The sequence below is a fragment of the Algoriphagus locisalis genome (genome assembly GCF_900116615.1).
GTDB classification, from domain to species: Bacteria; Bacteroidota; Bacteroidia; order Cytophagales; family Cyclobacteriaceae; genus Algoriphagus; species Algoriphagus locisalis.
The window spans coordinates 346,028-403,698 of sequence record NZ_FPBF01000004.1; the positions used below are offsets into that span (position 1 = coordinate 346,028).

56 protein-coding genes and 1 tRNA gene (2 of these 57 running past the window's edge) are annotated in these 57,671 nt (G+C 41.6%); 36 read left to right on the top strand and 21 right to left on the bottom strand.

The window, feature by feature from the left end; all coding sequences use genetic code 11:
• Positions 1-783 carry the 5' portion of a PhoH family protein gene (locus BM386_RS13720; protein WP_091695286.1) on the bottom strand. The gene continues 207 nt to the left of window position 1, outside the view, so only the first 783 of its 990 coding nucleotides appear in the window; the start codon lies at positions 781-783; its stop codon lies off the left edge, out of view.
• Positions 784-890: 107 nt separating this feature from the next.
• On the opposite strand from BM386_RS13720, the gene BM386_RS13725 reads away from it, so the two are divergent.
• The 3 genes from BM386_RS13725 (at position 891) to BM386_RS13735 (ending at position 2,131) form a co-directional block, all read left to right on the top strand.
• Positions 891-1,661 carry an SAM hydrolase/SAM-dependent halogenase family protein gene (locus tag BM386_RS13725; RefSeq protein ID WP_091695288.1) on the top strand — a complete coding sequence of 257 codons (771 nt, stop codon included), beginning with the start codon at positions 891-893 and terminating at the stop codon, positions 1,659-1,661.
• Positions 1,661-1,960 carry a putative quinol monooxygenase gene (locus BM386_RS13730; protein ID WP_091695291.1) on the top strand — a complete coding sequence of 100 codons (300 nt, stop codon included), beginning with the start codon at positions 1,661-1,663 and terminating at the stop codon, positions 1,958-1,960. Before BM386_RS13725 ends, BM386_RS13730 begins: the two co-directional genes overlap by 1 nt.
• A gap of 89 nt (positions 1,961-2,049) precedes the next feature.
• Positions 2,050-2,131, top strand: a tRNA-Leu gene (locus BM386_RS13735).
• 111 nt (positions 2,132-2,242) lie between these two features.
• Here the strand turns inward: BM386_RS13735 and BM386_RS13740 are convergent.
• Positions 2,243-3,529, bottom strand: a complete 1,287-nt coding sequence (locus tag BM386_RS13740; RefSeq protein WP_091695294.1) for a hypothetical protein — start codon at positions 3,527-3,529, stop codon at positions 2,243-2,245.
• A 275-nt stretch (positions 3,530-3,804) separates the two neighbouring features.
• On the opposite strand from BM386_RS13740, the gene BM386_RS13745 reads away from it, so the two are divergent.
• Positions 3,805-4,995, top strand: coding sequence for an ATP-binding protein (locus BM386_RS13745; protein WP_091695296.1), 1,191 nt, complete (start codon positions 3,805-3,807; stop codon positions 4,993-4,995).
• 87 nt (positions 4,996-5,082) lie between these two features.
• On the opposite strand, the gene BM386_RS13750 is transcribed toward BM386_RS13745, so the two are convergent.
• A complete protein-coding gene (locus BM386_RS13750; protein WP_091695299.1) occupies positions 5,083-5,541 on the bottom strand; it encodes a hypothetical protein in 459 nt (152 codons plus the stop codon).
• A gap of 186 nt (positions 5,542-5,727) precedes the next feature.
• On the opposite strand from BM386_RS13750, the gene BM386_RS13755 reads away from it, so the two are divergent.
• The 5 genes from BM386_RS13755 to BM386_RS13775 all read left to right on the top strand — a co-directional run bounded on the left by BM386_RS13755 (position 5,728) and on the right by BM386_RS13775 (position 10,533).
• Positions 5,728-6,174, top strand: a complete 447-nt coding sequence (locus tag BM386_RS13755) for an ABC transporter permease (RefSeq protein ID WP_139235915.1) — start codon at positions 5,728-5,730, stop codon at positions 6,172-6,174.
• A gap of 26 nt (positions 6,175-6,200) precedes the next feature.
• Positions 6,201-6,494: an IS66 family insertion sequence element accessory protein TnpA gene (tnpA, locus tag BM386_RS13760; protein WP_091695304.1), complete on the top strand. Its 294-nt coding sequence runs from the start codon at positions 6,201-6,203 to the stop codon at positions 6,492-6,494.
• A gap of 32 nt (positions 6,495-6,526) precedes the next feature.
• On the top strand, positions 6,527-6,841 hold the full coding sequence (tnpB, locus tag BM386_RS13765; RefSeq protein ID WP_170857099.1) for an IS66 family insertion sequence element accessory protein TnpB: 315 nt from the start codon (positions 6,527-6,529) through the stop codon (positions 6,839-6,841).
• Between the two features lie 75 nt (positions 6,842-6,916).
• The gene (tnpC, locus tag BM386_RS13770; protein ID WP_091695309.1) at positions 6,917-8,440 is read left to right on the top strand and encodes an IS66 family transposase; all 1,524 of its coding nucleotides are present in this window, start codon (positions 6,917-6,919) and stop codon (positions 8,438-8,440) included.
• A complete protein-coding gene (locus BM386_RS13775) occupies positions 8,437-10,533 on the top strand; it encodes an ABC transporter permease (protein WP_139235916.1) in 2,097 nt (698 codons plus the stop codon). Before tnpC ends, BM386_RS13775 begins: the two co-directional genes overlap by 4 nt.
• Before the next feature lie 608 nt (positions 10,534-11,141).
• Here BM386_RS13775 and BM386_RS13785 read toward each other — a convergent pair.
• Positions 11,142-13,664 carry an ABC transporter permease gene (locus BM386_RS13785; protein ID WP_091695317.1) on the bottom strand — a complete coding sequence of 841 codons (2,523 nt, stop codon included), beginning with the start codon at positions 13,662-13,664 and terminating at the stop codon, positions 11,142-11,144.
• On the bottom strand, positions 13,657-14,334 hold the full coding sequence (locus BM386_RS13790) for an ABC transporter ATP-binding protein (protein ID WP_091695320.1): 678 nt from the start codon (positions 14,332-14,334) through the stop codon (positions 13,657-13,659). The genes BM386_RS13785 and BM386_RS13790 overlap by 8 nt, the downstream gene beginning before the upstream one ends.
• A 206-nt stretch (positions 14,335-14,540) precedes the next feature.
• On the opposite strand from BM386_RS13790, the gene BM386_RS13795 reads away from it, so the two are divergent.
• The 8 genes from BM386_RS13795 to BM386_RS13830 all read left to right on the top strand — a co-directional run bounded on the left by BM386_RS13795 (position 14,541) and on the right by BM386_RS13830 (position 23,480).
• The gene (locus tag BM386_RS13795; RefSeq protein WP_091695495.1) at positions 14,541-15,233 is read left to right on the top strand and encodes an arylesterase; all 693 of its coding nucleotides are present in this window, start codon (positions 14,541-14,543) and stop codon (positions 15,231-15,233) included.
• Between the two features lie 159 nt (positions 15,234-15,392).
• Entirely contained in the window at positions 15,393-16,583 is a 1,191-nt protein-coding gene (locus BM386_RS13800; RefSeq protein ID WP_091695323.1) for a hypothetical protein, read from the top strand.
• Complete coding sequence (locus BM386_RS13805; protein WP_091695326.1) at positions 16,580-17,719, top strand: hypothetical protein; 1,140 nt, start codon at positions 16,580-16,582, stop codon at positions 17,717-17,719. Before BM386_RS13800 ends, BM386_RS13805 begins: the two co-directional genes overlap by 4 nt.
• Positions 17,716-18,855 (top strand): hypothetical protein, encoded by a 1,140-nt coding sequence (locus BM386_RS13810; RefSeq protein WP_091695329.1) that lies wholly within the window; start codon positions 17,716-17,718, stop codon positions 18,853-18,855. The genes BM386_RS13805 and BM386_RS13810 overlap by 4 nt, the downstream gene beginning before the upstream one ends.
• Positions 18,852-19,988: a hypothetical protein gene (locus tag BM386_RS13815; RefSeq protein WP_091695332.1), complete on the top strand. Its 1,137-nt coding sequence runs from the start codon at positions 18,852-18,854 to the stop codon at positions 19,986-19,988. The genes BM386_RS13810 and BM386_RS13815 overlap by 4 nt, the downstream gene beginning before the upstream one ends.
• Positions 19,985-21,124 carry a hypothetical protein gene (locus BM386_RS13820; protein WP_091695334.1) on the top strand — a complete coding sequence of 380 codons (1,140 nt, stop codon included), beginning with the start codon at positions 19,985-19,987 and terminating at the stop codon, positions 21,122-21,124. The genes BM386_RS13815 and BM386_RS13820 overlap by 4 nt, the downstream gene beginning before the upstream one ends.
• A complete protein-coding gene (locus tag BM386_RS13825; RefSeq protein WP_091695336.1) occupies positions 21,121-22,299 on the top strand; it encodes a hypothetical protein in 1,179 nt (392 codons plus the stop codon). Before BM386_RS13820 ends, BM386_RS13825 begins: the two co-directional genes overlap by 4 nt.
• On the top strand, positions 22,296-23,480 hold the full coding sequence (locus BM386_RS13830; protein WP_091695339.1) for a hypothetical protein: 1,185 nt from the start codon (positions 22,296-22,298) through the stop codon (positions 23,478-23,480). Before BM386_RS13825 ends, BM386_RS13830 begins: the two co-directional genes overlap by 4 nt.
• A gap of 210 nt (positions 23,481-23,690) precedes the next feature.
• Here BM386_RS13830 and BM386_RS13835 read toward each other — a convergent pair whose 3' ends face one another.
• From BM386_RS13835 to BM386_RS13880, 10 genes are all read right to left on the bottom strand, one after another.
• Positions 23,691-24,278, bottom strand: coding sequence for a porin family protein (locus BM386_RS13835; RefSeq protein WP_091695341.1), 588 nt, complete (start codon positions 24,276-24,278; stop codon positions 23,691-23,693).
• Between the two features lie 311 nt (positions 24,279-24,589).
• On the bottom strand, positions 24,590-25,975 hold the full coding sequence (locus tag BM386_RS13840; RefSeq protein ID WP_091695344.1) for a sodium-dependent transporter: 1,386 nt from the start codon (positions 25,973-25,975) through the stop codon (positions 24,590-24,592).
• Between the two features lie 40 nt (positions 25,976-26,015).
• Positions 26,016-26,933, bottom strand: coding sequence for an SDR family oxidoreductase (locus tag BM386_RS13845; RefSeq protein WP_091695347.1), 918 nt, complete (start codon positions 26,931-26,933; stop codon positions 26,016-26,018).
• Positions 26,923-27,768 carry a peptidylprolyl isomerase gene (locus BM386_RS13850; protein WP_091695350.1) on the bottom strand — a complete coding sequence of 282 codons (846 nt, stop codon included), beginning with the start codon at positions 27,766-27,768 and terminating at the stop codon, positions 26,923-26,925. Before BM386_RS13850 ends, BM386_RS13845 begins: the two co-directional genes overlap by 11 nt.
• Positions 27,765-28,694 (bottom strand): hydroxymethylbilane synthase, encoded by a 930-nt coding sequence (gene hemC, locus BM386_RS13855; protein WP_091695352.1) that lies wholly within the window; start codon positions 28,692-28,694, stop codon positions 27,765-27,767. Before hemC ends, BM386_RS13850 begins: the two co-directional genes overlap by 4 nt.
• Positions 28,691-29,596: a 30S ribosomal protein S6--L-glutamate ligase gene (gene rimK, locus BM386_RS13860; protein WP_091695355.1), complete on the bottom strand. Its 906-nt coding sequence runs from the start codon at positions 29,594-29,596 to the stop codon at positions 28,691-28,693. The genes hemC and rimK overlap by 4 nt, the downstream gene beginning before the upstream one ends.
• Positions 29,597-29,657: 61 nt before the next feature.
• Positions 29,658-30,095, bottom strand: a complete 438-nt coding sequence (locus BM386_RS13865) for an ATP-dependent zinc protease family protein (protein ID WP_091695358.1) — start codon at positions 30,093-30,095, stop codon at positions 29,658-29,660.
• A gap of 1 nt (position 30,096) precedes the next feature.
• A complete protein-coding gene (locus BM386_RS13870) occupies positions 30,097-31,233 on the bottom strand; it encodes a DNA polymerase III subunit (protein WP_091695361.1) in 1,137 nt (378 codons plus the stop codon).
• Between the two features lie 11 nt (positions 31,234-31,244).
• On the bottom strand, positions 31,245-32,441 hold the full coding sequence (locus BM386_RS13875; protein ID WP_091695365.1) for a GlmU family protein: 1,197 nt from the start codon (positions 32,439-32,441) through the stop codon (positions 31,245-31,247).
• Positions 32,442-32,509: 68 nt separating this feature from the next.
• Entirely contained in the window at positions 32,510-32,755 is a 246-nt protein-coding gene (locus tag BM386_RS13880; RefSeq protein WP_091695367.1) for a type B 50S ribosomal protein L31, read from the bottom strand.
• Between the two features lie 285 nt (positions 32,756-33,040).
• Between BM386_RS13880 and BM386_RS13885 the strand changes: the two genes are divergently transcribed.
• The 8 genes from BM386_RS13885 to BM386_RS13920 all read left to right on the top strand — a co-directional run bounded on the left by BM386_RS13885 (position 33,041) and on the right by BM386_RS13920 (position 42,841).
• Positions 33,041-34,741, top strand: a complete 1,701-nt coding sequence (locus BM386_RS13885) for a hypothetical protein (protein WP_244545530.1) — start codon at positions 33,041-33,043, stop codon at positions 34,739-34,741.
• Positions 34,742-34,801: 60 nt separating this feature from the next.
• Entirely contained in the window at positions 34,802-36,634 is a 1,833-nt protein-coding gene (locus BM386_RS13890) for an ABC transporter ATP-binding protein (protein WP_091695370.1), read from the top strand.
• A 29-nt stretch (positions 36,635-36,663) separates the two neighbouring features.
• Positions 36,664-37,029, top strand: coding sequence for a hypothetical protein (locus BM386_RS13895; protein WP_091695373.1), 366 nt, complete (start codon positions 36,664-36,666; stop codon positions 37,027-37,029).
• A gap of 181 nt (positions 37,030-37,210) precedes the next feature.
• On the top strand, positions 37,211-38,911 hold the full coding sequence (locus BM386_RS13900; protein ID WP_091695376.1) for an arylsulfatase: 1,701 nt from the start codon (positions 37,211-37,213) through the stop codon (positions 38,909-38,911).
• A 115-nt stretch (positions 38,912-39,026) separates the two neighbouring features.
• Entirely contained in the window at positions 39,027-40,565 is a 1,539-nt protein-coding gene (locus tag BM386_RS13905) for a YifB family Mg chelatase-like AAA ATPase (protein WP_091695378.1), read from the top strand.
• 289 nt (positions 40,566-40,854) lie between these two features.
• The gene (gene tnpA / locus BM386_RS13910; protein WP_091695381.1) at positions 40,855-41,316 is read left to right on the top strand and encodes an IS200/IS605 family transposase; all 462 of its coding nucleotides are present in this window, start codon (positions 40,855-40,857) and stop codon (positions 41,314-41,316) included.
• 273 nt (positions 41,317-41,589) lie between these two features.
• Entirely contained in the window at positions 41,590-42,036 is a 447-nt protein-coding gene (locus tag BM386_RS13915) for a DUF2214 family protein (protein WP_091695383.1), read from the top strand.
• Positions 42,037-42,106: 70 nt separating this feature from the next.
• Positions 42,107-42,841, top strand: a complete 735-nt coding sequence (locus tag BM386_RS13920) for an MBL fold metallo-hydrolase (protein WP_091695386.1) — start codon at positions 42,107-42,109, stop codon at positions 42,839-42,841.
• Between the two features lie 44 nt (positions 42,842-42,885).
• Here the strand turns inward: BM386_RS13920 and BM386_RS13925 are convergent, their stop codons facing one another.
• Positions 42,886-43,986 carry a trans-sulfuration enzyme family protein gene (locus tag BM386_RS13925; RefSeq protein WP_091695389.1) on the bottom strand — a complete coding sequence of 367 codons (1,101 nt, stop codon included), beginning with the start codon at positions 43,984-43,986 and terminating at the stop codon, positions 42,886-42,888.
• A 253-nt stretch (positions 43,987-44,239) separates the two neighbouring features.
• Between BM386_RS13925 and BM386_RS13930 the strand changes: the two genes are divergently transcribed.
• The 3 genes from BM386_RS13930 (at position 44,240) to BM386_RS13940 (ending at position 46,333) form a co-directional block, all read left to right on the top strand.
• The gene (locus tag BM386_RS13930) at positions 44,240-44,770 is read left to right on the top strand and encodes an RNA polymerase sigma factor (protein ID WP_091695392.1); all 531 of its coding nucleotides are present in this window, start codon (positions 44,240-44,242) and stop codon (positions 44,768-44,770) included.
• A gap of 88 nt (positions 44,771-44,858) precedes the next feature.
• Complete coding sequence (locus BM386_RS13935; RefSeq protein ID WP_091695394.1) at positions 44,859-45,545, top strand: hypothetical protein; 687 nt, start codon at positions 44,859-44,861, stop codon at positions 45,543-45,545.
• A gap of 29 nt (positions 45,546-45,574) precedes the next feature.
• Complete coding sequence (locus BM386_RS13940; protein ID WP_091695397.1) at positions 45,575-46,333, top strand: hypothetical protein; 759 nt, start codon at positions 45,575-45,577, stop codon at positions 46,331-46,333.
• A gap of 195 nt (positions 46,334-46,528) precedes the next feature.
• On the opposite strand, the gene BM386_RS13945 is transcribed toward BM386_RS13940, so the two are convergent.
• Positions 46,529-47,005 carry a DUF4293 domain-containing protein gene (locus BM386_RS13945; protein ID WP_139235917.1) on the bottom strand — a complete coding sequence of 159 codons (477 nt, stop codon included), beginning with the start codon at positions 47,003-47,005 and terminating at the stop codon, positions 46,529-46,531.
• Positions 47,006-47,107: 102 nt separating this feature from the next.
• Between BM386_RS13945 and truA the strand changes: the two genes are divergently transcribed.
• From truA to hemE, 6 genes are all read left to right on the top strand, one after another.
• Complete coding sequence (gene truA / locus BM386_RS13950; RefSeq protein WP_091695402.1) at positions 47,108-47,866, top strand: tRNA pseudouridine(38-40) synthase TruA; 759 nt, start codon at positions 47,108-47,110, stop codon at positions 47,864-47,866.
• A gap of 6 nt (positions 47,867-47,872) precedes the next feature.
• Entirely contained in the window at positions 47,873-49,645 is a 1,773-nt protein-coding gene (locus tag BM386_RS13955) for an ABC transporter ATP-binding protein (protein WP_091695405.1), read from the top strand.
• Positions 49,646-49,685: 40 nt separating this feature from the next.
• Complete coding sequence (locus BM386_RS13960; RefSeq protein ID WP_091695407.1) at positions 49,686-50,267, top strand: hypothetical protein; 582 nt, start codon at positions 49,686-49,688, stop codon at positions 50,265-50,267.
• 2 nt (positions 50,268-50,269) lie between these two features.
• A complete protein-coding gene (locus BM386_RS13965) occupies positions 50,270-50,785 on the top strand; it encodes a hypothetical protein (protein WP_091695410.1) in 516 nt (171 codons plus the stop codon).
• Between the two features lie 79 nt (positions 50,786-50,864).
• Positions 50,865-51,395 (top strand): hypothetical protein, encoded by a 531-nt coding sequence (locus tag BM386_RS13970; RefSeq protein WP_091695412.1) that lies wholly within the window; start codon positions 50,865-50,867, stop codon positions 51,393-51,395.
• Between the two features lie 115 nt (positions 51,396-51,510).
• On the top strand, positions 51,511-52,533 hold the full coding sequence (gene hemE / locus BM386_RS13975; protein WP_091695415.1) for a uroporphyrinogen decarboxylase: 1,023 nt from the start codon (positions 51,511-51,513) through the stop codon (positions 52,531-52,533).
• 134 nt (positions 52,534-52,667) lie between these two features.
• On the opposite strand, the gene BM386_RS13980 is transcribed toward hemE, so the two are convergent.
• Positions 52,668-53,474 carry an MOSC domain-containing protein gene (locus BM386_RS13980; RefSeq protein ID WP_244545531.1) on the bottom strand — a complete coding sequence of 269 codons (807 nt, stop codon included), beginning with the start codon at positions 53,472-53,474 and terminating at the stop codon, positions 52,668-52,670.
• Positions 53,475-53,505: 31 nt separating this feature from the next.
• Positions 53,506-53,676 (bottom strand): hypothetical protein, encoded by a 171-nt coding sequence (locus BM386_RS23675; protein ID WP_170857100.1) that lies wholly within the window; start codon positions 53,674-53,676, stop codon positions 53,506-53,508.
• A gap of 236 nt (positions 53,677-53,912) precedes the next feature.
• Here BM386_RS23675 and dnaK point away from each other — a divergent pair, with 236 nt between their 5' ends.
• Entirely contained in the window at positions 53,913-55,838 is a 1,926-nt protein-coding gene (gene dnaK, locus BM386_RS13985; protein WP_091695416.1) for a molecular chaperone DnaK, read from the top strand.
• 132 nt (positions 55,839-55,970) lie between these two features.
• Positions 55,971-56,345 carry a co-chaperone GroES gene (locus BM386_RS13990; RefSeq protein ID WP_091695499.1) on the top strand — a complete coding sequence of 125 codons (375 nt, stop codon included), beginning with the start codon at positions 55,971-55,973 and terminating at the stop codon, positions 56,343-56,345.
• 60 nt (positions 56,346-56,405) lie between these two features.
• Here the strand turns inward: BM386_RS13990 and BM386_RS13995 are convergent, their stop codons facing one another.
• Both BM386_RS13995 and BM386_RS14000 read right to left on the bottom strand, forming a co-directional pair.
• Positions 56,406-56,690, bottom strand: a complete 285-nt coding sequence (locus BM386_RS13995; protein WP_091695419.1) for a hypothetical protein — start codon at positions 56,688-56,690, stop codon at positions 56,406-56,408.
• A 296-nt stretch (positions 56,691-56,986) separates the two neighbouring features.
• Positions 56,987-57,671 carry the 3' portion of a porin gene (locus BM386_RS14000; protein WP_091695422.1) on the bottom strand. Its footprint extends 497 nt past the window's final position, so only the last 685 of its 1,182 coding nucleotides appear in the window; its start codon lies off the right edge, out of view; the stop codon is at positions 56,987-56,989.

Consider the following 57,671-nt stretch of genomic DNA (forward strand, 5'->3'; position numbering starts at 1 on the left):
CTGTGTCTGATCTCCTGTAATAATCACTTTAGAGTTAGGTCCCATACGGGTTAAAAACATCTTGATTTGTTCATTGGTGGTGTTCTGCGCTTCATCCAGCAGGACGAAAGCATCATGCAGCGTCCTTCCGCGCATATAGGCCAAGGGAGCAATTTCTATCACACGGGTTTCCTGATAATATTTCAGTTTTTCTGGGGGAACCATATCCTGAAGCGCGTCATAAATCGGCCTCAAATAAGGATCCAGCTTTTCCTGAAGATCGCCAGGTAAAAACCCTAGATTTTCCCCTGCTTCCACGGCAGGTCTGGTGATGATGATTCGCTTAACCTCTCTGTTTTTCAAAGCTCGAACAGCCAGCGCAACAGCTATGTAAGTTTTACCTGTACCGGCGGGCCCGAGTGCAAAAACCAGATCATTCTCCATCGCCGACTGAACCAACTTTCTCTGATTGGCTGATTTTGGCTTGATTACTAGGCCTTTGTTTCCAAAAACAATTACCTGGTCCCGGTTGGCTTCTTCGAAAGGAACTCCTTCCACATCCAAGTAATCTTTTACATTTTCTGGCGTGATATGACCAAAGCGATCCACATGTTCCAATAATAAATTGAGAACATCGTTAATTCTCAGAATCTCAGGCGCTCCACCTTGAATTCTGATTTCATTACCTCGGGAAATAATTTTACTTTGGGGAAAGGCAGCGGCAATTTGCCGGATATTCTCATTGGCTTCGCCTAAGAATTCTGCCAAGGGAACATTTTCTAACGTGATTACTTTTTCGACCAAACTGTTATTATTGATTAGATTATCCTTGAAGGTAGAAGAATAAAAATCCTATTTTTGTTCCAATCCCTCCTAAACAAAAGTACATAAATTTTAATTGACTTGCTTCTATGGCATTGGTGACATTCCTCTCAGATTTTGGGGACAAAGATTACTACGTACCGGCAGTAAAAGCTAAAATGCTTGCCGTAAATCCACAGTTAAACATCATCGATATTTCTCATAATATCCAGACATTTGATATAGCTCACGCGGCGTTTGTTCTGCGCTCTACTTTCAGGGATTTCCCAAAAGGAACAGTGCATCTTGTATCCCTAAACACCACGGGAAGCATCACCCATGGTTACATTGGCGTCAAGCTGGAAGAACATATTTTTGTAGGGCCAAATAATGGCATCCTGAGCCTTCTTGCCGATCATGAGCCTGGCATAATGGTTCAATTTGCTGACATACATCTAAAAGATTCTACCTTTCCGACAAAAGATATTTTGGCACCCATCGCTGCGAAAGTTGCCAGCGGGGCAGCAATTCATGATTTCGGTGGACCTCTGCAAAACTTCCGCAAACTCATGTCCCGCCATCCAAAAGCTACCAGGGAAAGCATCACCGGACATGTCCTACGTGTGGATCGCTATGGCAACCTTATCACAAATATCAACAAGGAAGTTTTTGACAAGTTGAACCCAGGCAAATTCACTATAGATTTTGGCAGAGAGTCTGTCAGTAAATTGCATAAGGGCTACGATCAAGTAGAGCCGGGAGATTGCTTTGCGTTTTTCAACAGCCTCGATTTGCTAGAGATAGGAATCAACCATGGTCATGGCGGCGAATTGCTGGGATTGAAATATGACAGTGTGGTCTATGTAACTTTCCATCCCTGATGTTGATTCGCATTGTGAGGATGACTTTCAAGCCAGAAAGAGTGTCTGATTTCCTGGAAAACTTCCACTCAAATAAGAAATCTATACGGAATTTCCCCGGTTGTCATCACTTAGAACTGTGGCAGGATGAAAATGATGCAACTATTTTTCTGACGCACAGCCACTGGGAAAGCGAAGACCACTTGAATCAATACCGTGACTCTGAGCTTTTTAAAGGAGTATGGAGTTTTACGAAAAGCCTTTTCTCGGAAAAACCCATAGCATTTAGCTCAAAAAAGATTGAAGAAGTAGAAAAATGAGTTTGTAGAAAAAAGAATCTTTCCTCATATTTGCATCCCGTTACGCAAGTGACGGAGCCAAGTCAGGTGTAAGGCCAGACTTACCGAATGCCCAGATGGCGGAATCGGTAGACGCGTTGGTCTCAAACACCAATGCCGCAAGGCGTGCCGGTTCGACTCCGGCTCTGGGTACGAAAGCTCTTTCTGAAAAGGAAGGGCTTTTTCTTTTTCACGTACTCAAGCTTTCAAGGGCTTTTCAAAGATTATTTTGATTGGAGTGCAGTTCCCTTTTAAAATAGAGTTTTAGACTCCATCCAACATCACCATCAGGTTTCTTCTTCTTTTGTATTCAACCTTGAGCATAGCTACTATTCGTTTAGCCTTTTCGGCATCCACTTTCCGAAGATATTGCAGTGAATTGACAATAGATTCATAGTGCTGATTTCCCGTATATGCCAGTTCTTTATCGATTAATTGAGTGAAATATAGGGATGCATCTTGCGGGTATTTCTTAAAATAAGCCGTAAAAAATTTATGGATCGAATGCTCATCCAGTGTTTTGCTTTTCATCACCATCCCGTGAGCTTCATCAATCCGATTCAACCCAATCAAATATTTCAAATACAAATAGTGGCTGACTGATTCTAAAACAGCCTCGAACTCAGACTTATTTTCTGGCAGAAACGCTATAGCTCTTATAAGTAGCGTGTGGGTTCTGTATGCTTTTAGTCCAGAGATAAGATCTTCTTTGATTGGGAGACCTTCCTGCTTTTTCAGTTCAATTAATTTGACAAATAAAGATTCTGAAAAAGACATAGGATTTGGGTTAGACTCCCTCAACTCTTCCAAAAAACGGATCGCTTCCAGAGGTTTTTCTACCTGAACCATTGTGTCTGCCAATTCCAAGCTAAGCCCTCTATCCAAATGATAAATATGAGTCAGCACATGTTCCTTTTCCTGAATATCAAAAGTGTGTCTCAGAAATTCGTAATAAGCAGGTCGAAAAGGTGTATCCTCTATTCCTACCTTTTCAAGAAAAAGAGATTTCAGCCTTGGAATATCAGTTTCATTGTAAATTAAATTGAGTTCATCCTTATAGCTGTAAAAAGTATCATAGCTAAAAGACTCTAACTCTCGCTCCATTTTTTGGATAAATTCAATTTTCTGCTGAAAAGGAAGACTTGCAGCGTATTGCTGGATAATTTCCAAGAAACTACTGCCATTATAGATATCATCGTAATAGCTATTATAAAGAAGCCCTTCGTCTTGAATGTTGTTTATTCTTTTGAGACAATGAAGAAAAAGCTCACCCGTTTCTTGAGGAAATTTGTTCCAAAACGCAGAAAGTTTTTCAGCATTTCCCGTGATTGAGGCTTCAAAATCAGAAGGTTCATAGAGCAACTCTTCATCATCAAAGAGCCTATTGATCTTATCTGAGATTTTCCCAAAAACCTTTTTCGAACTCCCATCATCCAAATGAAGATGCATGATTTGCTCTCGATACGTTTCCGGTGCAAACTTCAAAACTAAAGCCACTAACTGGTCTTTTGAAAGGCTTTTAATGTAAGTTGAAAAATCAAATTGAGACATATAGAAATTAGGAAGATGGTTCTAGTATAAATGAAATAAGCCCGACTTGGATACTTGGTAAAGTAGAAAAATTAAAAAGCTGTGGGCAAGGGTTTTTAAAGGAAACTATTAACTATTGGAGTGTTTTTAAGCAATCAATTCTAGAATTCACTACTTCCCCACTTTCTGTTCATTTTTTAATAATTAATAAAAACCATGTAATTTGAAAACTTAACTTTCAAATTACATGGTTTTTTGTTTATTTTTATGCAATTTGAAACTCAAATACAAAGAAGATGGTCACAAGGATATTAGAAGGTAAGCTGATCGACAGTTTGAAAAACATGCCGGTTGTAGTTATTCTAGGTCCAAGACAAGTAGGTAAAACTACCTTGGCTTTAGATCTGGCAAGGACTACACTGGACAAGCCCATCCATTATTTGGACTTGGAGCTAAATTCTGATTTGGCGAAACTCGATGATGCAGAAAGCTATTTAAGACGCTATGAAAATCAGCTTTTGGTGATCGACGAGGTGCAACGGAAACCAGAACTCTTTCCAGTGATTCGGGCATTGGTGGATTTGCGTAAGCGAAATGGAGAACGTGCTGGTCATTTTCTTTTGTTGGGCTCTGCCTCACGAGATCTTTTGCAACAATCTTCTGAATCTCTTGCAGGAAGAATTCGGTACTTGGAACTGAATCCATTTTCTGCCATGGAACTTCATCTTAACGATCCTTTGGGATTTAACGTGGAAAAGCTTTGGTTTCGTGGTGGTTTCCCGGATAGCTATCTCGCAGAATCCGAAACCCAGAGTCAAGACTGGCGCAGGGACTTTATCTCCACATATGTAGAAAAGGACATTCCGCTCTTTGGCCCCCAAGTTCCGGCCACTCGGATGAAGCGCTTCTGGTCTATGTTGGCTCATTACCACGGGCAGCAGGCTGTGCTGACTGAGATTGCCAAAAGTCTGGAAGTAAGCCACACCACTGCGAGAAACTACCTGGATATACTTCAGGATTTCTTCATGGTGAGACAAGTTCATCCGTGGTCCGGCAATACCAAAAAGCGACTGGTAAAGACCCCAAAAGTATATATTCGAGACACCGGCCTATTGCATAGTTTGCTAAACATCGCCTCATTCGATCAGCTGCTAGGACATCCGGCAGTTGGAGCGAGTTGGGAGGGATTTGTTATGGAAAACATCCTTAATCAGCTTCCTGCAAATTGGACAGCCAGCTACTATCGCTCTAGCAATCAAGCAGAGATAGACTTGGTACTAGAATTTGGATCAAACGAAGTCTGGGGAATAGAAATCAAAAAATCCAGTGCTCCGACAATCAGATCAGGTTTTCACAGAGCCTGTGAGGACATAGGCGCAACCAAAAAATTTGTGGTTTATTCAGGTGCAGACAGGTTCCCAATGCGAGGTGATATTGAAGTAGTTGGGTTGATTGAATTTCTGGGGATGATCGCTAAGGCAGAATGATAGTAGTCCCTAGACCTTCCTACTCTACTCTAAATACTCTTCCAAAGTTCAAAACTTTGGAAGAGTTATCAAACCAGGCAATTCCTTTCAAGGATTATGATACTCACTTTTCAAGCAAGGACAATATTCACCTAATTCACACCCATCAGAATTCCCTGTACAAAAGTCAAAGCAATAAAACCCATGCTTAAAAATCATTACCGGTCCCACTAAAATATCCATGAGCAGCTCATAGCGCCTTTGTTGCGGAAGATCATCCGGAAATGCCACCTGCAAATTCCAAGTATTCATCATCGCTACAAAAGCCGTTGTAACTTGTGTCAATTGCTCTTCAGAGAGTTGGTCTTTGGGTGGAAAGCTCTCCCGCTTTAGACCGCAGTAGCCTTCAAATCCAGCACGTTTCTCCTGACTAACAAACATTTCAGATTCGCGAAGAGATTCTTCCAAGTCTTCTTCTTCAGTGTTCTTTCTGGATTTACTAAAAAAATCATCCGGACGATGAGCTGCTGCGATATCTTCTAGGAGGTGGTTGATGTATGCTTGCATCTATTTGAAATGTTTAAGTATGACTATCCAACTTGACTATTCTTTACTTTTGTTCGCAACCGAACATTTTTGCCCGAAATCTTAACTCGACAAAAGGAAAATAGTGAATCAGCAAGTCTTTAACAATCATTATTTTGGCACGAAAGTAGAAACCAACTAATCCCTCTCAACTAAAGCCAAAATAAAATGTGGAAAAACTACCTTCTAGTTGCTTATCGGAATCTTTTAAAGCATAAAGTTTTTAGCGCCATTAATTTATTTGGCCTTGCATTGGGAATGACAGCATCCCTGATCATCTTTCAATACGTACGGTTTGAGTTTAGCTACGACCGCTTTCACGAGAAATCAGACCGCATCTATCGTGTTCAGCATGACCGCTATATTGATGGTGAACTCCAATACCAAAAAGCTCAATCATTTATCCCTACTGGCGAAGCCATGATGAATGAGTATTCTGAAGTTGAAGATTACACAACTATGTTCAGGATTAGCAATGAATCAGACATAGTCATGACTCACTTGGCAGATAATGGTGAAATGCTTCGATTCCCCGAAAAGGAAGTTTACCACGTGAAAGGAAAATTCTTTGAAGTCTTTTCCTGTATCCGTCCGATAAAGCCCATATTGATATAGGAATCCTGAATATATAATGTTGCAGGATGAAAAAGATAAACAACGAAGTGTATTTCTCCCTGTTCTGCAAGTGGCAGGAATCCGGTCAGAGCAAGGCCACCTTTGCCGCAGCAGCAGGCATCCCAAAGCAAACCTTCTATTATTGGTGTAAGAAGTTTGAGACCGATTCGGTCAGTTCAACTTCTCCTTCCCCTTTTTCGATTATTCCGATGGATCATATCGCAGCAAGTCCAGTAGCCAGAATCAATTATCCATCCGGAATCTGTGTGGAACTGTTTGGGGCAGTAGATGTGGCAACTGTCCGTGAGCTGGTGGGCTGATGCTGGCCCTATCAAGCTCAGTGAGGTACTTCATGTACCATGAACCGACAGACATGCGTTTTGGGATCAACTCGCTTTCCGGGCGTGTGCGTAACAAACTTGGTTTTGATCCGATGAACGGGGACGTATTTGTTTTCCTAGGGAAGCGCTCCAACCAGATTCGCTTTCTGCAATGGGACCGGGACGGTTTTGCCATGTACATCAAAAAGCTTGAACAGGGTACTTTCGAGCGCCCTGCACTGTCTGGAAACGCGGTCACAAGCGGTCAGTTGAACCTGCTTTTACAGGGGGTAAAGCTGGTTTCGGTGAGCTACAGAAAGCGCTATAACCCCTTAAAAAGAGGGTGAAAATAGTCCGTTTATTTTAGGCAAAAAGTGGCTTTAAATACTGTTTTAGCCACTTTTTTGGCGTATATTCAGGTCATGGAAAACAAGGAGACGGACTACAAAAAGCTGTATGAAGAGACCTTGTTGGTGCTGTCCGAAAAAGAAGGGATCCTTGCTGAAAAAGACCATGTGATCGCCGATCTGGGCTTCGAGCTGGATAAACTCCGTAGGTATATTTTTGGGTTTAAGAGCGAGAAACGCAACGGCAGTGCCGGTGACAACCAGATGGGTCTGTTTGAACTCGGTGTCACCCAGTCGGTACAGGAAGAGCTGTCCTGCGCGGTGGAGCAGCAGAAACCCGCACCGAAGAAACGGGCCAAGGGGACCGGCCGTATGAGCCTGCCTGAAGAACTGACCAGGGAAGAGATCATTATAGAGCCGTCTGAGTCCACCGAAGGCTGCACAAAGATCGGGGAAGAAGTGACCGAGGTATTGGAAATCGAGCCTGCTTTTTTCTATGTAAAACGGTATGTGCGTCCAAAGTACGCCAGACCAAATGGCGAAGGCATTCTGATCGGTATGCTTCCTGACCGGGTAATCGAAAAGGGTATCCCTTCCGAATCGGTCGTTGCACAGCTCACTGTTGACAAATACGTGTATGGGATGCCGCTGCACCGGCAGATCGACAAATACAGTAAAATGGGAGTCCGGATCCCCGCTTCCAGCGCATCAGACTGGCTGATGCGGGGATGGGAGCAGCTCAGTCCACTCTGGGAGTTGCTCCGCCTGGTCGTCTTCTCCCATAAATATCTCCAGGCGGATGAAAGCCCCCTAAAGGTGCTGGACAGGGACCGTAAAAATGGGATCCATAAAGGATACATGTGGTTATACCATGCCCCTGTGGACAGGCTTGTCCTGTTTGACTACCGAAAGGGACGGGATAGTTCCGGCCCCAAAGAAATGCTTGCCGGATTTAAGGGGATTCTCCAGACGGACGGATACATTGTCTATGATTCACTGTATGCGGACCATCCGGATATCCTGTTGACATTCTGTATGGCTCATGCAAGACGCTATTTTGTCAATGCGGTCAAAGATGATGAGAAGCAGGCCAACTATGTCCTGGATGAAATGCAGTTGCTGTATGCACTGGAGAAGCGGATGAGGGAGCAGGAACTGGGCTGGGAGCAACGGACAGCCGAAAGAAAGGAACACGCACGTCCTGTCCTGGACAGGCTGGAGAAATGGCTGAAGGAAAACCAATACAAGTACAGACCCGACAGTCCGATGGGAAAAGCCATCGACTATACCCTGCCAAGATGGGCGGGACTGAGTGCCTATGAGCTCCATGGACAGATGGAGATTGACTCAAATCTGATAGAAAATGCAGTGAGACCCCTGGCTATCGGTCGAAAAAATTTCCTCTTCGCAGGATCCCATGAGGCAGCCGAGATGGCAGCAGGGATGTATTCCTTTATGGCCAGCTGCAAAAAGAACAACATCAATGAGTTTGAATGGCTGAAGGATGTCTTGGAAAGAATCCAGAGCATTAAACAAAAAGACCTGCACCAACTTCTTCCCTCAAACTGGAAACAATATAGGCCTAAACCGATTCTTTGAATTTCCTAGCCCAAATACTATGGGTTCCTCGGATGGATACCTTTTCCTTTCCTATCATAGAAGGGAATTCAGAAATCAAACAGTTGGAGCCAAAGACTGCGATGATCTCTCAATCTACTGCCAAGAAGTACTTTGGAAATGAGTCAGCAATCGGAAAGATCATCAGTCATAATTATGCAGAAAACTATAAGGTTGTCGGTGTGTTTAAGGATATTCCTGAGAATTCTCACATGAAAATTGATTTCCTTTTTGCTTGGCAGGAAGTGACGAGTCAATCGGATGGTGGTGATAATGAAAACTGGAGGTGGGATGGTTTTTACACCTACTTACTTTTGACCCCTGATGCCGATTTAGCAGCATTGAAATCAAAGTTCCCGGCATTTGTCGAGAAATATATTGCTGGCGAAGAAAACAACAACATCAATTCAGCTTTCTCACTTCAGCCACTAACCTCAATCCATTTAAACTCCAATTTACTGGCTGAAGTTGACGCTAACAATGAATTGAAAATCGTTTATACACTATTGACTATCGCTATTTTTGTAATGCTGATAGCATGGATCAACTTCATCAATTTATCAATTTCCCGTTCTCTGGAAAGATCTAAAGAAGTTGGAGTAAGAAAAGTGATTGGTTCTGGAAGATCCCAGCTTATCAAACAGTTTTTAACCGAATCCTTGGTCATGAACCTGCTGGCTTTTTCTCTTTCTTGCATTTTCTTGTATTTGTTAGCACCTTATGTTTCTTCATTTATTGGGGGACAATCGGCACTTTCTATTTTCTCCAATCCTAGATTTATACTTGGAACTGCGCTCGCAATTATAATAGGAAGTGCATTGGCTGGATTATACCCAGCATTTATTACATCATCCATTAAACCTATTCTTGCACTAAAGGGAAACCATTCGATCCAATCTAAGGGATCATTTCTAAGTCTGAAACATAGTTTGGTGGTATTTCAATTTGTGATATCTATTGCTTTGATCGCAGCTTCTACTGTCGTTTACAGACAACTAAGTTTAATGAAAAACAGCAGTCTTGGAATAGATATAGAAAGCACAATTGTAGTCAACACTCAAGCTACTTTTGGACCTCCAGGTTCGGACTCAGTTTTCACAAGAAGGCTTTCAACCTTTAGAGATAAACTGAGTGCAAATCAAAAAATAAAAGGAATTACAGCTTCGTATGATATACCTGGAAAAGAGCATCTGTCATTAATGCCTAATTTCAGACATTCCAAAAACCAAGAAGAGCTGGTGACGCTATATTTCACACGAATGGACTACGATTTTATCCCCACATTTGATGTTGAACTAATTGCAGGAAGAAATTTTATTCAAGGTTTAGACAATCAGTACTCGATAATATTAAACAAGGAAGCTGTTCAGGTTTTAGGATTTGAAAACCCAGAAGATGCCATAGGACAAGAAGTCAATTGGGGAAATAGGACACTTGCAAAAGCTGAAGTTGTAGGAGTTGTAGATTTTAGAGCAGTTTCCTATAAAGAAGCTAACTACCCAATCGGGTATACATCTACATTCTTTCCTTACAAATATGTCTCTGTCAAATTTGATAAAATCAACGGTACTAATGCAAAGGAACAAGTTGAACTGATTCAAGCGGCTTGGAACTCAGTGTTTCCTGACAAGCCATTTGAATTCTTCTTTCTAGATGACTTTTTCAACAGTCAATATCAAGCCGATCAGAAATTCGGGCTGCTCCTAGGAGCCTTTACTCTCCTTGCCTTAGTGGTAGCCGGTTTGGGACTTTACGGAATCACACTTCTGACGGTAACACAACGAATCAAGGAAGTGGGACTTAGAAAAATCATGGGAGCCTCTGTAAGTCAAATAATTGTTTTACTCTCTAGGCAATTCGTCTTTTTGGTCGTCATAGCTGGCGTATTCTCTATTCCGATTATTAAGTTTTCAATGGAAAAGTGGCTAGAAAACTATCCATACAGAATTGGAATTAACTGGTGGATATATCTGCTTCCTATTGCCCTGATATTAGCAATCACCTGCTTAACAGTTGGATTTCAAATAATTAAGGCTTCCATGATCAATCCATCTAAGTTGCTCAGATACGAATAGCCTAAAAAAATTAATGAACATATAATTCAGAGAGCATTGATTTGTGTACATCATCAAAGATGAAGAATTGGGAATCACTTAGAACAGGCATCTTTATTAATGGAAAAGACCCGCACTTCTGTGAGCCCTTCAAATTTTACATCTTTAATTTAATTCCTTATAAATTTTTGCCAGTTACCATCCTAAAACAATTAGAAGAATCCCAACTAATATAAGGCCGATTGCAAAGCCTTTATTTCTTATAACCCTATTGTACCAGGAAACTTCATTCTAAGATCTTAAAGACTGAAATAAATAATAAGCTCCTCCAAATAAGATACATACACCTATTATTGGAATCCAATTAATCCCGACCAGAATCATTATCCCTTGCCAAATAATAATTTGCCCACAAGCAATTATTGCCCAAATCCCCCACTTGTACTGAAGCTGAATATACCCTCCATGATACCACTTTTTGGTTTTTTTATCCCTTCTTTTTTCTAGCCATATGCCTAAACACAGAATTAGAAATCCACAATACAAATGAAAAACCCAATTTTCTATGCGCATTAATAATTAAGCCGATATCAAATAAATATACTGTACCCAGATGGAAACCTAACCATTTAAGTCCCCCTCAAAATCTCCATTGGAGGCTGGTTAATGATTTTCCTGCCATTTAGCCATCCCAAAACTATGGTCAAACTTGTGATCGCCAGATAAAGTATAGATGCTTCTAACCATGCTCCGCGAAATGGAATACTAAACACAAACTCACTCAAAAGCCAAGTCGCACCGAAGGATAATACAATCCCCGAAAGTGAAGCCAAGCTTCCCAAGAAGAAATATTCCAGTGTATTGATCTTACTGACGATGGCTGAACTTGCACCGAGCGTCCGCAGCAAAATACTCTCCCGCATCCGCTGATACTTACTGATGATCAGTGAACTGATTAGTACCAAAACTCCCGTAGCTATACTGAAAAAGGCCATAAACTGAATCACAAAGCTGATTTTACCCAGAATCTCCTCCAGAGTCGCTACTATAGTCCCCAAGTTGATGATGGAAATATTAGGAAACTGACGTACAATCTCAGCCTGCACATCTCCTGCCTCTCGGTCATTCTTGGTTTTGGTGATCAGCACATGGAACTTCGGCGCCTGATCCAATACTCCATCTGGGAATAGCACCAGAAAATTCGTGGAAACTTGGTTAAATTTCACATCCCGAAAACTACCTACAAATGTCTGAATCGGACGGCCCTGCACATTAAACTCAATCTGATCGCCTATTTTCAGCCCATTGCCTTCTGCAAATCCTTTTTCAAAACTCACAAAAATACTATCTCCCCTGGCTCCCACCGGAATGAGTTCTCCTGAAGTCAGCGTCTCTGATGAAATCAATGAGTCACGATAAGTCACCCGAAACTCACGATTGTAAATCCATCGGGAATAATCCTCCTCATCCGGCAATTCTTCATTGGCCTGCTTGTCTATGCCATTGATGGCATTCAGATTCATAGTCACAATCGGAACCTGCTGCATTATCGGCAGATCCCGGGAGAGTATTTTAGCCTTGACCTCCTCCAGTTGAGCCGTTTGTATATCAAACATCAGCATGTTGGGCTGGTCTTCTTTATCGGCAAATCTCGCTTCTTCCAGCAGTTGATTTTGGAGAAAAAAGAGGGTGGAAATCATAGCTGTCCCCAGGCCAATCGTCGCAATCAAGGACACGGTCTGGTTATTTGGCCGGTAAAGGTTAGCCAAAGACTGTCTCAACGTGTAGGTGAATGATATCGGCAAGAACTTTCTAACAGCCCAAATGATCGCCTGGGCTACTGTCCAGAGAATGCCGAAGGCAAAAACCACAAATCCAGTAAATCCAAATGCAAAATCAACTCTATCTAGCAAGTAAAAACTAAATCCCCAAATAAATGCCAGAATGCCTAAGATCACCAGCCATCGAAGTGGATCCTTCAACAAACTGGTATCTGCAGTTTCAGGCCTCAAGGTAGCCATGGGTGACACATTCCTCACCTTCAGCAGTGGCAAAAGCGCAAATAACACCGATACAAACAATCCCGTGATCACTCCAAAGCCTACAGAAAGCCAAGAAATCCCAAAGGAGACTTCCACCGGAAGGAAATCCGCAAAAACCGCTGGCAAGACAAATTGCAATAACGTACCCAGAAAAGCTCCTAGCACTGCTCCCACCATCCCCATGATCATGATCTCGACTAGATAGATCAACAGCACATCTCTGGAAGAAACCCCAAGGCATCGCAAGACGGCCACGGAACCCAATTTTTCCTTTACAAACACATTCACTGCACTAGCCACGCCCACACAGCCAAGCAGCAATGCGATAAATGCCACCAAGCTCAGGAAGTTGGACATATTAGCAAATGAACGGCCTGTGGAGCGTTTTTGATCCTCCACAGTGTCTGCATCCACGCGGTCAACCTCCCACTGATCTTCAAACGGCTTGATCAATTCATCTACATTTGTATTTGGAGCAAACTGATAATACCGGTTGTAATTCACCCGGCTACCGTACTGTACCAGGCCAGTTTCTTCCAAATATTCCATAGGAATATATACCGCAGGGGCTACAGTCGCTGTAATTCCGGTTTGCCCTGGCACAGCTTGAAGCTCGCCTACCACCGAAAACTCTACATTCCCTACTTTAATTACATCACCTACTTCGGCGTTAAATTGTGCTAAAAGTGCTTTTTCTACCAAAGCTTTTTTCCCTCCACTTCTGAAATCAGCATCACCGGCTACCGGTATAGTCTCCAACATTCCGTAAAAAGGGAAAGCCCCTTCCAACGCTCGCACTTGTGTCAGGCGACTGGCGCCAGTAGCTGGATAAGCCACCATGGAAGCAAAATTCACCTCAGAAGCTATCTCTACAGCCAAAGAATCTATGGGCTGATCTCCCAAGGCCTGATTATTTTCCAGCACCAAATCCGCCCCCAAAAGCTCCTTGGCCTGACTATCAATGTCTTTGGTGAGATTTTCTCCAAAACTACTGATTGCCACCAGTGCGGCTATTCCGACTACAATACTGCTGACGAAGAGCAAAAGTCTTGAGATATTTTTCCGGAAATCCCGGAAAGCCATCTTCATTATCCATCCAAAATCAGGCATGTGCTTCTTCTTGTATTTTACCGCCTTTGATATGAATGATGCGCTGAGTTTTGGCTGCAAGCTCCAAGTCGTGGGTCACCAAAACGAGTGTGGTACCCTGCTCTTTGTTCAGGTCAAAAATCAATTTTTCGATCATTTCTCCAGTCTCTGTATCCAGATTCCCAGTTGGTTCATCTGCGAAAAGGATTTTGGGTTCGTTTGCAAAAGCTCTTGCAATCGATACACGCTGCTGTTCGCCACCAGAAAGCTGGGTGGGATAATGTGTGGCACGATTGCCCAAACCTACTTTTTCGAGTAACTCCTGTGCTTTTGCGCGGGCATCTTTCCTTTTTTTCAACTCAAGTGGAACCATCACATTTTCCAAGGCAGTCAGGGTAGGAAGCAACTGGAAATTTTGAAAAATAAAACCTACGTGCTGATTACGCACCGCAGCTCTTTGATCCTCGTCCATGGTTTGTAAATTGGCGCCGTTCAGGCTCACCATGCCTGTACTGGCAGAATCCAAGCCGGCACACAGCCCAAGTAAGGTGGTTTTCCCACTACCAGACGGACCTACGATGGAGATGATTTCCCCTGCTTTGATATCAAAATTAACTTCATCTAATACGGTAAGCTTCCGACTACCGCTCTGATAAACCTTACTAAGGTTTGAGACTGATAAAATATTCATGTGTTGAACTAAGATGGGAAAATGAGGTGAATTAAAGCTTAACGGCAAAGCCTCTGGATAGTTTTGGAAGATAGCAATAGCGTCAATAATCCACAAACAACCTTTTAGCAGTGGTGCTAGAATCCTGATTTTTATTAAAAATGACGAACCTTTTGCTCAGAAATCCTTTTGGGTATATAGTTTTACAATTCATAAGTGAGATTTCCATGCGATTCAAAATATTTAATTCATACGTCCTACCTACGGTACTGCTAATCGGGCTAACCTTTTTTTCTTGTTCTGAAAAGAAGGAAGAAACTGCCAAGCAAGAAGTAATTGCTGAAAAAGAGACAGAAACAAAATCAGATCAAAAAACAATTCTTTTCTTTGGCAATAGCCTCACCGCCGCCTACGGCATCGATCCGGAAGATGGTTTTGCAGGTTTGACCCAACAACGAATCGATAGTCTGGGATTGAAATATAGAGTAATCAATGGTGGGCTGAGTGGAGAAACCACCGCAGGAGGTCTGGCGCGATTGGATTGGTTTCTGGAAGATAAACCAGACGTGTTTGTGCTTGAACTTGGGGGAAATGATGGACTTCGGGGAATAGCATTGAGTGAAACCAAGAAAAATCTCATGCTCATCATCGACAAGGTTCAGGAAAAATACCCTGACACTAAAATCATATTGGCAGGAATGCAAATCCCTCCAAATATGGGAACTGAATACGCGAGAGAATTCACCGAAATCTACCCTGCTGTGGCTGAGGAGAAAGATGTAGCCTTGATTCCTTTTCTTTTGGAAAATGTCGGTGGAATCAAAGAGCTCAATCTGCCGGATGGTATTCACCCGACTGAAGAAGGACACAAGATTGTCTTTGAGACAATCTGGCCTTTTATAGAAAAAGAAATTGAATAAATTCTATTGCCCCTTGTGCACTTCAGAGCAAGCAGGCTAGCATCTTCTGGATAAAAGGAATTATTAATGTTAAACTCAGTCATTCTGGCTGAGTTTTTTTTGGTGTAAAAAGTTTTACCACTATCTTATTCTTCTATTCCTCAAACACTTATTATTCGTATGCACAAAAAACTTTTAAACTTAATCCTGCTTCTTTCATTTGGGATTTTCTCCTGCGAAAATAAAGAAACCATAACAGAAACAACTCCCATCGAACTCTCTTTCGATTTGGTTGACTCGCTAGACTTAACTATCCTTGGCGATCCAATAATGGCTTCGGTTAACAATACGGGTACGCTTGTCTCCTTTTACGATTTTCCTTCAAGTGAGACTATCATCACAAATACCCAAGGTGATGTACAAAATCAATTTTCCAAAAAGGAAGACACTCCCGATGCCTATGGTTTTAAATTAGAATTACCGATTCTCTGGGGGGAGGATCGTGTGATCCTCATCGGCTTGAAGGGCATATTCATTTATGACCTAGCCGGAAATTTGATCAAAAAGATTGATCATGCGGAAACTATGGGGAGCGCAGGCTCTATGTCATTTCCGGGTTTGACGGCCAAGATAATTTCAATTGAAGGCAAAGAACACCTCTTAACTAAGTCCTTTCGTAGTCGCGACACTTATCCTGGCGAACAGAAATTTTACGATACATACAAAGCCGTAGAGCTGGTTAATTTAGAAACCGGGGAAATGCAGGATTTTGGGTCATTTGAGCCTGAAAGCAAATTCCTTGATGGCATGGGCTATGTCCAAAGCGACTACGCGCCTGCTTATGATGTGAGCAGCGGGAAATTATACCTTTCGCACGGCTCAGATCCCAGACTTTACATTTATGATTTTTCGGCGAAAGAGGCAAAACTAGACACAGCAATTCATCTAGACATACCGGATTTCTATGAAGTGGAAGGCCTGCCTAGGTCTGAATTCTCCCCTGGAAGTGTGACGATCAATGGCGGTACAGCTGCGATTAGAAATATTATTGTTCAAAGCGGGAGGATACTGGTACACTACTATCCGGGTATAGACCCGAAAATTATGGAAGAAGCAATGGGCCTTTGGAACGCTGGCCAGGAAGAAGAAGGTGAAGCTCTATACAGCAAGGCGCAAGCCAAAGCTAAGCCTGGAATAATGGTATTTGACGAGAAGGACTACTCGTATTTGGGAACTCTTGATTTCCCTGCAGGCATCAACAAAGAAGGTTTTATGGCAGATAAAGAGTCTCTTTATTTTCAGAGAACACCAGACCCTGAAGTTGAAGAAGATTTTTTAAGAGTTTATAAAATGAAATTGACAGAAAAATGATTTACAGACACATCTTACTCGCACTTTTGGCATTGAGTTTATATGCATGCTCCTCATCAGAAAAATCTGAAAAGGAATCATCACAGCCTTCAGCTGAATGGGAACTGCAGGTTTTAGACTCCATTCAGGTGGATTATTTGGGCAACGTATCCACCGGGGACTTTAGGGATGGGCTGGGTTTAATCTATGACTACAAGGCCAACACTTTAGTCAAAATCGATTATGAAGGTAATGTGCTCAGCACCCGAGCATTCCCAAAGGACGGCCCAAATTCAATTTCTTTTATCTCCACTGTAAAAATTGATCCTTCTAGCAATCCCTACATAGGAGGCCACGATGGCCCTTATTTCGAGTTGAACGAAGATCTATCTGTGAAAAGAAAAATCGAAATGCCATTTGCATCCCAATCCTTTGGGGGACTGATGGATGCGAAATCTTTTGAATTCTGGCAGGATAACATAATTCTTTACTATACGGGAAGAGATGAGGTAGGCCCTTTTACTGAAAACTACCTAGAGGAATATTTCCTACTTGAAAAGCTTAACCCTTCTACGGGAGAAAGTAGCCCGCTGATCCGAACTCCTGAAACTTCAAAATTCAGCACCGGCTTACTATACGAAAGACCTTCCATTTCATTTACGATAGTTGAAAATGACCTTTTACTCTACTTCAACAATGAACCCAAAATCCACAGGTTTAACTTACTTGATTCCGGGAAGCACATGGAGACCCTAGACCTTAACCCGACGAGATTCATTGAAGCTCCTGAGTTGAAAGACAAATACGAAAGATATAGCTACGAAAAATTGGTCGAAGGAAATATTTTCGGAGTATTTGCAGGTCAAAATCACATAGTAGTTCACTATTCGGAAGGGATTTCAGAGGATGTTTTCGGCTCGCAGAACTTCACGTTCCCCGATGATTTTCCTAGACTGGCAGAACTAAACCAATCTTATTTCAAAGTTTATGACGCTGAAAAAGGCTGGTCCAATGAGGTTCCGATTCCTAAAAAAGTTAAACAAATCTACGCTATAGAGAATCCTACGGAACCGTTTTTCGCGCTCCGAGATGATGAGTACGTAGGAGAAGAACAGGAATACCTCACTTTTTATAAGCTTCAATTGGTACAGAAATGAAAAGAAACTACACCCTTTTCACTTGCATTGTAATCTTAGCTAGCGCCTGCTCGTCTCCGAAAAGTGAATCGGAAAAACAAACAAAAACCTCAAATGAATGGGAATTGCAGATCGTTGATTCTATTCAGGTGGATTATTTGGGAAGTGTAGATGGAGGAGAATTCCGAAATGGCAAAGGGGTGGTTTTTGACTTCAAGACGAATAGTTTGATCGAATTTGATGAAACCGGGAAGATTTTAAATCAGCAATCCTACCCAAAGGAAGGCCCTGGCGCAGTTGTTTATCCTACTACACTACGTTATGATGAACGAGGAAAACTTTATGGTATGAGTTTCCTAAGCTGGCTTTATGAATTCAATCCTGATCTCACACTTAAAAGACAAATAGATATGCCATTCCTGGCAATCTCAAATGACGGTATGTCGTTTGGGAGGAATTTTGAACCATGGAATGGCCATATAATCTCATGGTACCCAGGAAGGGACGGAGCAGATCAATATGATCCATTTTTCTTCAGGGACAATTTCCTTTTAGAAAAGCTAAATCTCACCACAGCTGAAGCAGAACCTATTGTAAAATTACCCCCTACCTCAAGATATTCATCTGACAAATTTTATGAAAGATCCCATTTGAGGTTCGGTATAGTGGCTGATAAACTATACCTGGTATTAAACAATGAACCTTTAATTCATAGCTATGATATGGCAAAGGGATTCGAATATATCAGAACTTTCACTTTTTCACCATCGGTTTTCTTTGACAATGGAGAGCATTCTAAGGCTTATGAATACATCTCTAGGTATCGCATGTTAGATGGACGAATCTCAGGATTTTACCCCCGTCCTGATGGCATTTTTGTCACTTATACTGAAGGAATTAGCGAGGATATTTTCATTCAAAATGACTTAAAAAACCCGGAAAACTTTCCTAAGTACGGTGAATTTCAACGGCATATTTTAAAATTCATGAATACAGATTCCATCTGGTCAAATGAAATAGTAATTCCAAATACTATTGATCAAATCATGAATATAGAATCTCTCGCAAAACCATTCTACGCTCTACGAAACGATGAATACATAGGCGAGGAACAGGATTACTTAACTTTTTACAAACTCCAATTAGTACAGAAATGAAAAGAAACTATGCCCTTATCACTTTCATTATCATCTTAGCTAGCGCCTGCTCTTCTCCGAAAAGTGAATCGGAAAAACAAACAACAACCTCAAATGAATGGGAATTGCAGATCGTTGATTCTATTCAGGTGGATTATTTGGCAGATGTCCGAGAAGGCATTTTTAATGACGGAGTAGGAATTATTAAAGACATTATGAGTACAACCTTGGTAAAGTTTGATACTACCGGTAAAATATTGGCAAAAAAGGAATACACTAAGGAAGGTCCAGGAAATGTGAAGTCATTAGAGACTTTATTAATGCATGAAAATGTAATATTTGGGACATCTTCCTTCTATAACATTTATAAGTTTGACAGCAATTTAGAGCCAATCGGCACCTTGGAAATGCCGTTTATGGGAGAGGCAAGAGGAGGAGCGTACAACCGCAGAAATATAGCAGCTTGGAATAACAAGTTACTGCTTTGGTATCCCGGACGTGAAGGGATTAGCCCATACATTGACCATTTCTACAGAGATTATCCATTGTTGGAACTTTACGATCTTGCCACCAACACAGCCAAAGCTGCTGTACGAACTCCACCCACTTCCCAATACAGCACTAACAATTTCTTCAACCGTCCATCTATCAATTTCACTATAGAAAACGACAGTCTTTACCTGACTTTTTCAAATGAAGCCCAAGTTCATATATATGCCATGGGAGATAGTATTCAATGGGTGCGAAGTATGGGATTTTCACCTACTGATTTCAAACTAATTCCTGGACAAAAATCCGAAGTAACGTACTCCCAATCAATGCAAATGCATGAGGCAAGAATAAATGGCATTTACTCAGATCAAAACCACATTGTCATTGCCTACCAAGGCGGGATCGATGGTAACACCTTTGTCAATAATAATTTGAAGGAGAGAGAAAATTTTCATCGTTATCCAGAATTCCGAAATGACTACCTCAAAATCTATCAATATGGTTTCGGCTGGTCAAATGAAATGATTATCCCCTCAAAAGTGAAGTTAATACTCAATATAGAATCAGTAGACAAACCTTTCTACGCCCTTAGAAACGATGAATACATAGGCGAAGAGCAGGATTACATGACATTTTACAAACTCCAATTGGTAGAGAAATGAAATTAACTTCACTTTTTATCACAGTGCTTTGCATTACTTTTTATTCCTGTTCATCAGATAAAACTGCAGCTATAGATACGCTTCCCGAGTATGAATTTGTAATCTCCGATTCGATTCAAGTGGATCATTTAGGCTCGCTTATTTTATTAGACATACACGAAGAAAAACAGCTATTCTTATTTTCATCTGAAGATGACAACCGACTATTTCTTACCAATAAATCAGGAGAATTAATCAGCACTTTCGATGAACCTGGAGATTCACCCACGGCAGTAGGCAGTCATACAGGATCTGGCACTTTTCTCGGAGACCAGATCATCATGATGGGAATGCCACGATTTGGTATCTATGATCTTGAGTTCAATTTTCAGCGTGGCTTTAAAATGCCATATTCCCCATCCGGAATGTTCTACCTTGGCTTTGATCATTTGCAGCCTGTCATAAAAGGGGGCAAACACAAACTATTGGCATTTACGGGTGGGGCGCAGACCGAAAAACCCTCTAACCAGCCGGAATATTATCAGGAATACAACACCTTTGACCTTATCGATTTGGACAGTGGCACATTTACTCCTGTGGTTCCTTTTCACCCTCAGAGTCGTTTTCTTTCAGGTGAGGCATTTAGATTTATTGCTCCTATTTACCAAGTACGCGAAAACCAGGTTTCATTTATCCACAAAAGGGACACCTTACTTTACTCATATTCACTGGATCATCCAGAAGAATTCTCAGCGACACGAATACCCTTTGATATATTCATAATGAATAAAGGCTTTCCTATGGCAGGTAAGCCTGATTACGAAACTCCTACTGACCGTGAGGGCATGATTCATTCCTATTTCAAAGTTGGCGATCTCCATCTATTTATTTACCAGTCGGGGATCAAACTAAATAACATGCCTGATAGAACTCTGGACAAGGAAACTTTGAGCAAAGAATTTACCCGCCTTAATCCAATGAAGTGGATTGTCATGGATGACTCCGGCAATCATTCAACTCCTCAGGAAATGAACAAGAAATTTAACCTCTCCAGAATTGACTCCGAGGGGAACCTCTGGGCAGCACAAAATATCTATGCCCTTGAAGAAGAACCAGATTTCGTCACGTATTACAAACTAAAACTCGTTCGGAAATGAAGAGCCTAAGCCCCCTACTCCTCCTTCTACTTTTTGCATTCACTACACTAGCCTGCTCAGCAGAAAAAGAAGAAGCCAAATCCTCCACTCCTCTTTCGGAGCAAAACTTTGAATTTATTATCTATGATTCGCTTGTGGTGGATTACCTCGGGAACCTGTTCTTAGCAGACATCACTGAAGATGGTAAATCTTTCCTACTTATTGACCAGCAAACCGATACGCTCTTTGTCACAGACGGCGAAGGAACCATTCTTAGTAAATTCAAAAGACTTGGTGATGGACCAGGTTTCTATAAAAGCTCTCGACTCAGTCTACCCAGCTTCTTGAATACCCAAGAGATTATAGTACCTGCACAACGGGGGCTTTATCTGTATTCACTTTCAGGTGAACCTACTCGCTCATTTCTACCTGAATATGCCCCCTCCATTTCTCTCATTACTCAGTTTATCAATAATTCGGTAATCCGTGACGATCAAGTCTTCTATCCATGGCAAGGTCGGCTCTCTGATGAATTTGGTGTGGATGGAAAAGAATTCCAATTGGCTACCCATCAAGTCGAATTTTTGGATATAGAAAGTGGTCTATTTAGCCCTGCCATCCCATTTCCTGAATCTTCCAAATTCAAAACAGGCGAGAAAACCTTTTTGATTGTAAATTATCACACCGTAATCGCATCAAGTACTGACACGCTGTACGTCGCCTTTCGCAATGAACCGGTTATTTACGGATATTCATTTTCTGACTTAACAACCCCATCTTCAGTCTACCCTATCCCTTTTGAGGAATTTATCCAAAAAGCTCCTAAAGACGAAGATCACTACGGTACCTACGACATGAAAGACATCTATTTAGGAGCGATTCAGAATCTTTCTCCGACAGAAAATCAACGATTTTTACTCACTTATAATAGAGGGCTGACGGATCAGGAATACGAAGAAATTATTCCTTTGCAAAGCTCTGACCCTGAGGAGTTCAGACGAATTCTTAAAAAAATAAACACATTCGGACAGGTCTTATTTGATGGGAAATCTGTCTCCAAAGTGATCCAAAAACCAGAGTCTCTAGGCTTCACTTTCAAATTCATCTCTGAAGAGGAAATCTGGTTCACCCCTAACTTTGAACACATTGAAAATGACTACTCAGTAATTTACAAAACAAGAATAGTAACCAAATGAAAAATCTAGCCTATTTATCTCTTCTCATTTTTGCATTCACTGCACTAGCCTGCTCTGGTGAAAAAGAAGAAGCCAAATCCTCCACTCCTCTTTCGGAGCAGACTTTAGCCTTTGAAATCTATGATTCGCTCGTGGTGGATTACTTAGGTAATCTCATGCTTATGGACATCAGTCCCGATGGAAGCACTTTTTTGCTCACTGACACCAATACCGACAGCCTTTTCGTCACCAATTCTGAGGGAGAAATCCTTCATCAATACTTGCTGAAAGGAGAAGGCCCAAATAACTATGCAGGAAGCCGAACCGGATTCGCTAAATTTATAGGTGAATCGGAGTTTCTGATACCTACCCAGCGAGGCGTTTACAAGTACAACTTCGAGGGTGAGCTATTGAAAAACTACAATCCTGACTTTACTACCTCTGTAAATCTGATCATTGGAAACTCCAACAATAGTGTGATCCATGATAATAAATTTTACACCAATCTCACAGGTAGAAACTTTGATAAATACGGTCGGCAAGGAATAGAATTCCAACAAAACTCCAAACAGCTCGAAGAACTGGATTTGGAAACAGGATCGTATTCTCCATTAATCCCCTTCCCGAAAGCTTCCAAATTTAGCAGCACGGAGAAGTCGTACCCAGTGCTAAATTTCTATTTAAACCTAAGTGCAACTGAAGACTCACTGTTCATCAACTTCAGAAATGAGCCAAAAATCTATGGATATGCCTTCGAGCAGCTAGACTCGGCGAGTACACCTAGTTCTGTAAGGACAATTCCTTTTACTTCATTCGTAGAAAAGGAGCCAAAAGAGAACCTTCAAGATGGTTCATTTGATTTTAGGGATTTTTTCCTAGGAACAGTAAATAGCATTATAGCAATCGAGGAGAATATGTTTTTAGTTGACTACGTAGAAGGTTTATCCGATGAAGACTATTCCGAAGCCAGCGCAAGTGCTGGAGGAGATCCCAACAAAATATTTGAAGAAGGCAGTAAATTCAATACGATGGGCTTAGTTCTTTTTGATGGAACCCAACTCAGTGAACTCATCGCTAAACCTGAGATTTTGGGCAATTTATCCAAGTATGTCTCAAAAGATGAAATCTGGTTTTCGCTTAACTTCTCAGCTGCAGAGAACGACTACTCTGTAATTTACAAGACACGACTGGTTGAGAAATGACATAAAAAAACATGGATATACGGAATGATGCCAGTAACCAATATTTCTTTGCTCACCCGGTCAGAAGACCGATGACCGAAGTGGCCTCAATGCTAAAGTTTAACATAAGCTATATTCTTTAGTCTCCTTACTGGCAGAAAAGCGGATATACATATTAAAAAATCCCGATTGAGAGAAATCAATCGGGATTTTTAGGGATAAAAAGTAAGCTTAAAACAATTTAAAACCAACCGAAAGAATCCACTGATTCACACGCTGGTCAGTTTCAAACCCTGCTATAGTTCCTGAAATATTCCCTAGAGAACTCTCATATTTAGCATCTACGATTAAATTCCCGATATCAACACCTAATCCTGCTTGATAACCTATTGTAGCATTTTTGTAATCCGCATTTTGAACCATATCTGCGGCATCTTTCAATTGGGAATCCATATTAATACTGGCTATAGGCCCAGCTTGAACCCTCAAAAGTTTAAAGAATTTTAAACCAACCATAACGGGAATGTCCAATCTATTGAAATTGGACTCGTACATTTCTTCCCCCGTTCCATCGTTGAACGAAAATTCACCTTTAGTCTGAGCATACAAAATCTCAGGCTGGAGATAAAGAGGCCCAAGTCCTATTCTTGCAAAAAGTCCTACATGGTAGCCAAATTTGGAATCCCCGTTTTTGAAGTCATCAGATTTCAGGTCTAATTTAGTTTGGCTAAGACCTACTTTAGGGCCGAAGGAAAAGCCCTGCGAATAGCCCGTCAGCGCAAATGCCATCAAAGCCAGAGAAAGGATTAATTTTTTCATAGTTTTATAGTTATTGGTTTAGTAAGCTTACTAACGAAAGAATTTAAGAAAAATTAGCAATTCTCTTGCCAACTGAAAAAAGTTAGCACATAGGTAAAGAGGTTAATGTATAAAGCATTCCGCCTTCAGCAATCAGTTTCTGTGAGCAAAGTCGAAGAAATAGCACCTAAAGTTATTAATCGAACGATCAAAATCAGCTAACATCTGCGACTTTTTCTGCGACAATCAGCGGGAAAAATCAGGAAACAGAAAGTCAATAAACAAAAAAAGAAGCCCGAAGACTTCCTTTTCAAATAGATTTATAATGACTCTTAGGCTGATTGGGCAGTGCCAAACACACCAACCAAATTAAGAATAAGTAGGATTATAACGATGGGACAAATCCACTTCACAAAGAACATCCAGCCTATTCTGAAAGGCCCCTTGAAATTTGGTGCTCCCAATTTAAGCTCGTCTGCATAATCCGAGATTTTCGACGCCCAGCCTGTATAAAGTGCCAGCATCAAACAAATCACAATCACAGCAAAAGTTCCGAAGACAAAATCCATGATGCCGAAGAACCCTTGTAGCGGGTTGCCAAAGAAATTGATGTGAAGTGAATTAAAGAATGTACCAGGAATCTGAGACAACGCCGAAGGAACAGAAAGAGCCATCGCCGCCAAACCAATAGTCCAAGTCGCTTTTTTCCTCCCCCACTTTCTGTCATCGATCATATAAGAAACCGGCACTTCGAGCATAGAAATGGTCGATGTCAAAGCCGCAACCATCAAGAGAATGAAGAATAATGCACCTACAACTTGACCGCCTGGCATGGCATCAAATACTTTTGGCAACACATCAAAAACCAACGCAGGTCCTGCCGCAGGATCCTTGCCTGGAAGAAGTGCAAATAAGGCTGGAAACACCATCAATCCACCTAGCAAAGCAACCGAAGTATCCATACCTGCTATCCAGCCTGCAGATTGTATAATATTAGATTTTTTAGGCAAATACGATCCAAATGTAATCATCAAACCCCATCCTACAGACATGGAAAAGAATGCTTGACCTAGCGCCTGAAGTATAACAGCTGGGTTTATTTTACTAAAATCTGGCTTCAAATAATACTCAATACCAGCACCTGCACCTTCTAGTGTCACCGCTCTGCCCGCAATGAAAATGATGATGATAAATAGAACCGGCATCAAGAATTTAGATGCTTTCTCTATACCTCCAGACACACCACCCAATACAATTAATATCGTAGCCAAAATAAACAGGAATGTCAGTGGAATCACGTACATCGGTGTCTCCACAAACTCAGCAAAATCTACCGGAATATTGATTATTTCAGTGATAATATACCCCACAGTCCAGCCTGCAATAACAGAATAGTAACTAAATACAAAGAAACAGACTAATACACAGAGTACGCCTGCAAGCTGCCAAAACTTATTTCCCCCAGTGTCCCGGATAGCTCCGATTGGGTTTTTACCTGACTTTCTACCTAAGGCTATTTCATTAAAAAGTAGTGGTAGCGCTATAAATAGCACGCAGATTATATAGACAAATACAAAGGCTCCTCCCCCATTTTCACCTACTAAATAGGGGAATCTCCAAATATTCCCAAGACCTACGGCAGAACCGGCTGCGGCCATTATGAATCCTAAACTAGAACCAAATTCGCCTCTTTCTTCGGTTTCTTTGATAGCTGCCATAAATTATTTTAAAGTTAAATTAGGGTGAATAAACTGCATTTTAAGAGCGGGCTAAGTTAATTTGTTTTGCCAAAATACCAATTGCCTCTTGGAAAGTTTTCGGTTCGAAACCCAGCTCTTCACGGGCTTTTTTGATAATAAAACCAGTTTTTAGTGGTCTTTTGGCAGGTTGGGTAAAGGTGGTTGAATCTGCTCGCTTGATCAACTCTTTGTTCAAACCAAAGAAATCTGCGGTGATATTTGCCATGTCATAAGGAGTCAAAAAATCTGGTCCAGAAATATTAAACACTCCCTCCGCTTCTTGCTCTGCAATCAAAATACAGCCTGCAGCCAAGTCTTCTGCAAGCGTAGGAGTGCGAAACTGATCATCAACAACCTGAATTTCCTTGCCAGCTTCAAGCGAAGATTTCACCCAAAGCACAATATTTGTTCGGCTTAAATCGTGGGCTATCCCAAAAACCAATACCGTCCTCGCAATTGACCATTTGGTCTTAGATGCCATGACTAGTTGCTCTCCTTTCAGCTTAGTCTCTCCATAATAATTTACCGGAGCAGCCTCTGCATTTTCATCTAGCGGACCTTCTTCTCCTGAGAAAATAAAATCCGTTGATACGAAAATAAAATGAGCATTTGCTACCTCGGCAGCCTTAATTAAATAGCGTGTGGCATTCACATTGGCATCGTAACAGGCTTCCTGATTTAATTCGCATTGATCCACATGAGTCATAGCAGCACCATGGATGATGATATCCGGTTTGATGTCTCCCAGCGCTTTTTCCACGCCAGCTGCATCTGTAATATCAACCGAAACGTATTCGAATCCTTCACCTGGCAACCTGCATTCGCCTTTGCCACTAGCGATAACCTGAAACTCTCCTTTTTCCACCAATTGAGAAACGAGCTTTTGTCCAAGTAATCCATTGGCTCCAGTGATAAATACTTTCTTCTTACTTGTCATCCGGATAGCTGTAGTTATATTCTTTTTCAATTTTCTTTTTGGACATTCTCTCAACTTTCACGGTCATAAATACTGGCTCGATTGGTCTATCTCTCGTGTTTGTGGAAGTATTTGAAATCTCTTCTGCCACTTCCAATCCTTGGATCACTTCTCCAAAAACAGTGTATTCTTTGTCCAGATGTGGAACTCCACCTACGGTAGTGTAAGCCTCAATTTGCTCTGGCGTAAAGTCTTTGGTCAATTTCACATTGAGTGACTTCTCCAACTCGTCTCTTTTGGAAAGAATCAAATTTGTCAAACTGTCAAACTTCTGCTCGTTATAGAGACGAATGTATTCATTTTTCAAATCTGCCTGACTTCCCAATTCCATGTACTTCATAAGTGATTTTTGAAGCTCCTGCATGTCAGTCGTGAGCTCAAGCTCATCATAGACTTTACCGATAGTGATGTAAAACTGGGAGCCATTTGACCTTCTTTCAGGATTAATACCATCCGGCTGACGCGCTGCAGCGATCATACCTTTTTTGTGGTAATAGTGCGGTCTGATCTCAGCAGGTAAAGTTGGCCATTCCTGTGGCGGCAGGTTTTCTTTGGTAAAAACATCGCCTCCCTGAATCATGAAATTCTTCATTACCCGCTGAAACTCGGTAGAATCAAATCTTCCCGCTTCCGCCAGTTTGATGAAATTTGATTTATGCTCGGGTGTATCGTCGAAGAGAACAGCCACTATATCTCCATGACTTGTTGATATCGTGATGACATAATCTTTGTCCGCAGCGCAGGCAAATGAGCTGGCGCAAAGGAAGAGAACAAGTAAGGTTCTTAGAAATCTCATTTATTCAATGTTTGTTTAATTTGATCCAATATGACTTTTCCGCCTGCGGCAAAAACCTCTTTTGCTAGCTCTTGGCCAAGCTTTTCAGGCTCTCGGAAATCGCCTTCCACTACAATTGAAATGCGCTCATTGCCATCAAGACTGACAATCCCACCTTTCAAGGTGAGTTGGCCTTCATTAAGACTTGCTAGCGCAAAAACAGGTATGCTACAGCCTCCTTCTAGAACTCTCAGATAAGCTCGCTCGGCACGAAGTCTCAAGGATGTTTCCTGATGATTACAAGCATCCGCTATTTTTGCCTTCAGCTCAGAATCTAATTTTTTAGATACTTCGATGGCGACAGAACCTTGGCCAACTGCTGGAGTGAATTCATTCAAATCCAACTCTGCCACGATCATATGGTCGTACTCCATGCGATGTGCACCTGCGTAAGCAAGTAATAAGGCATCACAAAGCCCTTCTTCCATCTTGCGAATTCGGGTTTGAAGATTCCCACGTACCTCCACAGTTTTTACATGTGGGTAAAAATGTTTTAATGTAGAAACCCGGCGAGTTGATGAAGTTCCTAATACGACTTCCTTCTTTAGAGAAACTGATTTGTCATGAGAGACAAGTACATCGTTTTCTTTTTCACGCTCGGTAAACGCAATAATTTCAAAGCCTTCAGGCAAATTAGATTGCATATCCTTTGCACTATGAACAGCAATATCGATTCGTCCATCCAGTAGTTGGTCCTCCAATTCCTGAGTAAAAACACCTTTGCTTCCAATCTTAGCGATGGAAACATCAAGAATCTGGTCTCCCTTGGTGTCAATAATTACGATCTCAGTTTGAAGTCCTGCTTTTTTCAGAAGTTCCTCCACATGGTAGGCTTGCCAAAGCGCTAATTTGCTCCCACGCGTACCGATTTTTACTAACTCACTCATTGACTCGAAATTTTCATCGGGCGCTTATTCACTCCCTCTTCTATAAATTTGATGATTGCTCCTGCGATATCTATCCCGGTTGCTTTCTCAATTCCTTCTAATCCCGGAGAACTGTTCACTTCCAAAATCAACGGTCCTCTGGCTGACTGAAGCATATCTACGCCAGCCACATCCAATCCAAGTGCTTTTGCTGCACCCAAAGCTGCTGCTTTCTCAGCTCGGCTCAACTTAATAATCGTAGCCTTGCCTCCGCGGTGGAGATTAGATCTAAATTCTCCCTCAGCACCTTGACGCTTCATCGCGCCCACCACTTTTCCATTCACAATAAATGCACGGATATCAGCTCCTTTGGCTTCTTTGATGAATTCCTGCACAATAATTCTTGCTTTTAATCCGTGAAATGCTTCAATCACTGACTGGCTTGCTTTTCTGGTCTCTGCCAAAACAACACCCAAACCTTGTGTTCCCTCCAATAATTTGATGATCAACGGCGCACCACCTACGTGCTCGATTATTTGCTTCTCTCCTCCTTTTGAGAAATTTGTGAAAGCAGTTTTTGGCATCCCTAATCCAGCACTCGACAAGATTTGCAAACTTCTCAGTTTGTCTCTACTTCTCACTATTGCCTGAGAGTGAACAGCTGAAAAAGCACCCATCAACTCAAACTGACGAACCACGGCTGTTCCATAAAAAGTAACAGATGCCCCTACTCTTGGAATAATGGCATCCACATCTGTCAGTTTTTCACCCTTATAGATTATAGAAGGACCATCTTGCTCAATAATCAAGTCACAAATACTGTGATTTACTATTATTGCTTCATGTCCAGCTTTCTGAATTGCTTCAAACAGCCTCTTGGTAGAATACAGACTCGGATTCCTGGAAAGGATTGCAATCTTCATGAGAAAATTTTTAGAAGGTGTGAGTCCTAATTAAGACTCGTAATGTAGATCAGGATAGTTGTTACTTAGTTCTGTATGGTCTGGCCAAATTGACCTTTGATACATCTACAAGAAAACGATTTTTTAAGATCTTTCGTCCGAGGAGAATAGCATTTCTCATCTTCGAACGATCCGAAAGCGTAAACTCTGCCGAGTAGCTTTCCCCGGCAAGCTCAAAGGTAGTTTCTATCAAATAACGAACCTCTGCCTGACCAAAGGAATTTTTGACTTTTTTCTCTCTGAAGTGTTCAAAGAAGACCTCATCCCCTGTATAGGCTTTGTGTCCAGGAAGCAAAGGCTGGAATTTCAGCACCCGTTTTCCATCCAACTCGACGACTTCAAGATTCTCGGCATGGATACTACTCGTGTAAGCACCCGTATCCACTTTTGCCCAAACGAGTCTCAACCCTAATTCAGGAAGCGAAATTTTCTCCTTTCTACCGATTATTTTTTGATCCATATCAGCTGATTTTCGCCATCAATCGCGTGACGTTCATAGAAAGATCTGTGAAGATAAACTTCGCATTTCCATTTCTTTCCAAATGATAATGGGCGGTGTTGAACTCTCCGTACAACTTACCTACATGCTCTTCTTTGAGGATTTTGCCAGAGATGTTATTTACAAAAGTACGATCCTCGTCATGCGTGCGCAGTAACTGATCCAAACCAGCATTCTTTAGCAAAATCTCTCGTAGCACATTCAGCCCAGTGAGCAGAAGTGATTTTTGAGCTTCTTTATCAGACTTGTGGAAATCATCCGCAAGGCCAAAAATACTTTTGAAATCCGCCTTATAACAAGACAAAAACCACTCTCTTATTTTCTTCACTTGCAGATCCTCTACTTGATCTACGAGTCGGTATGCTTCCCGGAGATTACCATCTGCAAGCATCGCAATCTGATCTGCTGAGGATTCGTCACACAAACCTTTTGATATAAGATGATTTTTTATTTCTTCATCCGAAAAACCTCTAATAGTGACTTTCTGGGTCCGGGAGAGAATCGTGGTCAATAGCTGATCTGCATGGCCGGTAACCAGAATAAAAAGGGTTTTGGGCTGCGGTTCCTCTAGGATTTTCAAGAGCGCATTTGCAGCAGAAGAGTGAAGAAACTCCGGTGCCCAGATCATCATGATCTTGTACCCACCTTCGAAGGACATCAGGGAAAGTGCCTGAATTATCTTACGCGCAGCTCCTTTGGAAATATTCAGCTGCTTCTTCTCGAAATTATTGAAATAGATGAAGTCATGGACATTTCCGTAAGGTTGCTCGGTGGCGAATTTTCTCCAGTTGGTGAGCAAATCTACTTTTTCATCATCATCTTTATCGTCATCCTTGGTAGTGGCGATGGTAGGAAATGCAAAATTCAAATCCGGCAAAACCAGACGAGTCATTCGTTGACAAGCAGCACAGGTTCCACAGGAGTCTGTTTCTCCAGGGTTTTCGCAGTACAAATAAGTGCACAGCGCCAGAGCCATAGTCAGATTAGCAGAACCTTCAGGTCCATGGAATAACAATGCATGCGCCAAATGGTTGTTTTTGACGGCATTGATTAGATTTTCTTTAGTCTCGGGAAGTCCCGGTATCTCAGCGAATTGCATGAATTAATTAATCAGGATGAGGTTTCCCAAATTCTATAGTTTTTGGACATTTCGAAAATAGTGCGCAAGATTTCCTGCTCTTCCAGATCCAACTCCAATCCTCTTCTTGCTACGACGGCTTTTGCTGTTTCTAGAAATTTTGGAAACAAAAAGGTAGAGAATCCTTCTTCCCCACCCCAAGCAAATGAAGGAATAAATTTACGTGGAAATCCTGAGCCAAAAACGTTTGATCCGATTCCCACCACGGTTCCGGTATTGAACATGGTATTGATGCCACATTTGGAATGGTCACCCAGCATCAGTCCACAAAACTGCAAATTGGTGTTCGCATAATTTCCAACGGTATAATCCCAGAGTTTCACAGGGGAATAATTATTCTTCAGGTTACTGGTATTGGTATCCGCACCCATATTGCACCATTCGCCAATGACAGAATTGCCCAAGAAGCCTTCGTGCCCTTTGTTGCTATAGCCAAAGATCACGGAGTTGGACACTTCCCCGCCGACTTTGGAATACGGACCAACGGTAGTATCCCCTTTTATTTTGGCACCCATAGTTATAGTAGAACCTTCGCAAAGTGCAAAAGGTCCACGAATCAGTGAGCCTTCTTGAATCTCGGTATTTTTCCCAATGTAAATAGGCCCATTGTCTGCGTTCAAAACAGCAGCTCGAATGACAGCGCCTTCTTCTACGAAGATATTTTCCGGGGAATAAAGCTTGGTATGCGGATCAGTAATCTTTGCCGATTTCCTGCCTTTAGTGATCAGGTCAAAATCCTTCTTGATTTCGGCTCCATTGAATTGAAAGATATTCCATGTTTTTAAAAGAAGCAGAGGTTCAGAATCTATCTGAATAATTTCTTTCTCCTTCACTGCGCTGAGGTTCTTTTCAGTCTCTCCTATGTAAGTAGCGATCAATGTTTTCCCGAAATAAAGCGCTTGATTCGGAGAAAGAGATTCTAAAACGCCCAGACTATTGGTATCAGGAAGCCAAGCACCATTTATAGCTAAAGCTTTACCTGCGGTGCGGGGAAACTTCTTTTGAAGGTAATCTTGTGTGAGAAATGAAACTGTAGCTCCACTTATTTTCTCCCATTTTTCAGAGATCTTAAGGATTCCAACGCGGATATCAGCGACTGGCCGGGTAAAAGTAAACGGGAGCAATGAGCCGCGGATAGCCGGGTCATCAAACAACAAAATTGAGTCCATGAGGCAAAAATAAAAAAGTCTCCCGGAATCCATGCTCCGGGAGACTTTTTAGCCTGAGATAAGGAGAATTACTTCTTAGCGTATCTTCTGTTGAATTTCTCAACACGACCCGCAGTATCAAGCATCATTTTCTTACCTGTGTAGAACGGGTGAGACTGAGAGCTCACTTCCACTTTGAACAAAGGATATTCGTTGCCATCTTCCCAAGTGATAGTTTCGCTTGTTTCGATAGTCGATTTAGTAAGAAATTTAAACTCGCTAGAAGTGTCGTAGAAAACGACGTCTCTGTAGTTTGGATGGATATCAGCTTTCATATTATTGCTAGTTATATAGTACCTCTTTCAAATGAGGCACAAAGTTACCCTTTTTCAGAAAATCCACCAAATCTTTGTCAAGTATTTCTAAGTCAATTGATCAAAAGGTTTTAAAAAGTGGATTTGCAAACGCAAAAGAAGTGTTTTTGGCAATAAAATAAAAGGCTATTCAAGTCCAGTTCTAACTCATGGAGGATGATCTTTATCTTTCAGCGGGTAAATTAAGCTAGTTTCAAACATCCAAGACAGTATTTCAATCTCATGAATGTTTTTTAGATTTAGCCGATGCAAAAACTCTACAGCCTCCCAGCTACAGCAAAACTGCTTTTTTCCGTAGCTGCTTTCCTGGTTCCTTTTTTATCCCAAGCCCAGGGAAGTTACATTCCATATAACAGAGACTATTACCACATTCTAGATCGACTCGATATACTCCGTGGTCAAAACAACCCAATTTACAGATCAGCGACCAAACCCTATCGTAGAGACGATGTTGCTGCGTTTTTGGACAGTATAGCAGATGATCCTGTGATTCGCTCTAGATCCGATCAATTCAATTTTGCTTACCTAAGCCAAGACAACTGGGAGTTTGTCAGCAGAGAAACCCCTGAATCAAAAAAACCTTTTCTAAAAGGGCTCTACAGAAGGCCAGGAGATTTTGCTCATTATTACAGTGAGGAGTTTGATATTCATGTCAGTCCGGTGATTTATCTAAATGGCGGGATAGAACCTGATAATGAGCAGAACCCAAACCGTCTTTCCCGCGGGGTAGCGTTGCGTGGTTCGATTGACAAGAAAGTTGGTTTCTATACCTATTTCACCACTTCAGAGGCTTTTTTTCCTAGTTGGGTAAAAGGCTATGCAGAATACAACGGCGCAGTGCCTGGAGAAGGATTTTGGAAGGAATACAATGGCAATGGGTACACTTACTTTTCGGCGCTCGGGCATGTGAGCTTCAATATCACTAAGCACATTCAGGTAGAAGTGGGCCATGACAGAAACTTCATCGGAGAAGGATATCGGTCTTTTTTGTTGTCTGATTTCTCCAATCCTTACATGTTTGTGAAATTCAACACGCAGGTATGGAAATTCCAGCTGACCAATATCTGGACACAGATGACTGCCGACGTGGATTATGACAGAGGCCGACCAACTGACGGTAGATATCCGCAGAAATGGTTTTCATTTCACCGATTAGGATTCAACGTAGGCAAAAATCTCAACTTAGGATTCTTCGAGTCTGTGATGACAGACCAAGTCGATTTCAACTATTTCAACCCAATTGTATTTTATCGCTGGGTAGAGCAATCGCTGGGAACCCCGGACAAAGTGATGCTCGGAATTGATTACAAATGGAATTTCTACCCATCTATGCAGCTCTACGGACAATTTGCGCTGGATGAATTCGTGTTCTCTGAATTCTTTGGACAAGACGGCAAAAACTCCAAACGAAACAAATATGGCCTTCAGGCTGGCTTCAAATACATTGACCTCTTCAAGGTTTCTAATCTTGATTTGCAGCTGGAGTACAATTCCGCTAGGCCATATACATTTCAGGAGAAAGTTGACTATCAATCCTACAGCAACTGGCGAACACCACTTACTCATCCCCGAGGAGCGAACTTCCGGGAAATGCTGGGAATTATCCGCTATCAGCCAATTCCAAAGTTGAACTTAACATTCCTCACTATGTATCAATTATACGGTGCAGATCCGGATGCAGAAACTAACTGGGGTGGAGATGTTCTGAAAAATAGACTGGAAGGAAGTCCGACTGGCTTGTTTGACAATGTGATCGGACAAGGCATCGAAAACAAAGTGATACAGACTAATCTGAATGCGAGCTATATGCTTCGCCACAACTTCTTTATCGATGCATCTCATTCCTTCAGAAGAAGAACTGCTCAAGATCTTGACAGCCCAGAAACGTCCCAATACCTACAGTTAGCCTTCCGCTGGAACTTTATTAGACCTGATTACAACTATTAACAAGGAACCTCTACTGCCATTTTTGCGTAACTTGCGAGATTATTCCACGAATATTAGTTTATGAAGACCTATTTACGAATTCTCTCTTATGCCAAGCCTTACGGGAAATTCGTGCCTACTTATATTATCTACGCCTTCCTTTCCATCGTTTTTGGACTACTGAATTTCACGCTACTGAAGCCACTTTTCGATGTGATCTTCGAGCAGGTGGATCCCGAATCCTTGGCTAAATATGCAGATAAGCCTGAATTCAGCTTTTCTATAGAATATTTCTCCCATCTCTTCAATTACAACTTCCTTCAGGTAGCTGAGGAATACGGGAAGATGGGAACGCTGTTTTACGTTTGCATCATCATAGTTCTTTCTGTTTTTCTCTCAAACCTCTTCACTTATTTATCAGGAGTGGTTTTAGCAAAAGTTCGGGCTCTTGTCATCAAGAGAATGCGCATGGATATTTTTGAGCATGTCAGCGGATTGCATATTGGGTACTTTTCAAATGAAAGAAAAGGCGATCTGATGTCCAAAATGACCAACGATGTGCAGGAAGTGGAAAATACCATTGTACAATCGCTAAGGGTAGTTTTCCGTGAGCCGGCAACAATCATCCTTTACTTCTCGGTGTTATTTTTCATGTCGGTGAAACTAACACTGTTCACCATTTTAATCATCCCAATCTCCGGGGCAATCATCGGCGGGATTACTCGAAGACTGAAGAAAAAAGCAGTGCAAAGCCAGCAATCTCTGGGTAGAATTGTAAATATTCTAGATGAGACTTTAGGTGGCATGCGCGTGATTAAAGCTTTCAATGCTGAGGGTTTTATGAAGAAGAAGTTTGATGGAGAAACTGATTTCTATGCGGATGTGAATGTTAATATGGCTCGAAAGAATGAGCTTGCCTCCCCTATTTCCCAGTTTCTAGGAGTATTCGTTGTTGCTGGAATTCTGGTTTACGGTGGAAGCATGGTACTGAGTGGAAACTCTGATTTGGGAGCTTCAGACTTTATCACCTACATCATTATCTTCACTCAGGTGCTAAATCCTGCCAAAGAAATCTCTCGGGCAGTAAGCAGCATTCAGAGAGGGATTGCATCAGCAGAGCGGGTTTTCACTGTGGTTGACACACCTTCTCAAGTCACTTCTCCAGCTTCCCCAGCAATTTTAACTAAGTTTGAGCAGGCAGTAGAAGTCAAAAATGTGAGCTTCGCTTACGAAGATCAGCTGGTCTTAAAGGATATCAATTTTACACTTGAACGGGGAAAAACCATTGCTCTGGTAGGACCATCTGGGGGAGGAAAATCTACACTTGCTGATCTTGTCCCACGCTTTTATGATCCAAGCGCTGGAGAAATTTTACTTGATGGAAATAACCTAAAGGATTTCGATCTAAAAGATCTACGTAGCCTGATGGGAATTGTAACCCAAGAATCCATTCTTTTCAACGATACAGTTTTCAATAATATCGCATTCGGAGTGGAAGGGGCTACAGAAGCCCAAGTGATGGAAGCAGCAAAAATTGCCAATGCTCATGAATTTATTGAGAAAATGGAAGATGGCTATCAAACCAGCATAGGGGAACGCGGATCCAAACTTTCAGGTGGACAGCGCCAACGGGTAAGTATTGCGAGAGCAGTCTTAAAAAATCCTCCAATTTTGATTCTCGACGAGGCAACTTCTGCTTTGGATTCTGAATCTGAGCACTTAGTGCAGGAAGCTTTGACCAAGTTAATGAGTAATAGAACTACACTCGTGATTGCACATAGACTAAGCACCATACAATATGCTGACGAGATCTTGGTTATCGAGCGTGGAGAAATCGTACAAAGAGGCACCCATACCGATCTGAGCCAAATCGAAGGCTTGTATCAGAAACTTTCTAGTATTCAGTCGGTTTAGTATATTCGTTAAAACTAATTTTAAAAACCATGAAAAAACTTCACCAAATCCTTCAAATAGCCCTTTTGGTCTATTTTGGTGCTTTTCTTATTTTCTTCATTGCATTCGACACACTTGGTGGACTATTTGGAATGGAAGAAATCACTTCAGATTCCATGGTCACTATTATTCTCATCGGCCTGATTCTCTTTCTGGCAGCTTGGGGAAGTAGCTATGCCGCATACAACAGTTTGTCAAGTACTATCAAGAAAATGGAAAATGACATGAACGGGCTAAAGGCTAAAATCTATGATTTTGAGCACCCGAGAACTCCAGCTTCTCCGAAGCCTTCCATTCCTACAAAACCAACGGATTCGGATCCTAGCAATCTTCCTCCGAGACAAAATATCACCTAATCTCCATTGTGTTGGATTAGTAAAAACTTAGAAAGGAAACTCCCAAAGTTTCCTTTTTTTTATGAAAATATCATGTGGATTGGGGATTCCTTGGTAGAATTTGACTGAAAAATACCATCGGGTTTCAAGCGCTTTTTTCAAATTTACTTTTCGTAAAAAAAACCAAAAAGAAACACGTACCATGAACTCCCTGACAGTCTTGAAAATAAAAAACCATCCTCTTTTGTTGTCGGTATTCGCTTTGGTTTTGGCTTTTTCCTGCACTACAAAACCAGTCGAAGAAAAAACAAAAGCTCCTAATATCATCCTGGTTTTAGCAGATGATTTAGGGTTTTCAGACTTGGGGAGTTTTGGAGGGGAGATTCAAACCCCGAATCTAGACTGGCTGGCAAGTCAAGGAATTCGTTTTACCCAATTTTACAATACATCCCGCTGTTGTCCGACTAGAGCTTCTTTACTCACAGGACTCTATAATCACCAAGCTGGAATCGGTCAGATGACCACAGACACTGGGCAAGAAGCTTACCGAGGCCATATTTCCAATTCGGCAGTAACAATCGCAGAGGTTTTGAAAAGCTCAGGATATCGTACCGGCATGGTTGGGAAATGGCATGTTTCCAATACAGTGGTTCAAGACACACCTGAAAAGCAACTGGCTTGGCTGAATCATCAGGAACAGCACCCGCTTTTTTCACCAATTGAGCAATACCCTACTAATCGTGGCTTTGAGAAGTACTTTGGGAATATTTGGGGTGTGGTCGATTTCTTTGACCCTTTTAGCTTAGTCAATGGCACAGAGCCTGTGACTGAAGTTCCAGAGAACTATTACCACACGGACGCTATCAACGACACGGCATCTGTTTATATCCGTGAATTTGCCAAGCAGGACAAACCATTTTTCCTCTATGTAGCCCACACCGCTCCGCATTGGCCGCTCCATGCTTTGCCGGAGGATATAGAAAAATACAAAGACACTTATAAAGTAGGCTGGGATAAGATCAGAGAAAATCGATATAAAAAATTGATTGAGTTGGGAATTATCGATGAGGCTTCCTATCCGCTTTCTGAAAGATGGGAAAATGAACTGAGTTGGGAAGATAATCCAGACAAAGAATTTGACGCAAGAGCCATGGCTGTTCATGCAGCGATGATCGATAATATGGATCAGGGAATTGGAAGAATTATAGAAACGCTCAAGGAAACCGGTCAGCTGGAAAATACCCTGATCGTGTTTCTCAGTGATAATGGCGCAAGCTCCGAAAGCAGCATGCGCTATGGTCCAGGTTTTGATCGACCGAGCCAAACCCGAAAAGGTGAGCCAATTGCTTACCCAGTTGACAAAGACGTGATGCCTGGCCCGCAGACAACTTTCACCTCTATCGGACAGCGCTGGTCCAATGTATCGAACACGCCGTTCCGCTATTGGAAAATGGAATCTTTCGAAGGTGGAGTCCACACGCCGATGATCGCATTTTGGCCTGCTGGAATCAGCGCAAAAAAAGGAAGTATTTCAAACCAAATCGGACATGTAATGGATTTCATGGCAACATTCATAGATGCTGCAGGAGCTGAATATCCAAGTGATTTTGCAGGCAATAAAATAATACCGATTGCAGGAAAAAGTTTGCTTCCTGTATTCCAGGGGAAAGAGCGGGAAGGCCACCCTCTGCTTTTCAACGAGCATGAAGGAGGAAGATCTGTACGGACGAAGGAATGGAAGTTAGTAACACTGGATGCCAGAGAACCATGGCAGCTTTTTGATATCAGAAATGACCAAACAGAGACTAAAAATGTGGCTGAGGAGAATCCTTCGATTGTACATGAACTCGATAGCCTTTGGCAAAAATGGGCAGAAGAGAATCAGGTAATCCCTAAACCATAGGCTTCTTTATTCCAGTGATTGACCTTAAAAGTAAATTTTCAGGTTTCAATAAGACTTTAATTTTCTTAAAACCTTATATTGAGGAAACCATTTGGGTTTCCTTTTTTTGTAAAATATGGTAGCTAAAACTTTTGGAAGCGCAGTATCAGGCGTAGATGCGAATATCATCACCATTGAGGTGAATGTGGGACAAGGAACAAGCTTTTTCATGGTAGGTCTACCTGACTCAGCCGTGAAAGAATCCCAGCAGCGGGTAGAGAGTGCCTTGAAGTACTTCGGTTATCGAATGCCCCGGCAAAAAGTAGTCATCAACCTCGCTCCCGCAGATGTCAGAAAGGAAGGATCTGCTTATGACTTGCCCATTGCCATGGGAATCTTACAAGCTTCAGAGCAAGTAGAGTTTCCAGCATTGGGAGATTATGTCATCATGGGAGAGCTTTCACTGGATGGAAATCTTCGACCGATCAAGGGTGTATTGCCCATTGCGATTGAGGCCAGAAAGAAAGGTTTCAAAGGTTTTATTCTCCCTGTTGAAAATGCCAAGGAAGCATCGATTGTCAATAGTTTGGATATTATCGGTGTGGAAACGATGCAGCAAGCCACAGACTTTTTGATGGGTGAGTTGCAAATAGAACCTTTGGTGACAGACACCAGAGAGATTTTTTATCATTCGCTCGATGATATCGAGTTCGACTTTGCAGATGTGCAAGGTCAGGAAAACATCAAGCGGGCAATGGAAATCGCAGCGGCCGGTGGCCATAATGTGATCATGATAGGACCTCCGGGAGCAGGTAAAACCATGCTTGCTAAGCGACTTCCTTCGATTCTTCCTCCTCTGACTCTGGTAGAAGCGTTAGAAACTACAAAAATCCACTCCGTCGCCGGAAAGCTTGGAAAGAACGGTTCCCTTCTCGCCAATCGCCCTTTTCGTTCACCGCACCATACCATCAGCGACGTCGCATTAGTAGGCGGAGGAGGAAACCCTCAGCCTGGCGAGATTTCTTTGGCTCATAATGGCGTGTTGTTTTTGGATGAATTGCCCGAGTTCAAGCGAACAGTGCTGGAAGTCATGCGCCAACCGCTTGAGGAACGACGTGTCACCATTTCCAGAGCAAAAGTTTCTGTGGATTTCCCAGCTAATTTTATGCTGATTGCCTCTATGAATCCTTGTCCTTGTGGGTATTACAATCATCCTGAGAAAGAGTGCGTCTGTGGCCCAGGCATCGTGCAGCGCTATTTGAATAAGGTATCTGGCCCACTTCTGGATCGCATAGATCTCCATGTAGAAGTGACTCCAGTCAAGTTTGACGAGATGACCTCCACCCGAAAAACAGAATCCAGCAAGGAAATCCGGGAACGTGTTATCAAAGGAAGAGAAAAACAAAAGGAAAGATTTAAGGGAAATCCCGAGGTTTTCTGCAATGCTATGATGCCTTCGCACCTTACTAAGCAGATCTGCCAAATCAATGAAGCAGGCAAAATGCTGCTGAAAACCGCCATGGAAAGATTGGGATTATCAGCAAGGGCGTATGATAGAATTTTAAAAGTGGCCAGAACCATCGCAGACATCTCCGGATCTGAGGAAATCAAAGTTGAGCATCTTGCCGAAGCGATACAGTATAGGAGTCTGGATAGAGAAGGCTGGGCGGGATAGAAATTTGAAAAAATATGAATAGAGCTGTACCTAAAGGCACAGCAAAGAAATTATGGTTCATATTTCTGCCCATAGCTTGCCCCAAAAGGGGCTAATAGAATTATGAAACAATTTTTGGAATGATCCTAAACGAGAAATTAAAAAAATGCATTCTAAAGCAATTCGACCTTGTCAACCCAACCTTTAACCCATCTAGTTACTTGGTCCCGTCAGGGACTAACTATGGGTAGAATTAAATCAAAACAGGAAACAGCCGTGCCGTCAGGTACGGCTCTAAAATTTTTCAATCATGGCAAACACATACACCCAAATTCATATTCAAGCAGTATTTGCTGTCCAAAATAGAGTATCCTTGGTTCAGCCTCTGTGGAAAGAAGAATTATATAAATACCTTTCTTCTATCGCTTCAAAATACGGGCACAAGGTTTTGCAAATAAATGGAATGCCCGATCATGTGCATCTTTTAATGGGTTTTCGACCCACTCAGGCACTTTCAGATTTAATGCAAGAGTTGAAAGAAGATTCGTCAAAGTGGATTAATATACGAGGATTTGTAAAAGGGAAATTCTCGTGGCAAGCCGGATATGGAGCATTTTCATATAGTAAAGACCAAGTCCCAAGAGTAATCAAATACATTCAAAACCAAGAAAATCATCACAAAAGAAAATCCTTTTTGGAAGAGTATGAAGAATTATTGAAAACTCATCAAATTGAATACGATAAGCGATATATCTTTAAATCAATAGAATAGAGCTGTACCTAAAGGCACAGCGAAGAAATTATGATTCATATTTCTACCCATAGCTTGCCCCAAAAGGGGCAAATAGAATAATGAAAAAATTTTGGAAATAATCCTAAATAAGGAATTAAACAAAATGCATTCTATGGAAAATAGACCTTGTCAACCCAACTTTTACCCCATGTTGGTATTTAGTCCCGCTAGGGACACACTATGGGTAGAAATAGAATTTATCATGAACCTGCCGTGCCTTTAGGTACGGCGCTATAAAACATACATTTATTTATGACCCCAGAAATCATCCTACGATACCTACATTTCATCAGCATTTTTGCAATTGTCGGATCATTGGTCTCAGAGCATCTTTTGCTTAAAAAGGAACTAACACGAAAAGAAATCAAACGGCTGGCAACCATCGACGGGGTTTATGGAATGGCAGCTCTGACTCTATTGGCAGTAGGGCTCACACTTTGGCTGGGAGGATATGGGAAGCCAAGTGATTTCTACTCGCTGAATTTCATCTTCCATATTAAAATCACACTCTTCGCCACTATTGGGATTTTATCTATTTACCCAACTGTCTTTTTCATCAAAAACAGAAAAGGAAGCCCAGATGAACTTGTTCAAATCCCAAAAACAATCTTTATGCTCCTGAGGTTAGAACTTCTCATCTTGTTTATTATTCCGCTTCTTGCTGGACTAATGGCAAAAGGAATTGGGTACTTTGGCTAACTCCTCCTTATTTGACTTCGCCCAAGCCTTTCTTTATAATAATTTGAACACAAATCTTTCCTTAACTAGTATGAAATATCTATCCCTACTTCTTCTTTTTATTTCCTTTGGAGCATTTGCCCAGGATAAAATCCCCGCCAAAAAGGGAGACGTGATCATCAACCCAATCACTCACGGTACGCTAGTGCTAGAGCATGACAACCAAATAATTTACGTGGACCCTTATGGCGGCGCTGCTGCTTTCGAAGGACAGAAAAAACCAACATTGGTGCTGATCACAGACATTCACGGCGATCACCTCAATCAAGAAACGTTAGATGGCTTGGACCTTTCTGTGGCAACTATCATTGCTCCGCAAGCTGTAGCAGACAAGCTTACAGCAGGCACAGGGAAAGAGTTAGTCATTCTTGGAAACAACCAATCGAAAACCATCAATGGGATCAAAATAGAGGCCTTACCAATGTACAACCTCCCTGAAAGTCCTGAAGCTCCCCACACCAAAGGTCGAGGAAACGGATACATTGTTCACTTAGGCGGTAAGCAATTTTACATATCGGGCGATACAGAAGATATTGCAGAAATGCGAGCGCTGAAAAATATTGATGTAGCTTTCGTCTGTATGAACTTGCCTTATACCATGGATGTAGATCAGGCGGCAAGTGCTGTTTCTGAGTTCAAACCTGGGATTGTCTATCCTTATCACTACAGAGGAACAAATGGGTTGAGCGATGTAGAAAAGTTTAAGACCTTAGTCAATGAATCCGCTCCTCAGGTGGATGTACGCTTGAGAAATTGGTACAATTAAAATCGAAAAAAGAGGGAGTAGATCAATATCTATTCCCTCTTTTTTTAGTGTAAGGCCTCTTCTAAATCCTCCAACAGATCATATAAATGCTCCAGACCTACTGAAACCCGGATCAAATTCTGAGGAGTTAAAGTATCTGGACCTTCAGAAGCAGCCCTCCGCTCGATCAGACTTTCTACTCCCCCTAGACTTGTGGCATTAGTAAAGTATTTAAGCTTGGAAATGACTAGATCTGCCTCTTCGGCTCCACCTTTCACCTGAAAAGACAGGATTCCTCCAAATCCCGTCATCTGATTCGCCGCAATTAAATGCCCTGGATGTGTTTTCAATCCAGGATAATAAACCTTCTCAACAGACTCATGGGTTGATAGGAAATTGGCCAGAACTATCGCATGCTCAGCATGACCTTTCATACGGTAAGGCAAAGTTTTGATACTTCTACATAGGTAGTAGCAATCCATCGGCGAAGGTACAGCGCCTCCACTGACCTGCACATTTTTCACTTTCTCCCAAAAAGCATCCTTTTCTTTGGTAATCAATGCTCCTCCCATAATATCCGAATGCCCGCCAAAATACTTGGTGCTGGAATGCATGACGATATCAGCACCAAAATCAATCGGGTTTTGAAAAACCGGAGTAGCAAAAGTATTATCGCAGGCTACCATCGCTCCTTTTTCCTTCGCCAAATTTGACACAGCCGCGATATCCGTGATCTTCAACAATGGATTTGATGGAGTCTCAATCCAAACAAGCTTTGTATTTGGTTTGAAAGCTTGTTTTATCTTTTCCAAATCAGTCATATCCACAAATGTGGCTTCCAGCACACCTTTGAAAAGTGAAAGAATGGCATTTTTCAAACCATGATACATATCATCTGGGGCAATGATATGTGAACCTGGCTCCAGCGCCTGAAAAACAGAAACTCCAGCCGCATTTCCGGAAGAAAACGCAGCAGCGTCGGCACCTTTTTCCAAACCAGCCAATAAGCGCTCCAAGGCATGGCGATTGGGATTATTTGCCCGGGCATAGATCATCGACTCTGGCTGATGAACAAACGTAGTGCTTAGCGTGATCGGCTGTATAACTGGTTTCTCTGAATCTGTGACAATATTTCCTCCGTGGATGGCGAGTGTTTCGAGTTTCATATGATTAAAATTTGTCTTTTAAAGGCAATATGGAATCTCGCATGGGAGATAATCATCCCAGTGTGTAACTTTTTAGTCATGCTCGATTTCATATGATCATTGTTAATACTTGCAAATGACAGAGTTTGAAATTACCATAAATTCCTTGCCTGAGAAAAGATTTTGTAAAATGGCATAAGTCTGGAAAAAAAACTTTGAGTTCCATTCCAACCTTTTGCGCACCAAGCTACTCTTTTAGATAGAAGCATCTGCTATGAATCATCAAAAGCTAGACATCAACCTGATTTCAAATGTCCTAAAAGGTGACAGGTCTGCGCAGTTTCAGCTATTTGAATTGACAAAAGGAATGCTCTACTCGGCTTGCTATAGAATAGTAAATGATGAGGACGAAGCTAATGATGTGTTGCAGGATTCGTATGTGGAGATTTTCCAGAAAATCCATTCGCTGAAGCATCCCGAGGCATTACTCTCTTGGATGAAAACAATCACCATTCGCAAAGCGATTGTACACAGCAAGCGAAGAATCCATTTTGATACGATCGATGAATTGGAGATAGAATCTAGCGAAGAGTTTGATTCTTGGTTTGATGCAGAGATGCTCGATCAGGCAATCCAGAGTTTGCCTGCCGGGGCAAGAGCTGTTTTCCTACTGCTTTCAGTGGAAGGCTATTCTCATCGCGAAGCTTCCAACATGCTTGGAATCTCCGAGAATACCTCAAAGTCTCAGTTAAATTATGCGAAAACACTGTTGAAAAAACGAATCTCTAAACTACTTCAGGCATGAAATCGAACATGATTCCAAGCTTCACAAAGAGCCACGATTATCAACCATGTGAGATTCCATCTTACTATAAAAAATCAATTTCAAACAGATGAAATCATACAATCCAAAAGCTGATTTATGGAGTAAAATTGAGCAGCGGAAAGATTTCGATCTGCAGGTGAAAGAGCATGTCCCTAATCTTCCTGTTAAAATGCCAAAAGCGGATCTTTGGGATTCAATTGAAAGCGAATTGGATCAAAAGACTCCAGTAATTCCACTTTGGAAATATGTAATGGTGGCAGCTTCTATTGCTTTGATTTTAGCAGTGACTGGTATTGCCTATTTAGAATTTGGAGAAAATACTGTGGTAACTCCACTGACAACTGATATTACGGTGAAGGCTCCAGAAATGAATGCCCCTGCAAAATCAGAACCTGCTGAAATCAAACCAAAAGCGGAAATTCCTACGCAAAATGAAGCTAAAGAATCGATCACGAATATTCCCGAACAAAAAGAAACCAATAGAATTTCGCCAGTTAGTATTGAGATTTCGACACTTGATTTACCAGAAATCGATATTGAATCCAGCTTAATCTCAGAGGTTATTATACCTCCAGCTCCTGAAAAAGGCGAACTACAAACCCTTCATAGGGTTCGGATTTCATGGGGAATGCAAGAAAAAAGCAAACTGCAGACAAGGTTTGGCTCCAGTCCCTCTGAGGATATTTCCGGCCAGCAATTAGGACTTGTCAATCAACCCAAAAACTCGATTAAGATTAATTTCCAAAAACAGTAATCATTTAAAAACTTCTAATAATTAAAATCATGAAACGACTATTACTAGTTCCTTTCCTGGCACTGCTATGCACATTTCAAACTATGGCTCAGGATGTGGAAAATGAACTTTCCAATAATCTGCAGGAATGGCTGGATCGGGATTGGCCGATCACTGACACCTTGGTTTTTGACTTTCCAAATGAAAGCGCCTTGGTTCTATATTTCAATAAAACTGAATATACAGCAGAAGAGCTGACGGAAGAGTTTGAGCCTTTGCTTCGTAAAGCGACCGACTTTCCAGAGTTCACCACCATCTATTATAGAATAGGAGAAAACTTTCAGCCAACTGCTCTGAAAAATGTCAAATATCAAATTGAGAAAAAATATGTGCCGTATGTGGATAGTCTGGAAATGACATTTCCCGTTGGATTAGATTTCACCGGGGGCGATTTCACTCCTGTCATAGGATTTAGAGCTCATTTGAATTGGAGAAATTTCTCCCTGGGCGGATCAATTTCCAATACTATTTATTTCCCGGATCGAATAGAAAATAATGTCAAAGTCAACAGCAATTGGTTTGCAAATGCTGAATTTGCCTGGGAATTTGGGAACACAGACAGACAAAGAAGTAACACTTTCGGGGTGGGCTATTTGATCAATGAAAATAAAAGCCAGCTTTTCAACGGAACCACCATGCAGGCCTACTACAATCGAAAATTGAGCAAACATATCTCAATCCAAGTTGGTGTAATCAGCACAGAGAACTTCAAAACCTTCTACCCTACAGTAGGCATCAGATTTTGGTAGGATATTTAACAATAGCCTGCTTCTGGAGAATCAGTTGAACGACCCAAAAGAGCCGGCGATTTGCTGGCTCTTTTGGGTTATTTTTTGATATTAATAGAGATGGGATTCCTTCGTCGTCCCTCCTCGGAATGACCTAAATACCAATCATTTGTATTGAAGTCTCTTTTGTCTTGATTCTTGAATCTAACGTCTTTTTTATCTGATTCTATCCACCGATTTTATCAGCGCTTCGTCCTTTCTGATAAAGCGATTCGCAAGCATATTGCAAACCATTGCAGCTAAAATAGCCCAAAAACCAATTCCGTATTCCCCGTTGTCCACTGCTCCAATAGCTTTATTCACACCGTTGGTTACAAGAAAAATGATCGCAACCAACCCCACCATAAATAGGGAATTGATCATATTGATCATCATTTGGCGGCCTCTATTTCTATATTGAAAAATGGAAATGATAGCCAAAAGACCGACAAATGAGGCCAAAGCTGCGATATACCATTTGGAAGCAGCGTGAAGCACCTCTCCCGAAGCATCAATTTGGTTCATAAACAAAGCATTGAGTTTCCATGTTTCTCCGGAGTCAGCTACTACTTGAGTCCAAAGGTCTAATCCCAAAGTCAATCCCATAGCAACTGCCACGAGTAAAAGGAAAATTGATTGTAAGCGCTGGATCATTTCTTTCTGATTTTTTGGCAAAGAAAAGGTCTTATGACTTCATTAACAAGGAAAGCAGGTTTCTCGCCGTGATTTGAATGGGAATAGTATCTTTGCAGCCGTATGAGTGAGAGCAAAAGATATTTCTTGGACATCAGCTACAAAGGCACACGCTTTCACGGCTGGCAAATCCAGGAAAATGCATTTACAGTTCAGGAAGCGTTGGAAGCTGGGCTTTCCACGTACTTCAGGACCCCCATTTCTGTGATGGGCTCAGGCCGAACAGATACGGGAGTACATGCTAGCATGCAGATTTGTCATTTTGATACAGAACAGGAAATAGACCGCGAGAAATTCATTCGAGCAATCAATGGTATTTTGCCCAAAGACATTTCTATTAATTCCATCAGAGAAGTAAAAGCCGATGCACATGCAAGATTCAGCGCAAAAAGCAGGTCTTACGATTATCGGATGATTTTACAAAAAAGCCCTTTTGTCGAAGATTATGTCTGGAGACACTATTTCAATCCAGACATAAGCAGGATGAATGAGGCTGCCAAAATCCTTTTGGAACATACTGATTTTGAGTGCTTCAGCAAAGTGCATACGGCGGTGAAACATTTCCGATGTGAAATAAAATCAGCCCATTGGGAACAAAAAGACGGGGAATTGCAATTTCATATAACTGCAAACCGATTTTTGCGTGGAATGGTAAGAGCAATTGTGGGAACTCTTGTTGATATTGGACTTGGGAAAATGGAACCTGAGGAAATGCATCAGATTATTGAGTCCCGTGATAGAAAAAAAGCAGGAAAATCAGCTCCTGCATGTGGCTTGTTTTTTAGCCGAATTGAATATTCAGAAGATATATATTTAGACTAGTTTACCTTGAGCCTAGAACAAGAAAAATCATCCTCCGGCGAAATCGTCGATTCGAAAGTACTCAAGCAACTCTACGGTTTTGTAAAACCCTACAAAGCACAGTTCTATTTTCTGATCTTTCTTACGATCGCTCTTGCTATTTTGGCACCTACGAGGCCCTACTTTATACAAGTAGCAATAGATGACTATGTAGCTGTGGGTGATGCAGCTGGCTTGTTGAAAATCATCTACTTGCTTGTTGGTCTAATGATTCTGCAAGCTTTTGTACAATGGGCACACACATTCTACTCAGGCTGGATTGGGCAAGTAATTATACGTGATATTCGCGTTAGGCTTTACAAGCATTTACTGAAGCTTCGTTTGAAATTCTTTGACAATACGCCAATCGGTAGGTTGGTCACTCGGAATATTTCAGATATTGAAACACTTGCAGATGTCTTTTCGGAAGGTTTGGCAGCGATTATCGGTGATTTACTTCAGCTGGTTACGATTCTTGGAGTCATGTTTTACATTGACTGGAAGTTGACTTTGGTGAGTTTGTCCACCTTGCCGCTGATGATTATTTCCACCTATGTTTTCAAGGAAAAAATCAAAGTGACCTTCAATGACGTCAGAAATGCCGTTTCTAACCTGAACTCCTTTCTGCAGGAACATATCACAGGCATGAACATCGTGCAGATCTTCAATCGGGAAGATCGGGAATTTGAAAAATTCAAAGAAATCAACAAAGAGCATCGCAGAGCCCATATCCGCTCAGTACTGTACTATTCAATTTATTTCCCTGTGGCAGAAATCATTCAAGCTATTGGAATCGGTTTGGTGGTTTGGTACGGCGCAGTTGGGGTGTTGGGAATGGATATAGAGATTGGCGTTTTGATCTCATTCATCATGTATTTGCAGCTTTTCTTCCGACCGATTCGTCAGATTGCAGATCGTTTCAATACCCTGCAAATGGGGGTAGTAAGCTCTTCTAGAATTTTCAAATTGCTGGAAAGCAATGAGCATATTGCAAATGAAGGCAACTTTAGTCCTGAAAAAGTTAAAGGAAACATCAAATTGGAAAATGTCTGGTTTGCCTATGTGGATGAAGATTTTGTGCTAAAAGACATCAGTTTCGAAGTAGAATCTGGACAAACAGTCGCACTCGTGGGTGCAACTGGCGCGGGTAAATCATCCATTATCAATCTGATTTCAAGGTTTTATGAAATAAACAAAGGCAATATCACAATAGATGGACATGACATCCGGGAATTTGAACTGGACACCTTGCGCAAGCATATTGGAGTGGTTTTACAGGACGTTTTCCTTTTTTCCAATACAATATTCTACAATATCACGCTAGGTAATCCAGATATCACCCGCGAGCAGGTGATGTATGCCGCTGAGCTTGCTGGCGCAAAAAGATTTATCGAAAGGCTTCCTGGAGGTTTGGACTATAACGTAATGGAGCGTGGGGCCACGCTTTCTGTTGGGCAGCGCCAATTAATTTCATTTGTGAGGGCGATGGTATATAATCCGGAAATCATCATTTTGGATGAGGCGACCTCGTCAGTGGATACAGAAACAGAAGAATTGATACAGGAATCCATCGAAACAATGATGAAAGGGAGGACTTCCATTGTAATCGCGCATAGACTTTCTACCATCCAAAAAGCTGACAAAATTATCGTGCTCCACAAAGGAGAAATTGTAGAAACAGGAACACATGATTCCTTGCTCGAGCTTGGAGGCGCATACACGCAGCTACATCAGATGCAGCTCAAGACGATGGCGATCTAGCCTGATTTTTGATTTCTAAAACAAAACCAACTATAAACAGATGAAGTACAGATTAATTACCCTCTTGGTATTCTTACCATTTATCAGTTTTGCACAGGAAAGAGGAGTAGGTATTCGCCTTGGTGAGCCGCTTTCTATTACTTATAAAGATTTTCTTACGGAATACATTTCCATCGAAGGAATGATAGGAAGTGCAGGAATCAACGGAGGCAGCTATTACCAAAAGGACTTCGAGGGTAATCCGCCTGAGTCGAACGCTTTCTATATTTCTCACAGCGCAAACAAGGGCATTTCGTTCAACGTGCGCTCTGCTTATCACGAGGATATTACTGACGTATTTGGAATCACAGAAGGCTATATGATGGCTTATGGTGGCGCGGGGATTCAGTTGAGAACTACCAAAGTGACTTACTCCTATGCAGATGGACAGAACTCTTCTCTGATCAAAAATGACAGCAGAACTAACGTAGATTTTGGCCCAGAAGCATTCATTGGGGCAGAATATTACTTTGATGATGTGCCAATTTCAGTTTTTGCTGAAGCCGGCTTTTTTCTGGAATTGATTGATCGTATCGGACATATCAAAGGCCAAGGCGGTATAGGAGTCCGCTATCTTTTCTAAGTATGAAAAAATTATTGCTCATCGGCGTAGCACTGATTTCTGCACTTACTATCCTGGGTTTTTGGGGCTTTAGCAAATTAGGAGGAAATACGCCGATTGAGGTGACCCTGATAGAAAAGAGCCCAGAAAGTCTTGCCGGGATCACCTATCGTGGAACTCCGGGGAATGAGAGACTAGGAGAACTTTTCAAAAAGATGGAATCCGAAAAAGGGATGCACCCAGGAAGTCAACTTCATACGATCTATGAAGTGGAGCCTGCTGGCAAATTGGATACCATGGTCGTTTTCGTAGGCATCAACCAAAATCTTCCACTAACGGATTTGGAGTTTAGAACTTTTGAAAATAACAGCTACCTCCTAGCCACCATCAAAAGCAATAAATGGGTGATGCCTAGCCCAGAAACAGTCAAAGAAAAGCTAGCTGACTTTGCCCAGGAAAATAAATTAGAGCTCAGCGGCGTTTACATCGATAAGATAATCTCTAATGAGGAAGTCCAGGTGATCGCCCCTATAAAGTAAAAAGTTGTTAAGGAAGTTTTGCCAACTATTTACTGGCACAATTCGTGAAAGCATCTAACTAACTTTAACAACTACAACCATGAAAAATATCAACTTATTAATTTTAGCGCTTTTTGGAATGTTCGTATTCCAGGCATGCGAAGGGCCAGAAGGGCCTCAGGGAATTCCAGGTGAGCCAGGAGTTAATATCGTAGGATCTACATATGAGGTAGAGGTAAACTTTACTAGTGCTAATAATTACGCAGAGGTTTTCGATTTTACAGAGCCACTAGTTGATGGAGATGCTTTGCTGGTGTATATGTTAGAAGAGAATCCGGCATTTCCAGAAACGTTTGCCTGGAGACTGGTACCGCAAACATTCTATTTAGAGCAAGGTATCCTCGTGTATAACTTTGACTACACGGTAGATGATTTCAGCATCTTTTTGGATAATTCCCCGATAGACTTTACTACACTAGATCCTTACTATACCACTGATCTTCTCTTTAGAGCTGTCGTAGTTCCTTCGGATCTTATTCAGGCACGAGTTGATTACACCGATTATGATGCTACAATGAAGCTTTTAAATATTTCGGAGGATGACTTTGTAAGAATAGAGCCTAAGAAGTAAAACATTACCTAAACCAACTAGATTACCGCAAGCTGGATCGATGTCTAACATAGATCCAGTTTTTTTATGTGGGTAAATTACCTGCCAAAATTAATTTGGCGCTTATCTTTGTCCCATGCATTTGAAAAACGACCTCTTACTTCGAGCCGCCAAAGGCGAAACCATAGAAAGAACCCCTGTATGGCTGATGCGTCAGGCTGGGAGAATTTTGCCTGAATACAGAAAAGTACGGGAAAGTGTAAGTGGATTCATTGAGCTGGCCCAGACTCCTGAGCTAGCTGCCGAAGTGACTATACAGCCAGTAGATCTGCTTGGCGTGGATGCAGCGATTATTTTTTCTGACATTCTGGTAATTCCAGAAGCCATGGGTTTGCCTTATGAAATGGTGGAAAAACGAGGGCCATTATTTCCCAACACAGTACGATCCGAAGCTGATCTGAAAAAACTCCATGTCTCAGACGGATCGGAACTTCGTTATGTTACTGATGCCATAACTATCACAAAGAAAGCTTTGAATGGACGCGTTCCGCTAATCGGTTTTGCAGGTGCGCCTTGGACCATTTTTTCATACATGGTGGAAGGTCATGGCAGTAAAACATTCTCGGCTGCTAGAGAAATGCTCTATACCCAACCGGCATTTTCGCACCAACTGCTTCAGATGATTACTGATAGCACGATCAATTATCTGAAAGCTCAGATCGAAGCCGGAGCTCAATTAGTTCAAATTTTTGACAGTTGGGCAGGAATTCTTGGTCCAAAGCAATACGCAGAATTTTCCCTTCCCTATATCGCTCAAATATGTGACGCAATCACTTCCGTTCCTAAGACTGTTTTTGCCAAAGGAGCATTCTTTGCAAGAGAGGAAATGGGCAAATTGAATTGCGAGACAATTGGTTTGGATTGGAACATGGGGATTGCAGAGTCGCGAAAATTGATCGGTTCAGGCAAAACTTTGCAGGGAAATCTAGATCCAGCAGCGCTTTACGGAAGTGAAGAGCAAGTGCGTGAAGCGACGATAGAAATGATGGAGCAATTCCGAGGAACACGTCACATTGCCAATCTTGGTCACGGGGTTTACCCAGATATCAATCCGGAAATGGTCAAAGTTTTCATACAGACGGTGAAAGAGTTCAACTAGATAACAATGTATAAACCGCGGTGAACACAGAGTTTTTTTGCGGAGTCAACAGAGATATCCTGCTTCTCCAGATGCAGGATTTTCTGTTTAACAGCTATCTATAGAAGCTTCTTTATTGGATGTTTTAATCAGAATTACCCCACTGTAAGCTTGTCTCCGACTTTAATGATACCACCTGAAAGGGCAACCACATTTTGTCCAAAAAGTATTTTGTTGCCAACCTTTCTATAGGTAGCCAAAGTTTTTAATGGCTCTGCGGCTTTGAGGCCTGTTTCTTGATCCACGGTAGTCATCACACAGCGCGCACAAGGCTTTACTACTTTCATTTGCACGGCACCGATCTGAATTCCTCCAAAAGAATCTTCTATAAAAGGCTCTCCCCCAGAAAAGACAATATTAGGACGGAAACGATTCATAGGAAGGGGACTTGCTAATCTCTCATTTAGATCATCTAATGAAGTCTCCCCAATTAATAAATATGGCATTCCATCTGCAAAACTTACAGACTCCGCATTCACCGCATACCTTGAATCTACCTTCCGCTCAGTTGACAGAGGCATTTTCACCAAGCGAGCATTTATGCCTAACACTCGGGTAAACCATGCATCAATCTGTGTATTGACCAATCGGGCAGGCATCTCATCATCCCAAACTGTCACGGAAGAAATCTCCTCACCTTCTTCGTTAAAGGGAATTCTAACAAAATCTTTTGAACTAGAAACGTGGTACACCTTTAACCATTCGGATTCAATTTCAACTTTCAGCAATGCCATTTGAGGAAAAGTACGTTGGGAAACAAACCGACCACTTTCATCAATCAGCATCCACCGGCGGTCAAGTTCAAAGCCTCTCTCCTCCACTTTTGCCTCTTGAAGTCGGATACCAGCAAGGGATTTGATTGGATAAACATAGAGGTCTTGGATAATCAGGTTTGTTGGCATACTTTAAAAATAAGTCACTGAAGCCTGAATTTCACAGTACAATCAGAAAAATCGCAAGATTTGGTGCCATTTCCTTCAGATATACCCAGACCGAATGTATAATTCCCAGTTCACGATTGGCAGTGAGCATCACTATCCCCAGCAAAATCGCCAATCCCCAGCGGCATCTTTCTCTCATATTTCCCTTTAAAAAAAGCTTCATTCTACCTAAGTAGATGCAGAAGTGAGAGAATTGGTTGCAAAGGCAAAGGGAATTTTATAAAAACTGTCAGTCTGAACATTTCATTAACTCAGGTAAATGACAATTCCGTTGCTTTTACTGCAAACCCATGTCAACTTTTCTGCCAATGTGACACAAAATCTCATGAATATTCAAATGGCACATCCCTTGAAGAAAGGGAGTCATATCCATTTGAAATAACTTAAAAATATATAATCATGGGAAAAATCATAGGCATTGACTTAGGAACAACCAACTCCTGCGTAGCAGTGATGGAAGGTAACGAACCTGTAGTCATTCAAAACAGTGAGGGAAGAAGAACCACACCTTCAATTGTGGCTTTCCTTGACAACGGAAACGGTGAGCGTAAAGTTGGTGATCCTGCAAAGCGTCAGGCAATCACTAACCCTGCAAATACTATTTCTTCTGTTAAAAGATTTATGGGCAAGAAATTCTCTGAAGTATCTGAGGAGAAAAAGCACGCTTCATATAAAGTAGAAAAAGGAACCAATGACACAATCGCAGTGAAAATTGGTGACAGATCATATACTCCTCAGGAGCTTTCTGCTATGATCCTTCAGAAAATGAAGACTACCGCAGAAGATTTCCTGGGACAAACAGTGACAGAAGCGGTGATCACTGTACCAGCTTACTTCAATGACTCCGAGCGTCAGGCGACCAAAGAAGCTGGACAGATCGCAGGTCTGGAAGTGAAGCGTATCATCAACGAACCAACTGCTGCGGCATTGGCATACGGGATGGACAAAAAGCATCAGGATATGAAGATCGCAGTGTATGACCTTGGTGGTGGTACATTCGATATCTCAGTCTTGGAACTTGGTGACGGTGTATTCGAAGTAAAATCTACCAATGGTGATGTTCACCTAGGTGGTGATGATTTTGACCAGGTGATCATGAACTGGCTAGCTGAAGAATTCAAATCTGAAGAGCAAATCGATCTTAGACAAGATCCAATGGCACTTCAGCGTTTGAAAGAAGCAGCGGAAAAAGCTAAAATTGAGCTTTCCAGCTCTGCCTCTACTGAAATCAACTTGCCATATATCACTGCAACTCAAACTGGTCCTAAGCACTTGGTGAGAACGCTAAGCAGATCTAAATTTGAGCAACTTTCTGAAGAACTGGTAAGAAGATCTATGGAGCCTTGTAAGAAAGCGTTGGCCGATGCTGGCCTTAGCCCATCAGATATCGACGAAGTAATCTTGGTAGGTGGTTCTACTAGAATCCCTAAAATCCAGGAAGAAGTTGAGAAATTCTTTGGTAAGAAGCCTTCAAAAGGTGTAAACCCTGATGAGGTGGTAGCTATTGGAGCTGCAATCCAAGGTGGGGTATTGACAGGTGAAGTGAAAGATGTGCTTCTTTTGGATGTAACTCCTCTATCTCTAGGTATCGAAACAATGGGTGGAGTATTGACCAAATTGATCGAAGCTAACACTACTATTCCTACTAAGAAGTCTGAGACATTCTCTACTGCTGCGGATAATCAACCAGCTGTGGATATCCACGTACTTCAGGGAGAAAGACCAATGGCTAAGGATAACAGAAGTATCGGTAGATTCCAGCTTTCTGACATTCCACCAGCACAAAGAGGCGTACCTCAAATCGAAGTAACCTTCGACATCGATGCTAACGGTATCCTGAATGTTTCTGCAAAGGATAAAGGAACTGGCAAAGAGCAGAAGATCAAAATCGAAGCTTCTTCAGGACTTTCTCAGGAAGAAATCGAAAGAATGAAGTCTGAAGCCGAAGCTAATGCAGCTACAGATAAAGCTGAAAAAGAGAAAATCGACAAGTTGAATCAGGCTGATAGCTTGGTATTCCAAACTGAGAAGCAGTTGAAAGAATACGGAGATAAACTTTCCGAAGGTAATAAAACTGCAATCTCTGGAGCGCTTGAAACTCTTAAAGCTGCTCATCAATCTCAAAACATTGAGGGAATTGACTCTGCAATGGAAGGATTGAACAAAGCTTGGGAAGCTGCTTCTACAGAAATGTACAATGCTGCTGGAGCTGAAGGAGCTGGCGCAGCTGGAGCTGATCCATCTGCCGGTGCAGGTTCTTCTGAATCAGGCGATGGTGTTTCTGATGTCGATTACGAAGAAGTAAGCGAAGAAGAGAAAAAATAATAGCTTCATAAGCTAAACCAATTTAAAATGGCATCTGTGTAAAAGCAGGTGCCTTTTTAGTTACAGAACAAAAACATGACTTATGAATCAGGAGTTTTGATTCATTCATTTTCACATAAGAATACTATTGCAATGCAATTGACATCTGACAATAAACTAAGAAAACTCATCGTGGTAGGCGACCGGGTTTTAATTCGCCTGAAAAAGCCCAATTCCAAAACAGGTTCAGGCTTATATTTACCTCCAGGAGTCCAGGAAAAAGAAAAAGTGCAGCAAGGATACATCATCAAAGCCGGACCCGGATATCCAATTCCCGTAGCTAATGATGATCCAGAGCCATGGATGGAAAGCGAAGAGAAAGTTAAATACGTTCCTCTCCAAGCGAAAGAAGGTGACTTAGCGATCTTTTTACTATCAGGCGCCCATGAAGTAATCTATGAAGGTGAAAAATACTTTATCGTTCCTCAGTCATCTATTTTAATGCTGGAGAGAGAACAAGAGCTTTAAAAAACAAAGCCCGGATTTGCATCCGGGCTTGTCTATGAATATTGAATAAGATGGAGAGGATTAATCCTCCCAAACTTTTCTATTTTTTGCTTTAGGACCTTTCAAAGCCTCTTTTCTTCTGACGAAAACCGTTTGGGTAGCTCCTTCTTCTTTGTTCCAAACTTTTTGATTTTTCGCCACTGGCCCTTTCGTATCGTCAGGTACAGTGTAGAACTTCATTGGTTTTGCATTTGCATAGCGTTCAGTTGCTTTTGCATTCTTAGCTTTTGGACCTTTCAAGGTAGATTGTGAAAATCCCACTGCCGATACCATCATAACTGCGAGTAATAATACCGATCTTTTCATAACGAGTATAGTTTAAGTTGCTCTTAATGTACTATACTATAGACGAATAAAAAGGTTACACAAAATCAGTATTTACTAAAGGTTTTTTGACAAATGATAAAATTATATTTTCCAAATTTTAATAAAACTTATTTTTTATGGTTTAAAAAGAAACCTAAAATTAAATGATCAAGGTATTTTTTGAGCAAATATGACTTCAAAAAGAACCACTTTTAGACCAAATTGCCTAAAAAACAAAAAAACCGAGATGAATTTCATCCCGGCTTTTAGACTAACAATAGACCCTGTTTATATTTTTAGAATGCGAACACCGCAGCAAGCATGAATGAAGAGAGATTTTTACTATCGTTCAAATCATTATCTTTGAAGAAATCTTCGCTCATAGCATCCATTCTCAACTCAGGAATCAACGTAAGATTCTTATGAACTCTTACATTTCCAGATAGTGTAGCAGCAAAAACACTTCCATCACCATCTGCATTTACCCCTACAACATCTTCCAAACCTCCATTGAATACACTGAAGTATTCTCCACGAAGACCAATAGAGAACATTTCAGAAGTAGTTGCCTGAAGATACCCTGCAAATCCTAGAAAACCGGCACCGTCTCCACTCGCATCACTAATTGATGAACCCGTAAAGGTTTCACCGGCAGAAGTGGTATTGTAAGTCGTATTCACACCTACATAAATAGACTCAGACACATCAAAGCCAGCAGTCAAATCCACTTGAAACGTCTGTCCATTAGAGTACTGATTGGTGACAAGTGAACCATCGTCTTCTAGCTTACCATCTTGGTCACCATATACAAAGTTTAAGTAAGCTCCTCCAGCATCAGTAGAATATCCCAGCTGTGCACCTAAAGTATAAGTCCCTGCAATATTAAACTCCGTCATATCCGTCGGATTCATCACTGCTGCCATCAAAGACCAGTTATCAGATAAAGCAAAATCCGCCTTCAGACCAGTATGTGAAAATGGT

Coding starts and splice junctions, on each gene's coding strand:
- BM386_RS13725 (WP_091695288.1), top strand. CDS start 891: ATGGCATTGGTGACATTCCTCTCAGATTTTGGGGACAAAGATTACTAC.
- BM386_RS13730 (WP_091695291.1), top strand. CDS start 1,661: ATGTTGATTCGCATTGTGAGGATGACTTTCAAGCCAGAAAGAGTGTCT.
- BM386_RS13740 (WP_091695294.1), bottom strand. CDS start 3,529: ATGTCTCAATTTGATTTTTCAACTTACATTAAAAGCCTTTCAAAAGAC.
- BM386_RS13745 (WP_091695296.1), top strand. CDS start 3,805: ATGGTCACAAGGATATTAGAAGGTAAGCTGATCGACAGTTTGAAAAAC.
- BM386_RS13750 (WP_091695299.1), bottom strand. CDS start 5,541: ATGCAAGCATACATCAACCACCTCCTAGAAGATATCGCAGCAGCTCAT.
- BM386_RS13755 (WP_139235915.1), top strand. CDS start 5,728: ATGTGGAAAAACTACCTTCTAGTTGCTTATCGGAATCTTTTAAAGCAT.
- tnpA (WP_091695304.1), top strand. CDS start 6,201: ATGAAAAAGATAAACAACGAAGTGTATTTCTCCCTGTTCTGCAAGTGG.
- tnpB (WP_170857099.1), top strand. CDS start 6,527: ATGTACCATGAACCGACAGACATGCGTTTTGGGATCAACTCGCTTTCC.
- tnpC (WP_091695309.1), top strand. CDS start 6,917: ATGGAAAACAAGGAGACGGACTACAAAAAGCTGTATGAAGAGACCTTG.
- BM386_RS13785 (WP_091695317.1), bottom strand. CDS start 13,664: ATGCCTGATTTTGGATGGATAATGAAGATGGCTTTCCGGGATTTCCGG.
- BM386_RS13790 (WP_091695320.1), bottom strand. CDS start 14,334: ATGAATATTTTATCAGTCTCAAACCTTAGTAAGGTTTATCAGAGCGGT.
- BM386_RS13795 (WP_091695495.1), top strand. CDS start 14,541: ATGCGATTCAAAATATTTAATTCATACGTCCTACCTACGGTACTGCTA.
- BM386_RS13800 (WP_091695323.1), top strand. CDS start 15,393: ATGCACAAAAAACTTTTAAACTTAATCCTGCTTCTTTCATTTGGGATT.
- BM386_RS13805 (WP_091695326.1), top strand. CDS start 16,580: ATGATTTACAGACACATCTTACTCGCACTTTTGGCATTGAGTTTATAT.
- BM386_RS13810 (WP_091695329.1), top strand. CDS start 17,716: ATGAAAAGAAACTACACCCTTTTCACTTGCATTGTAATCTTAGCTAGC.
- BM386_RS13815 (WP_091695332.1), top strand. CDS start 18,852: ATGAAAAGAAACTATGCCCTTATCACTTTCATTATCATCTTAGCTAGC.
- BM386_RS13820 (WP_091695334.1), top strand. CDS start 19,985: ATGAAATTAACTTCACTTTTTATCACAGTGCTTTGCATTACTTTTTAT.
- BM386_RS13825 (WP_091695336.1), top strand. CDS start 21,121: ATGAAGAGCCTAAGCCCCCTACTCCTCCTTCTACTTTTTGCATTCACT.
- BM386_RS13830 (WP_091695339.1), top strand. CDS start 22,296: ATGAAAAATCTAGCCTATTTATCTCTTCTCATTTTTGCATTCACTGCA.
- BM386_RS13835 (WP_091695341.1), bottom strand. CDS start 24,278: ATGAAAAAATTAATCCTTTCTCTGGCTTTGATGGCATTTGCGCTGACG.
- BM386_RS13840 (WP_091695344.1), bottom strand. CDS start 25,975: ATGGCAGCTATCAAAGAAACCGAAGAAAGAGGCGAATTTGGTTCTAGT.
- BM386_RS13845 (WP_091695347.1), bottom strand. CDS start 26,933: ATGACAAGTAAGAAGAAAGTATTTATCACTGGAGCCAATGGATTACTT.
- BM386_RS13850 (WP_091695350.1), bottom strand. CDS start 27,768: ATGAGATTTCTAAGAACCTTACTTGTTCTCTTCCTTTGCGCCAGCTCA.
- hemC (WP_091695352.1), bottom strand. CDS start 28,694: ATGAGTGAGTTAGTAAAAATCGGTACGCGTGGGAGCAAATTAGCGCTT.
- rimK (WP_091695355.1), bottom strand. CDS start 29,596: ATGAAGATTGCAATCCTTTCCAGGAATCCGAGTCTGTATTCTACCAAG.
- BM386_RS13865 (WP_091695358.1), bottom strand. CDS start 30,095: ATGGATCAAAAAATAATCGGTAGAAAGGAGAAAATTTCGCTTCCTGAA.
- BM386_RS13870 (WP_091695361.1), bottom strand. CDS start 31,233: ATGCAATTCGCTGAGATACCGGGACTTCCCGAGACTAAAGAAAATCTA.
- BM386_RS13875 (WP_091695365.1), bottom strand. CDS start 32,441: ATGGACTCAATTTTGTTGTTTGATGACCCGGCTATCCGCGGCTCATTG.
- BM386_RS13880 (WP_091695367.1), bottom strand. CDS start 32,755: ATGAAAGCTGATATCCATCCAAACTACAGAGACGTCGTTTTCTACGAC.
- BM386_RS13885 (WP_244545530.1), top strand. CDS start 33,041: ATGCAAAAACTCTACAGCCTCCCAGCTACAGCAAAACTGCTTTTTTCC.
- BM386_RS13890 (WP_091695370.1), top strand. CDS start 34,802: ATGAAGACCTATTTACGAATTCTCTCTTATGCCAAGCCTTACGGGAAA.
- BM386_RS13895 (WP_091695373.1), top strand. CDS start 36,664: ATGAAAAAACTTCACCAAATCCTTCAAATAGCCCTTTTGGTCTATTTT.
- BM386_RS13900 (WP_091695376.1), top strand. CDS start 37,211: ATGAACTCCCTGACAGTCTTGAAAATAAAAAACCATCCTCTTTTGTTG.
- BM386_RS13905 (WP_091695378.1), top strand. CDS start 39,027: ATGGTAGCTAAAACTTTTGGAAGCGCAGTATCAGGCGTAGATGCGAAT.
- tnpA (WP_091695381.1), top strand. CDS start 40,855: ATGGCAAACACATACACCCAAATTCATATTCAAGCAGTATTTGCTGTC.
- BM386_RS13915 (WP_091695383.1), top strand. CDS start 41,590: ATGACCCCAGAAATCATCCTACGATACCTACATTTCATCAGCATTTTT.
- BM386_RS13920 (WP_091695386.1), top strand. CDS start 42,107: ATGAAATATCTATCCCTACTTCTTCTTTTTATTTCCTTTGGAGCATTT.
- BM386_RS13925 (WP_091695389.1), bottom strand. CDS start 43,986: ATGAAACTCGAAACACTCGCCATCCACGGAGGAAATATTGTCACAGAT.
- BM386_RS13930 (WP_091695392.1), top strand. CDS start 44,240: ATGAATCATCAAAAGCTAGACATCAACCTGATTTCAAATGTCCTAAAA.
- BM386_RS13935 (WP_091695394.1), top strand. CDS start 44,859: ATGAAATCATACAATCCAAAAGCTGATTTATGGAGTAAAATTGAGCAG.
- BM386_RS13940 (WP_091695397.1), top strand. CDS start 45,575: ATGAAACGACTATTACTAGTTCCTTTCCTGGCACTGCTATGCACATTT.
- BM386_RS13945 (WP_139235917.1), bottom strand. CDS start 47,005: ATGATCCAGCGCTTACAATCAATTTTCCTTTTACTCGTGGCAGTTGCT.
- truA (WP_091695402.1), top strand. CDS start 47,108: ATGAGTGAGAGCAAAAGATATTTCTTGGACATCAGCTACAAAGGCACA.
- BM386_RS13960 (WP_091695407.1), top strand. CDS start 49,686: ATGAAGTACAGATTAATTACCCTCTTGGTATTCTTACCATTTATCAGT.
- BM386_RS13965 (WP_091695410.1), top strand. CDS start 50,270: ATGAAAAAATTATTGCTCATCGGCGTAGCACTGATTTCTGCACTTACT.
- BM386_RS13970 (WP_091695412.1), top strand. CDS start 50,865: ATGAAAAATATCAACTTATTAATTTTAGCGCTTTTTGGAATGTTCGTA.
- hemE (WP_091695415.1), top strand. CDS start 51,511: ATGCATTTGAAAAACGACCTCTTACTTCGAGCCGCCAAAGGCGAAACC.
- BM386_RS13980 (WP_244545531.1), bottom strand. CDS start 53,474: ATGCCAACAAACCTGATTATCCAAGACCTCTATGTTTATCCAATCAAA.
- BM386_RS23675 (WP_170857100.1), bottom strand. CDS start 53,676: ATGAAGCTTTTTTTAAAGGGAAATATGAGAGAAAGATGCCGCTGGGGA.
- dnaK (WP_091695416.1), top strand. CDS start 53,913: ATGGGAAAAATCATAGGCATTGACTTAGGAACAACCAACTCCTGCGTA.
- BM386_RS13990 (WP_091695499.1), top strand. CDS start 55,971: ATGCAATTGACATCTGACAATAAACTAAGAAAACTCATCGTGGTAGGC.
- BM386_RS13995 (WP_091695419.1), bottom strand. CDS start 56,690: ATGAAAAGATCGGTATTATTACTCGCAGTTATGATGGTATCGGCAGTG.